Annotated in this window: 51 protein-coding genes and 1 other annotated feature (1 of these 52 running past the window's edge); of the genes, 19 read left to right on the top strand and 32 right to left on the bottom strand. The window is 53.9% G+C overall.

Translation table 11 applies throughout. The annotated features are described in order from the left end of the window. The first annotated feature begins 172 nt into the window (after positions 1-172). The 5 genes from gndA to BWI76_RS19005 all read left to right on the top strand — a co-directional run bounded on the left by gndA (position 173) and on the right by BWI76_RS19005 (position 6,635). On the top strand, positions 173-1,579 hold the full coding sequence (gndA, locus tag BWI76_RS19025; RefSeq protein ID WP_004138721.1) for an NADP-dependent phosphogluconate dehydrogenase: 1,407 nt from the start codon (positions 173-175) through the stop codon (positions 1,577-1,579). A 245-nt stretch (positions 1,580-1,824) separates the two neighbouring features. Next, positions 1,825-2,991 carry a UDP-glucose 6-dehydrogenase gene (gene ugd / locus BWI76_RS19020; RefSeq protein ID WP_004138722.1) on the top strand — a complete coding sequence of 389 codons (1,167 nt, stop codon included), beginning with the start codon at positions 1,825-1,827 and terminating at the stop codon, positions 2,989-2,991. A 224-nt stretch (positions 2,992-3,215) separates the two neighbouring features. Beyond that, entirely contained in the window at positions 3,216-4,688 is a 1,473-nt protein-coding gene (locus tag BWI76_RS19015; protein WP_004138723.1) for an MOP flippase family protein, read from the top strand. A 16-nt stretch (positions 4,689-4,704) separates the two neighbouring features. After that, a complete protein-coding gene (locus BWI76_RS19010; protein ID WP_004138724.1) occupies positions 4,705-5,652 on the top strand; it encodes a polysaccharide pyruvyl transferase family protein in 948 nt (315 codons plus the stop codon). Beyond that, positions 5,649-6,635: a glycosyltransferase family 2 protein gene (locus BWI76_RS19005; RefSeq protein ID WP_004138726.1), complete on the top strand. Its 987-nt coding sequence runs from the start codon at positions 5,649-5,651 to the stop codon at positions 6,633-6,635. Before BWI76_RS19010 ends, BWI76_RS19005 begins: the two co-directional genes overlap by 4 nt. Before the next feature lie 225 nt (positions 6,636-6,860). On the opposite strand, the gene BWI76_RS19000 is transcribed toward BWI76_RS19005, so the two are convergent. The 3 genes from BWI76_RS19000 to BWI76_RS18995 form a co-directional block, all read right to left on the bottom strand. After that, on the bottom strand, positions 6,861-7,982 hold the full coding sequence (locus BWI76_RS19000; protein WP_064371586.1) for an acyltransferase family protein: 1,122 nt from the start codon (positions 7,980-7,982) through the stop codon (positions 6,861-6,863). A 996-nt stretch (positions 7,983-8,978) separates the two neighbouring features. Next, positions 8,979-9,101 carry a small membrane protein gene (locus tag BWI76_RS28205; protein ID WP_004138729.1) on the bottom strand — a complete coding sequence of 41 codons (123 nt, stop codon included), beginning with the start codon at positions 9,099-9,101 and terminating at the stop codon, positions 8,979-8,981. Between the two features lie 481 nt (positions 9,102-9,582). Further along, positions 9,583-10,587: an NAD-dependent epimerase gene (locus BWI76_RS18995; protein WP_004122469.1), complete on the bottom strand. Its 1,005-nt coding sequence runs from the start codon at positions 10,585-10,587 to the stop codon at positions 9,583-9,585. Positions 10,588-11,885: 1,298 nt separating this feature from the next. Here BWI76_RS18995 and BWI76_RS18990 point away from each other — a divergent pair. The 7 genes from BWI76_RS18990 to BWI76_RS18960 all read left to right on the top strand — a co-directional run bounded on the left by BWI76_RS18990 (position 11,886) and on the right by BWI76_RS18960 (position 19,961). Further along, positions 11,886-12,653 (top strand): ABC transporter permease, encoded by a 768-nt coding sequence (locus BWI76_RS18990; RefSeq protein WP_004138730.1) that lies wholly within the window; start codon positions 11,886-11,888, stop codon positions 12,651-12,653. Next, entirely contained in the window at positions 12,653-13,393 is a 741-nt protein-coding gene (locus BWI76_RS18985; protein ID WP_004138732.1) for an ABC transporter ATP-binding protein, read from the top strand. The genes BWI76_RS18990 and BWI76_RS18985 overlap by 1 nt, the downstream gene beginning before the upstream one ends. Before the next feature lie 13 nt (positions 13,394-13,406). Next, entirely contained in the window at positions 13,407-15,299 is a 1,893-nt protein-coding gene (locus tag BWI76_RS18980) for a DUF4422 domain-containing protein (RefSeq protein ID WP_004138733.1), read from the top strand. An 18-nt stretch (positions 15,300-15,317) separates the two neighbouring features. Next, positions 15,318-16,472, top strand: coding sequence for a UDP-galactopyranose mutase (glf, locus tag BWI76_RS18975; RefSeq protein WP_004138737.1), 1,155 nt, complete (start codon positions 15,318-15,320; stop codon positions 16,470-16,472). Continuing rightward, positions 16,469-17,362, top strand: a complete 894-nt coding sequence (locus BWI76_RS18970; RefSeq protein ID WP_004138738.1) for a glycosyltransferase — start codon at positions 16,469-16,471, stop codon at positions 17,360-17,362. Before glf ends, BWI76_RS18970 begins: the two co-directional genes overlap by 4 nt. Continuing rightward, positions 17,363-18,508: a glycosyltransferase family 4 protein gene (locus BWI76_RS18965; RefSeq protein WP_024360025.1), complete on the top strand. Its 1,146-nt coding sequence runs from the start codon at positions 17,363-17,365 to the stop codon at positions 18,506-18,508. Between the two features lie 133 nt (positions 18,509-18,641). Beyond that, positions 18,642-19,961 (top strand): glycosyltransferase family 2 protein, encoded by a 1,320-nt coding sequence (locus BWI76_RS18960; RefSeq protein ID WP_064371585.1) that lies wholly within the window; start codon positions 18,642-18,644, stop codon positions 19,959-19,961. A gap of 83 nt (positions 19,962-20,044) precedes the next feature. Here the strand turns inward: BWI76_RS18960 and hisIE are convergent, their stop codons facing one another. From hisIE to hisL, 9 genes are all read right to left on the bottom strand, one after another. Next, positions 20,045-20,644 (bottom strand): bifunctional phosphoribosyl-AMP cyclohydrolase/phosphoribosyl-ATP diphosphatase HisIE, encoded by a 600-nt coding sequence (hisIE, locus tag BWI76_RS18955; protein ID WP_004122447.1) that lies wholly within the window; start codon positions 20,642-20,644, stop codon positions 20,045-20,047. Next, positions 20,638-21,414, bottom strand: coding sequence for an imidazole glycerol phosphate synthase subunit HisF (gene hisF / locus BWI76_RS18950; RefSeq protein WP_004138745.1), 777 nt, complete (start codon positions 21,412-21,414; stop codon positions 20,638-20,640). The genes hisIE and hisF overlap by 7 nt, the downstream gene beginning before the upstream one ends. Continuing rightward, positions 21,396-22,133 carry a 1-(5-phosphoribosyl)-5-[(5-phosphoribosylamino)methylideneamino]imidazole-4-carboxamide isomerase gene (gene hisA / locus BWI76_RS18945; RefSeq protein WP_004138754.1) on the bottom strand — a complete coding sequence of 246 codons (738 nt, stop codon included), beginning with the start codon at positions 22,131-22,133 and terminating at the stop codon, positions 21,396-21,398. Before hisA ends, hisF begins: the two co-directional genes overlap by 19 nt. Further along, positions 22,133-22,723 carry an imidazole glycerol phosphate synthase subunit HisH gene (hisH, locus tag BWI76_RS18940; protein WP_004122439.1) on the bottom strand — a complete coding sequence of 197 codons (591 nt, stop codon included), beginning with the start codon at positions 22,721-22,723 and terminating at the stop codon, positions 22,133-22,135. Before hisH ends, hisA begins: the two co-directional genes overlap by 1 nt. Further along, the gene (gene hisB / locus BWI76_RS18935) at positions 22,723-23,790 is read right to left on the bottom strand and encodes a bifunctional histidinol-phosphatase/imidazoleglycerol-phosphate dehydratase HisB (protein WP_004138762.1); all 1,068 of its coding nucleotides are present in this window, start codon (positions 23,788-23,790) and stop codon (positions 22,723-22,725) included. Before hisB ends, hisH begins: the two co-directional genes overlap by 1 nt. Beyond that, a complete protein-coding gene (hisC, locus tag BWI76_RS18930; protein WP_004138764.1) occupies positions 23,787-24,848 on the bottom strand; it encodes a histidinol-phosphate transaminase in 1,062 nt (353 codons plus the stop codon). The genes hisB and hisC overlap by 4 nt, the downstream gene beginning before the upstream one ends. Further along, a complete protein-coding gene (gene hisD, locus BWI76_RS18925; protein WP_024360019.1) occupies positions 24,845-26,149 on the bottom strand; it encodes a histidinol dehydrogenase in 1,305 nt (434 codons plus the stop codon). The genes hisC and hisD overlap by 4 nt, the downstream gene beginning before the upstream one ends. A gap of 39 nt (positions 26,150-26,188) precedes the next feature. After that, on the bottom strand, positions 26,189-27,088 hold the full coding sequence (gene hisG, locus BWI76_RS18920; RefSeq protein WP_004138766.1) for an ATP phosphoribosyltransferase: 900 nt from the start codon (positions 27,086-27,088) through the stop codon (positions 26,189-26,191). A 47-nt stretch (positions 27,089-27,135) separates the two neighbouring features. Further along, positions 27,136-27,258, bottom strand: a sequence feature (His leader region). Further along, positions 27,234-27,284: a his operon leader peptide gene (hisL, locus tag BWI76_RS28200; RefSeq protein ID WP_009654477.1), complete on the bottom strand. Its 51-nt coding sequence runs from the start codon at positions 27,282-27,284 to the stop codon at positions 27,234-27,236. It overlaps the preceding feature by 25 nt. 175 nt (positions 27,285-27,459) lie before the next feature. Between hisL and BWI76_RS18915 the strand changes: the two genes are divergently transcribed. The 4 genes from BWI76_RS18915 to BWI76_RS18905 all read left to right on the top strand — a co-directional run bounded on the left by BWI76_RS18915 (position 27,460) and on the right by BWI76_RS18905 (position 30,859). Beyond that, positions 27,460-28,284, top strand: a complete 825-nt coding sequence (locus tag BWI76_RS18915) for an SDR family oxidoreductase (protein ID WP_064371584.1) — start codon at positions 27,460-27,462, stop codon at positions 28,282-28,284. 38 nt (positions 28,285-28,322) lie between these two features. Beyond that, positions 28,323-29,213: a LysR family transcriptional regulator gene (locus BWI76_RS18910; RefSeq protein ID WP_004138771.1), complete on the top strand. Its 891-nt coding sequence runs from the start codon at positions 28,323-28,325 to the stop codon at positions 29,211-29,213. 235 nt (positions 29,214-29,448) lie between these two features. Beyond that, a complete protein-coding gene (gene yoeI, locus BWI76_RS28795; RefSeq protein ID WP_096335043.1) occupies positions 29,449-29,511 on the top strand; it encodes a membrane protein YoeI in 63 nt (20 codons plus the stop codon). Continuing rightward, on the top strand, positions 29,501-30,859 hold the full coding sequence (locus BWI76_RS18905; protein WP_004122426.1) for an APC family permease: 1,359 nt from the start codon (positions 29,501-29,503) through the stop codon (positions 30,857-30,859). Before yoeI ends, BWI76_RS18905 begins: the two co-directional genes overlap by 11 nt. A 74-nt stretch (positions 30,860-30,933) precedes the next feature. Here BWI76_RS18905 and BWI76_RS18900 read toward each other — a convergent pair whose 3' ends face one another. The 4 genes from BWI76_RS18900 to nifL form a co-directional block, all read right to left on the bottom strand. Beyond that, entirely contained in the window at positions 30,934-31,437 is a 504-nt protein-coding gene (locus BWI76_RS18900; RefSeq protein ID WP_004138772.1) for a nitrogen fixation protein NifQ, read from the bottom strand. Continuing rightward, positions 31,437-32,843 (bottom strand): nitrogenase cofactor biosynthesis protein NifB, encoded by a 1,407-nt coding sequence (gene nifB / locus BWI76_RS18895; protein WP_064371583.1) that lies wholly within the window; start codon positions 32,841-32,843, stop codon positions 31,437-31,439. The genes BWI76_RS18900 and nifB overlap by 1 nt, the downstream gene beginning before the upstream one ends. Positions 32,844-33,007: 164 nt before the next feature. Further along, entirely contained in the window at positions 33,008-34,582 is a 1,575-nt protein-coding gene (nifA, locus tag BWI76_RS18890; RefSeq protein ID WP_004138773.1) for a nif-specific transcriptional activator NifA, read from the bottom strand. Further along, on the bottom strand, positions 34,579-36,066 hold the full coding sequence (gene nifL / locus BWI76_RS18885) for a nitrogen fixation negative regulator NifL (protein WP_004138774.1): 1,488 nt from the start codon (positions 36,064-36,066) through the stop codon (positions 34,579-34,581). Before nifL ends, nifA begins: the two co-directional genes overlap by 4 nt. 321 nt (positions 36,067-36,387) lie before the next feature. Between nifL and BWI76_RS18880 the strand changes: the two genes are divergently transcribed. Next, a complete protein-coding gene (locus tag BWI76_RS18880; protein ID WP_004138775.1) occupies positions 36,388-36,918 on the top strand; it encodes a flavodoxin in 531 nt (176 codons plus the stop codon). A gap of 23 nt (positions 36,919-36,941) precedes the next feature. On the opposite strand, the gene nifM is transcribed toward BWI76_RS18880, so the two are convergent. The 14 genes from nifM to nifH all read right to left on the bottom strand — a co-directional run bounded on the left by nifM (position 36,942) and on the right by nifH (position 50,296). After that, positions 36,942-37,742: a nitrogen fixation protein NifM gene (nifM, locus tag BWI76_RS18875; protein ID WP_004138776.1), complete on the bottom strand. Its 801-nt coding sequence runs from the start codon at positions 37,740-37,742 to the stop codon at positions 36,942-36,944. Then, positions 37,739-38,185, bottom strand: coding sequence for a nitrogen fixation protein NifZ (locus BWI76_RS18870; protein WP_004138777.1), 447 nt, complete (start codon positions 38,183-38,185; stop codon positions 37,739-37,741). Before BWI76_RS18870 ends, nifM begins: the two co-directional genes overlap by 4 nt. Next, on the bottom strand, positions 38,182-38,442 hold the full coding sequence (locus tag BWI76_RS18865; protein ID WP_004122407.1) for a nitrogenase-stabilizing/protective protein NifW: 261 nt from the start codon (positions 38,440-38,442) through the stop codon (positions 38,182-38,184). Before BWI76_RS18865 ends, BWI76_RS18870 begins: the two co-directional genes overlap by 4 nt. Continuing rightward, positions 38,442-39,584, bottom strand: coding sequence for a homocitrate synthase (gene nifV, locus BWI76_RS18860; protein ID WP_004138778.1), 1,143 nt, complete (start codon positions 39,582-39,584; stop codon positions 38,442-38,444). Before nifV ends, BWI76_RS18865 begins: the two co-directional genes overlap by 1 nt. Positions 39,585-39,598: 14 nt before the next feature. Then, positions 39,599-40,801, bottom strand: coding sequence for a cysteine desulfurase NifS (nifS, locus tag BWI76_RS18855; protein ID WP_004138780.1), 1,203 nt, complete (start codon positions 40,799-40,801; stop codon positions 39,599-39,601). A gap of 30 nt (positions 40,802-40,831) precedes the next feature. Next, on the bottom strand, positions 40,832-41,656 hold the full coding sequence (gene nifU, locus BWI76_RS18850; protein WP_004138782.1) for a Fe-S cluster assembly protein NifU: 825 nt from the start codon (positions 41,654-41,656) through the stop codon (positions 40,832-40,834). A 195-nt stretch (positions 41,657-41,851) separates the two neighbouring features. Beyond that, positions 41,852-42,322, bottom strand: coding sequence for a NifB/NifX family molybdenum-iron cluster-binding protein (locus BWI76_RS18845; RefSeq protein ID WP_004122400.1), 471 nt, complete (start codon positions 42,320-42,322; stop codon positions 41,852-41,854). Next, entirely contained in the window at positions 42,309-43,694 is a 1,386-nt protein-coding gene (gene nifN / locus BWI76_RS18840; protein WP_064371582.1) for a nitrogenase iron-molybdenum cofactor biosynthesis protein NifN, read from the bottom strand. The genes BWI76_RS18845 and nifN overlap by 14 nt, the downstream gene beginning before the upstream one ends. 10 nt (positions 43,695-43,704) lie before the next feature. Then, entirely contained in the window at positions 43,705-45,078 is a 1,374-nt protein-coding gene (gene nifE, locus BWI76_RS18835) for a nitrogenase iron-molybdenum cofactor biosynthesis protein NifE (protein ID WP_064371581.1), read from the bottom strand. Positions 45,079-45,400: 322 nt separating this feature from the next. Continuing rightward, positions 45,401-46,063, bottom strand: a complete 663-nt coding sequence (locus tag BWI76_RS18830) for a NifB/NifX family molybdenum-iron cluster-binding protein (RefSeq protein ID WP_024360007.1) — start codon at positions 46,061-46,063, stop codon at positions 45,401-45,403. Positions 46,064-46,073: 10 nt separating this feature from the next. Continuing rightward, complete coding sequence (gene nifT / locus BWI76_RS18825) at positions 46,074-46,292, bottom strand: putative nitrogen fixation protein NifT (RefSeq protein ID WP_004122392.1); 219 nt, start codon at positions 46,290-46,292, stop codon at positions 46,074-46,076. 39 nt (positions 46,293-46,331) lie between these two features. Continuing rightward, positions 46,332-47,894, bottom strand: a complete 1,563-nt coding sequence (gene nifK / locus BWI76_RS18820; protein ID WP_004138787.1) for a nitrogenase molybdenum-iron protein subunit beta — start codon at positions 47,892-47,894, stop codon at positions 46,332-46,334. A 55-nt stretch (positions 47,895-47,949) separates the two neighbouring features. Next, a complete protein-coding gene (nifD, locus tag BWI76_RS18815; protein WP_004138788.1) occupies positions 47,950-49,398 on the bottom strand; it encodes a nitrogenase molybdenum-iron protein alpha chain in 1,449 nt (482 codons plus the stop codon). Between the two features lie 16 nt (positions 49,399-49,414). Further along, positions 49,415-50,296 carry a nitrogenase iron protein gene (nifH, locus tag BWI76_RS18810; protein WP_004122384.1) on the bottom strand — a complete coding sequence of 294 codons (882 nt, stop codon included), beginning with the start codon at positions 50,294-50,296 and terminating at the stop codon, positions 49,415-49,417. A gap of 404 nt (positions 50,297-50,700) precedes the next feature. Here nifH and nifJ point away from each other — a divergent pair, with 404 nt between their 5' ends. Next, a complete protein-coding gene (nifJ, locus tag BWI76_RS18805; protein ID WP_064371580.1) occupies positions 50,701-54,216 on the top strand; it encodes a pyruvate:ferredoxin (flavodoxin) oxidoreductase in 3,516 nt (1,171 codons plus the stop codon). 7 nt (positions 54,217-54,223) lie between these two features. Here the strand turns inward: nifJ and BWI76_RS18800 are convergent, their stop codons facing one another. Continuing rightward, positions 54,224-54,535, bottom strand: coding sequence for an ArsR/SmtB family transcription factor (locus BWI76_RS18800; protein ID WP_004138790.1), 312 nt, complete (start codon positions 54,533-54,535; stop codon positions 54,224-54,226). 238 nt (positions 54,536-54,773) lie between these two features. Between BWI76_RS18800 and fusA the strand changes: the two genes are divergently transcribed. Then, the gene (gene fusA, locus BWI76_RS18790; protein ID WP_004138791.1) at positions 54,774-56,876 is read left to right on the top strand and encodes an elongation factor G; all 2,103 of its coding nucleotides are present in this window, start codon (positions 54,774-54,776) and stop codon (positions 56,874-56,876) included. Positions 56,877-56,980: 104 nt separating this feature from the next. On the opposite strand, the gene sbcB is transcribed toward fusA, so the two are convergent. Further along, on the bottom strand, positions 56,981-57,671 hold the final stretch of the coding sequence (gene sbcB / locus BWI76_RS18785) for an exodeoxyribonuclease I (RefSeq protein ID WP_004138792.1). Its footprint extends 734 nt past the window's final position; the window shows 691 of its 1,425 coding nt (coding positions 735-1,425); the start codon falls outside the window, past its right edge; its stop codon occupies positions 56,981-56,983.

The raw sequence follows: 57,671 nt of genomic DNA, 5'->3' as shown, positions 1-57,671 counted from the left end.
TAATGACAATTTATTTTTTTGCGAAACAAAAACTTTCACCTGTTTTTATTATGTTAAATGATTGCAGTGGCATCTATCACCGACTGACATCATGGGGTAAAGTATAGATGCTTATCTAAGCTTGTTTGCCGTAGAGGCTATGGGCTGTTTATCATTAAGACCGGAGTAAAAGATGTCTAAACAACAGATCGGGGTTGTCGGTATGGCAGTGATGGGGCGTAACCTTGCGCTCAACATCGAAAGCCGGGGTTATACCGTCTCCGTTTTCAACCGCTCCCGTGAAAAGACCGAAGAAGTGATTGCCGAGAATCCCGGCAAGAAACTGGTCCCACATTATACAGTGCAAGAGTTTGTTGAGTCGCTCGAAACTCCGCGCCGTATCCTGTTAATGGTGAAAGCGGGTGCAGGCACTGATAGTGCCATTGACTCTCTGAAGCCTTACCTGGATAAGGGTGACATCATCATTGATGGTGGTAACACCTTCTTCCAGGATACTATTCGTCGTAATCGTGAGCTTTCAGCTGAAGGTTTTAACTTCATTGGCACCGGCGTATCCGGCGGTGAAGAGGGCGCGCTTAAAGGTCCTTCGATCATGCCTGGCGGCCAGAAAGAAGCTTATGAGCTGGTTGCTCCAATTCTCAAGCAGATTGCAGCAGTCGCAGAAGACGGTGAGCCGTGCGTAACCTATATCGGTGCCGATGGTGCAGGTCATTATGTCAAAATGGTTCACAACGGTATTGAATACGGCGATATGCAGCTGATTGCTGAAGCCTATGCTTTACTGAAAGGTGGTTTGGCGCTTTCTAATGAAGAGCTGGCCCAAACCTTTACCGAATGGAATGAAGGTGAGCTCAGCAGCTATCTCATTGACATCACCAAAGACATCTTCACCAAAAAAGATGAAGAGGGTAAATACCTGGTTGATGTGATCCTCGATGAGGCAGCAAACAAAGGTACCGGTAAATGGACCAGCCAGAGCTCTCTTGACCTCGGCGAACCGCTGTCACTTATTACCGAATCTGTATTCGCCCGTTACATCTCTTCTCTTAAAGACCAGCGTGTGGCTGCTTCGAAAGTCCTTACCGGACCGCAGGCTAAGAGTGCAGGCGATAAAGCGGAGTTCGTTGAGAAAGTTCGCCGGGCTCTGTATCTGGGCAAAATCGTCTCTTACGCTCAAGGCTTCTCCCAGCTGCGCGCGGCTTCTGATGAATACCACTGGGATCTGAACTACGGTGAGATCGCGAAAATCTTCCGTGCCGGCTGCATCATTCGTGCTCAGTTCCTGCAAAAGATTACGAATGCCTATGAGCAGAATGCCGGCATTGCCAACCTGCTGCTGGCCCCATACTTCAAGCAGATTGCCGATGACTATCAGCAAGCCCTGCGCGATGTTGTTGCATATGCTGTGCAGAATGGTATTCCGGTCCCGACGTTCTCTGCGGCCATCGCCTACTATGATAGTTATCGTTCCGCAGTCTTGCCTGCGAACCTGATTCAGGCGCAGCGCGACTACTTTGGTGCACATACCTATAAGCGTACCGATAAAGAAGGTGTGTTCCACACTGAGTGGATGGATTAAATTCCATTACCTAACTTAAAGCAAAATCCCGGTTAGTTTTTAGCCGGGTTTTTTGTGCTTTTTTTCGAGACACTCGTACTTTCATAATGTATGTGCGCTTCCTCTTTAGAGTTTTGGCTATTACCCCGACACTGGTAAGGTCTCTCCTTGACATACATCCAGCCACGGAGTAAAACCGCCACAAGCGTTGATTACCAGGGTGGCTAATATGCCACTGTCCAGTTAACTGATTAAAGTGTGATCGAATGAAAATTACTATTTCCGGTACCGGTTATGTTGGTTTATCGAATGGCATCCTGATTGCGCAAAACCACGAGGTGGTGGCGCTGGATATCGTTCAATCCAAAGTTGATATGATTAACCAAAAGATTTCTCCGATTGTTGATAAGGAGATCCAGGAATATCTGGCGGAAAAGCCGTTGAATTTTCGCGCGACAACTGACAAGCATGATGCCTATCGTAATGCAGATTATGTCATTATCGCCACGCCGACTGACTACGATCCGAAAACGAACTACTTCAATACTTCGACCGTTGAAGCCGTTATTCGTGATGTCACCGAGATTAACCCCCACGCGGTAATGATTATTAAATCCACCATTCCCGTTGGCTTTACTCGTGATATTAAAGAGCGCCTGGGCATTGATAATGTCATTTTCTCTCCTGAGTTTCTTCGTGAAGGCCGCGCGCTCTATGACAACCTGCACCCGTCACGTATTGTCATTGGTGAGCGTTCAGAACGCGCGGAGCGTTTCGCTAATCTGCTGAAAGAAGGCGCGATTAAGCAGGATATCCCGACGCTGTTTACTGACTCCACCGAAGCTGAGGCGATTAAGTTATTCGCCAATACCTACCTGGCGTTGCGCGTAGCTTACTTTAATGAACTGGACAGCTATGCTGAAAGCCAGGGTCTGAACAGTAAACAGATCATCGAAGGCGTTTGCCTCGATCCGCGAATCGGTAATCACTATAATAACCCCTCCTTTGGCTACGGCGGGTACTGCCTGCCGAAAGATACCAAGCAGCTGCTGGCAAACTATGAATCTGTACCGAATAACATCATCGGTGCCATCGTTGACGCTAACCGCACGCGTAAAGATTTTATTGCCGACTCAATCCTGGCGCGTAATCCTAAAGTCGTCGGCATTTATCGCCTGATCATGAAGAGTGGCTCCGATAACTTCCGCGCTTCTTCTATTCAGGGCATTATGAAGCGTATCAAAGCTAAAGGTATCCCTGTTATTATTTATGAGCCTGCAATGACAGATAGTGATTTTTTTAATTCTAAAATAATAAGAGATTTGGAGTTATTTAAAAGTAAAGCCGATGTGATTGTATCTAATCGGATGTCTGAAGAGTTACGTGACGTAGCCGAGAAAGTTTATACCAGAGATCTTTTTGGCAGCGATTAATATTTTATCGATACCGATTTCATAATCGGTATCAAGTTATTAGTTCTAATTGTTTATTGATGAAATAGGTTAAACAATTATAGATAATCAATTTTTATTAATGTTAATGTCTTTCGGTCTTTTTTCTGTCATTAACATTTATGATGTTCAATCACGTCATATGATAAATACATCGCCTACAATAATGATTACTGTTGGTTCACTTATTAGCAAGAAGATTAACTATGAGTTTAAGAGATAAAACCGTTAAGGGTGCCAAGTGGTCAGCTATAGCCACTGTTGCAAGTATAGGTATTTCTTTCTTGCAAATCACATACTTGGCCCATATTGTCGAGCCCCATCAGTTTGGGATTTTAACTATATCAATGTTAGTTATAGTAATTGCAGATACAATATCAGACTTTGGAATATCCAATTCAATAATACAAAGGAAAGATATAGCAGAAGTGGAACTTTCCACCTTATACTGGCTTAATGTTGTAATTGGTTTTTGTGTTTTTATTATGGTTTTTTCATTAAGTTCTTATATAGCGGACTTATTTCATCAACCGGATATAAAACCGTTGGTACAAGTTCTTTCATTTGCCTTTATTATTATTCCATACGGGCAACAATACAGGGCTCTTTTGCAAAAGGAATTGGAATTTTCGAAAATTGGTCTAATTGAAACCATCTCTATATTAATTGGTTCTGGTGTGACAATGGTTTCTGCGTGGTTTCATCCGTATGCTATAACTGCTATATGGGGTTATTTATGCATGTCAGTAACGAAAACAGCAATGTTCTTTTATGTTGGCAGAAAAGTATATAAACCATCGCTAATTTTTAAATTAAAATCTATTAAATCGAATATCAAATTCGGCGCTTATCTTACTGCTGATGCGTTAGTAAATCAGTTAAATTCAAATATTGCTACAGTTATTCTCTCGCGGTCATTAGGTGCAATCGTTGCAGGTGGTTATAATCTATCTTACAATGTTGCCGTTATGCCACCTTCGCGATTGAATCCAATTTTAACAAGAGTCCTTTTCCCTGCATTTGCTAAAATTCAAGATGATAAAGAAAAATTAAAAGAAAATTTTTATAAGTTATTATCATTTGTTGGGTTAATTAATTTTCCGGTATTATTGGGACTACTAGTGGTTTCACATAATTTTGTAATATTAATTTTTGGTGATAAATGGTTGTTTATTACACCCATATTACAGATTTTATGTATTGTCGGTTTGTTGAGGTCTATCGGTAATCCTATTGGTTCATTGTTAATGGCAAAGGCGAGAGTTGATATAAGCTTTAAGTTTAATGTCTTCAAACTAGTATTGTTTATACCATCTATTTGGATAGGAGCGACTTTTTTTGGAGGGGTAGGAGCTGCTCTTGGATTTCTGGCTGTTCAACTTCTGAATACTTATCTGAGCTATTTTATTCTCATCAAACCTGTATTAGGTAAAAGTTATCGTGAATACCTCAAGAGTATTTTACTTCCATTTATATTGACATTACCGACAGTCTTAGCAGCATGGTTAGTTGGCTTATATGCATTTTCGTCCGAAGTTATCATTATGCTTATGGCTCAAGTAATTGTTGGTGTTATTGTATTTTTCGTTACAATAATTTTCAGTCGTAATAGCTTCATCTGTGAAGTTAAGCGACAGATTATTAAAAATCCTAAAATCCGTCGATTCGTAAGGGCTTAAGAATAATATGCACTATATGACTATTTTAAAAAATAAATTATCAGTTATTGATGATGTTGTACCACATGGAAGTCGTATTATATACTTGGATATACCTTTACATTTGAATGTTGGGGATTTGTTGATTTACAAGGGAACAGAGCAGTTTTTCAAGGAAAGAAAATATAAGGTTTTAGCGAGAAGAACTGATAATACAAGTTTGGCTTATGTAAAAAAGATTAAAGATATACCTGATGATGTTATTATTCTACTGCATGGTGGGGGTAATTTTGGTGATCTTTATCCTCAACATCAAGCTCTTAGGGAAGCAGTTGTTGAGAAATTTCCAAATAATAAAGTAATTTTCTTACCGCAAACAGTACATTTTAAAAATGAAAGCGAAATGAGAAAGTCTGCTTCGATTATTCGGACACACAAGAATTTAACAATATTTTGCCGAGATACGCGTAGCCAAAACATCCTCAATGATAACTTTTGCAATGATGTTCGGCTCTGCCCTGATATGGCTCATTCATTGTGGGGGATTTATTCTACGCAAAAAAAAGAGGATATAAAACGGGACACATTATGGATGATCCGTAAAGATATAGAAGAAACAAATTTAGTTGGGTTAGAAGGAATTCCCGGACCATCACATTATGAGGACTGGGAAGATATTTGTTCAGATAAAGACCGGTCTTATACTAACCTTCTTAGACAATTTGAGCGAATAAATAATCTTATTGGAAAACAAATTGTTCCCACCGAGTTACTCTGGGCTAGGTACACAGATAAGTTAGTTGAGAGAGTTAATAATTATTTTAAAATTCATTCGGATGTGGTGACATCAAGAATGCATGGTCATATCTTATGCTGTTTACTTGGGGTTAATACAAAGCTTCTTGATAACTCATATGGTAAAAATTCTACTTACTATGAGGCCTGGACAAAATCCGTTCCAAATTGTGAGTTAATTAATATATGAGAGATACGAATTTACCAACACTTTCTGTAGTCATTCCTGTCTACAATGTCAGTAAGTATGTTTTAGAAGCAATAGATTCAGTAATTAATCAAACAATAACTCCTTTTGAGGTCATTATTGTCGATGATGGTTCTACCGACAACTCTGGTGAATTAGTTGAACAATACTATAGTGAAATTCAGTATGTGAAAATTATTCACACTCATAATCAAGGTCTGGGAGAAGCTAGGAATGTTGGTACCAGAGCTGCATTGGGAGAGTATATTTATTATTTCGATTCAGATGATGTGTTGCAATTGTATTTAATTGAGGATTTTTATAATGCGTTAAAATCGAATGGCGAATTGGATATTTTTGCATTCTCAGCTGAATCATTTCTTGACGGTGCAGATAAGGAAATGGTAGCACCTCAAAACAAATTGCCAAAATACTTACGAGTTCATGAGACATTATTTTCTTCGGGTGGAGAGGCTTTTATAGAAATGTCAAGAACAGGGACTTTTTATCCTAATGCTTGGCTTTATATTTTTAGACGCAAATTTTTTACAGATTTTAATATTACATTTAAGTCCATTATCCATGAAGATGAAGAGTTTACTCCAAGGCTTTTTTTACATGCCGGAAAAACATTTATCACACGAAAATGTTTTTTTAAACGAAGAGTCCGGGCTGGCTCAATCATGCAATCATCTAGATCTGAAAAAAATATAATTGGATATATTGAAAGCATAAATGCGCTTGAGGTATTGCTAGCATCTCATGATGGGGAAATAAAAAAATACCTTCGAGCACGATTGATAGAGAATATATTGAATATATTAGTGATACAGAAAAGCAATAATATCGTTTTAACAACCCAAACGTCTCAAAGAGTTAGAGCTTTACTGAAAAAGTATAAAACTTTTTATATTTTTTTAGCGCAGCATAATTTTTTTGTGTATCGAGTGGTTAAGTTTGTTATGAGGAAATTTGGATGCAAATAAATTAACATCATCAAAAATGTCTTATTATAACTCACTATTTTCCCAAAAGTAATCTGTTTGAGATGATATTGTGTCTCTGTGGCCAGTTGGCCATAATCTATTATGGCGGGGGATGTAATTATATAAAAGTTAGTTTAATAAATATATTTATCACAAGAAAGTCGAGAACGATTTTAAAACTGTATACTTAAATTTTTCAGGCCACCTCTAAGGGGTGGCCTTCAACTAATTTTTGATGAATTTTTTACCTAAATTTATTCCTGGCTTTTCAATAAATTTAAAGCAAAGGTATGAAATTGAGTAGACAATTGGTGCACATATTGCCGCAACAAGCAAAAGCCTAGAAATAGCACTTAGATCTGACAGATGATAAGATTGAATTAATATTCCAATTACTGGCGTGACAATAAGCAAATGTATTAGATATACTGAATATGAAACATCACCCAACCAAACACAAAACTTGTTATTAAATAACCATTTGATATTCTTTAGAACGTTTTGAGCATATGGAATTTTATTCTCTTTAAGTAAGCCGATAATTAATGCACACATAGCCAATTGGATTATTAGTTGTCTCTTGTCAATATGAAGATGAGTTATAGTTGCGAATATAATGACAATAAAGGGAAGTGAGATTGATATTACCCTGTTGCTATGAATGGCTATATAAATAAACATGCCAGCTATAAAAATAGGTAGTTTTAATAAAATGAAAGAAGGCATCGGGAATGATTTATAAAAATCGGGAAAAATGAAATACAACAAGGTTGATATAATCGACATTAATAATAATGTTGTTTTTAAATTAGTAATTTTCCCGATGAACATCAAAAATGGGAACAATAAGTAGTATTGTACTTCTAAACCAATGCTCCAGTCAGGTAAAGTAGTTCTGAAACTATACTCAGGAGATAATCCGAAAAGAAGAGATGCATGTATGACTATGTTTTTAACTGACTGATCAGTAAAGCGATCCACTCCTGTAGCAGTATTTGGATAATACTCTGATATGATATCCCTCATACTGCCAATATATGGACCAAGTAAAATGGCTATGGCTAGCAATACATAATACAATGGTGCTATTCGAAAAAAACGTCTTACCCAGAAGTTATTCACAGTACTTAATTTATTCCATGGTTCAATGTTTCGCCTTTCAATATAGTTTTTTGTCATGAGAAATCCAGATAGCAATACAAATAAATCTACGCCGTAACTTGGATTTCCTAGTATAGGTATATTGCACTGTACCAATATACAGATATGTCCTATAAAAACCCAAGCTGATGCCAATCCTCTGAATCCTTCCATTTCAGGGAGCCAAGTTTTTTTTATTGAGTTCATATGCCTGTTTTCATTAATGAATGTTGTAAAGAGATTTTAGCTTCCGTGAGGATATTTTTCATCAAAAATATCTCTTTTTAATGTAAATTATTTACACGAAAGTATGCTTGCTTGGTTATGGTGTGTTCGCATCTCTTACTAGAATGTTTTTGAACTATCGATTCTGAGCTGCTTAGTACTTTTCTCGCCGTACAAGGTTATTAATATAAAATATACAATGCCGTGTATTTTGTGTGGTTATTGGCTGGCTAGTTTTAAATAGTTCTCTGCGGTCCAGGCTGAAGCTTGCGAGTACAAACAATTATTCCATTGGAATCATTTTTGTTTCTTTTATTATGTATGTGGCTTCTACATACAGCTTATTCATTTTTTAAAAACTTGACATGTTAAAGTAATTAAATTTAAAGTTGCTTTATGGCATTTTCTAATATGAAAATGCTCCCATCTGTTCAAAAATCATTCTTCAGCTTCTGTGTTGTACAAATTATAGTCAGTTTAATACCTAAGTTTCACGACTCAAGGTTCTATGAAAAAACGTGACCTCGCTTAGATTCTTCAATCGATCATCTTGTCCCAACCATCGAGGTCGGATATGTTTAATTCACCTTGTGAAGAGCTACCGTCACTGTGATGTAGACGCTGGAGATAAGCGCCGGAAGGTAAAACAGAGCCTGCTTGCAGGCTTTTGTTGTTTCTGGAACCCTGGTTTTCAGGAGAGCTGCCTTGCGGCGAGTTAAGGTTCTGATTGAAATTGACACGGGTGAGGGGGCGGGATCTTTCAAGGGAAGGGCGCAGGCATAGCAAGCACAAGCCATTTACGGCCACCAGGATATAATGTTGATGCTAAGGTCTTAGTACCCGATTAGCATAACTTTTTAGTTTGACGTGGCGACCAATGCCAGCTGAAAAGACAATACACATCCCCACCGCTGGCAGTGTTTTATTCTTATATTATTATTTCCTATGCCTGTATTATAATTATATTAAGTTTTCTTTTCACCACTTTCGTTTGTTAAAAGTCAGCTTGGTCTTTTTCTGATCTTTAATATAAGAAATCAGAAAATAAACTGAAACAATCAACAGGATGGCAGCAACTGCTAAGAAAATTATGTTTGCCATAATGCGTACCAGAATGAAAGGAATGTTATAAATCCATTTGCCTGCGAACTAATATCATTGCAAAAGCATGCCTTTGCCTGCTTAACATATCCTGAATTTAAGAAAATTCCTATATGGTGTTTGTGGTTTTTTTTGAGGAAAGTGGAAAACCCTTTTTCGCGACCAGTAGTTTGAACAATGGCGCTGTAGCTGGCTTTAGTGCCAGCTTGATTAGCTGGTGATTGTTTCTTTCGTACGAGAATGCTCTTCAGTGATTGTATTGAAAGTGGCTTATATCAGAGTTTGTTGATGATTTTGTTTGGTTTATGTTAATTCTGTGTTTCGTTATTGTGTGGTGCGCGGGCTTTGCGCTGAGATAGGTATTAACAGAGTGTTTTTACGAGCATCTGAATGGATAAGATTGCCGAATGACAATTCTCGATATAAAAAAGCCGCAGTCGTATCCCACTGCGGCTAAATACCCTGCGCCATGCTGGGTTGATTAGACCTTATAGTACGCCTTATACCAGTCAACGAAGTTCTTCACTCCCTGCCTGACCGTCGTCTGCGGTCTGAAACCCACCGCATCGTACAGCGGCTTGGTATCTGCGCTGGTTTCCAGTACATCGCCCGGCTGTATTGGCATCATATTTTTCTCCGCAACCATCCCCATAGCTTCCTCAAGCGCCGTGATGTAATCCATCAGTTCAACCGGTGAGCTATTACCGATGTTATACACCCGGTATGGCGCTGAGCTATCTGCCGGTGATCCTGTCTCAACGGTCCATTCGGGATTGGGCTGCGGGATAATATCCTGCATCCGAACAATCGCCTCAACGATATCGTCAATGTAAGTGAAGTCGCGCTTCATCTTGCCATAGTTGTAGACATCAATAGGCTTTCCTTCCAGCATGGCTTTTGTGAACTTGAACAGCGCCATATCCGGACGGCCCCATGGGCCATAGACGGTAAAGAATCTGAGTCCAGTGGTCGGAATACCATAAAGGTGAGAGTAGGTATGCGCCATCAGCTCGTTTGCCTTCTTGGTGGCGGCATACAGCGAAACCGGATGATCAACCGAATCATCGGTAGAGAACGGCATTTTACGGTTCAGGCCATAGACCGAACTGGATGAGGCATAAAGCAAATGCTCAACATTATTGTGTCTGCAGCCTTCAAGAATGTTCAGATAACCAATCAGGTTAGCGTCGGCATAAGCGAACGGGTTTTCCAGGGAGTAGCGAACGCCAGCCTGAGCGGCAAGATGGATCACCCGGTTAAATTTCTCATTAGCAAAAAGTCGGGCAATACCTTCACGATCCGCCAGATCGATTTTGTGAAAACTGAACAGGGGAGACTGCAGTAAATCCAGACGGGCCTGCTTAAGATTGACGTCATAGTAGTCGTTCATGTTGTCGAGACCGACAACCTCATGACCCGCCTCCAGAAGGCGCTTGCAGGTATGAAAGCCGATGAATCCTGCGGCTCCAGTTACTAAAAATTTCATATTCATCCTCTGGGGTGACTGTATCCCGCTATATATTTGTCGATTTTACACTGGCTTGCCGTGTGGATCACCTGCTTTACCGTTGCTGATTATGTTCACGCATTAGATGGCTAAGCGATGTCACCCGTATCAGAGCTTTTGCATTGGCATTCTGAGGTGGAGATGAGATTCATTATCGAAGCTTGATGATTAGCAAGATAACAATTGCGTGAGGTCTTGTCATAATCTCGCGTTCCCGACTCCTTAAGTCCTCGAAAGTTAACGTAGATAAAAATTGATTTTATGTATGAATTTACAATTCTTTCACATTGATAGTGGGATGTCTTTTTTTATCGTTTAAAATCAAAATGTTAGTTTTTTTGTTGTATTTGCTTTACATTATGTTTACGACATGAATCATTTGCAATATGAATTGATTGGCAACGTATTTTCATTTTTATTCCCATGGACCAGCGCTATAATGCGGCAACTCATTTGCATGACCATTGTGTTGTCAGTTTAATCAGCTATCCTGTGCGCAGCGTTAAATATGACACCAGACTGATTGTTGGTGTCATTTCAATCAATATTGCGTACGGTTTACGCCGGTTCACAGAAGATGGATAGGGAGATAACCGAGAAGAGTCTCGTCAGGAGTTCAAAAAATGGGCTTGCTAAACGTGCTAATTGAGAAATTCCTGATGGATGGGGGTTAAGCAAACAGCGAGAGTGTGGGCCTGCTTGAATCTTTTTAAATTTCAAGTGAGCAGCACCCAGCGTCACGGGCAGTAATCTTACCCGATAGCCGCTGCGAGAGCCGTTTGACGTAAGAACAGGGTGTGTCAGTTTACTGCTGTCGTAAAAGCAGTCGCTAGAGATGTTTACAGATAGGGTTGTTGAATCATTACGCAGTTTGGTTGCGATAGCCAAGGGCGGTAGCGTGATTGAAAGCTATCATGTAATACTATGGGGGAGGAGTATCTGACTGAAAAATAACAGTTTTTACTTTACGTCCAGAAATGGTGTCTTAACTGGCGATCTTCATGTCAGCCTCTCACTTGTCTCCGTTTAGCCTGGATGAGCTACCATGGTCGGCTGCTGCCAATGAGTTAAAGCGTACAGAAAAATTGGGAAATCTTGCTTTAACCTATGCACTTAAGTTTTCACGTTGTATGTCCAAAGCCACGGCGTCTATCGGCAGTGTATCAGTCAGGGCGTTAGAGCTATCGCAGTTGATTTAGTCAGTCAGCGACAACTCGCAATTCTAAAGTGCATAACCCAATGCTTAAAATTTCGTAGAATAATTTATGAGTATAAAAATGAAGTATAATCTAGGGTATTTATTTGACCTGCTTGTTGTTATCACCAATAAAGATCTAAAAGTACGCTATAAGAGTAGTGTATTTGGTTATTTATGGTCAATTGCCAACCCCCTACTTTTTGCGATGATCTACTATTTTATCTTTAAATTGATCATGCGAGTCCAGATTCCAAATTATACCCTTTTCTTAATAACGGGTCTCTTCCCCTGGCAGTGGTTTGCAAGTTCTGCGACGAATTCGCTTTTCTCATTTATTGCTAATGCGCAAATTATCAAAAAAACCGTATTTCCGCGTTCGGTTATTCCACTTAGTAATGTGATGATGGAAGGATTGCACTTCTTATGCACTATTCCTGTCATTGTCGCTTTTCTTTTTGTGTACGGTATGCGTCCTTCGCTTTCATGGCTTTGGGGCATACCGCTCATTGCTATCGGACAGGTGATTTTTACCTTTGGCATATCAATTATTTTTTCTACTTTGAATCTTTTCTTCAGAGACTTAGAAAGATTTGTGACTCTCGGTATTATGCTGATGTTTTACTGCACTCCCATTTTATACGCATCGGATATGATTCCAGCAAAATATAGCTGGGTTATTGACTATAACCCTCTGGCGAGTATGATTTTAAGCTGGCGTAATTTATTTATGGATGGCGTTTTAAACTACGAGCATATCTCAGTGTTATATTTGACTGGTATTGTGCTGACAGTTATCGGATTAAGTATTTTTAATAAATTAAAATATCGATTTGCAGAGATCTTGTGATGGAACCAGTAATTGATTTTAATAATGTGACAAAAGAATATCCACTTTACCATCATATTGGCTCAGGTATTAAAGATTTAATATTTCATCCTAAAAGAGCCTTTCAATTACTGAAGGGCCGTAAATATCTTGCTATTCAGGATGTCTCTTTTACGGTAGGTAAAGGAGAGGCTGTTGCGCTCATTGGGCGAAACGGCGCAGGCAAAAGCACTTCTTTGGGGCTGGTTGCCGGTGTTATCAAGCCAACGAAAGGGTCGGTCACAACTCGTGGGCGAGTGGCCTCAATGCTTGAGCTAGGTGGTGGTTTTCATCCAGAATTGACTGGCCGTGAGAACATTTATCTTAATGCCACCCTTCTTGGGCTACGGCGTAAAGAGGTTCAACAGCGAATGGATCGCATCATTGAATTTTCCGAATTAGGGGAGTTTATTGATGAGCCGATCCGCGTCTATTCTAGCGGTATGCTAGCGAAGCTTGGCTTCTCGGTTATTAGTCAAGTTGAGCCTGATATTCTGATTATTGATGAAGTGCTGGCCGTCGGCGATATTTCATTTCAGGCCAAATGTATTAAGACGATTAAAGAGTTCAAAAATCGTGGTGTGACAATACTGTTCGTTAGTCACAACATGAGTGATGTGGAAAAAATATGCGATCGGGTTGTCTGGATCGAAAATCACCGTCTCCGGGAAATCGGTTCTGCTGAAAGAATCATCGAACTTTATAAACAAGCAATGGCCTAAATCTGGTAATTAAATGAATAGTATTAAGATCTATACCTGTCATCATAAGCCGAGCGCATTCCTTAATGCATCGATTATAAAACCATTGCATGTAGGTAAAGCTAACTCCTATAATGATATCGGCTGTATTGGCGATGATACAGGAGATAATATTTCGTTTAAAAACCCCTTTTACTGTGAGTTAACCGCACATTATTGGGTTTGGAAAAATGAATCTCTTTCTGATTATGTCGGCTTTATGCATTATCGCCGACATCTGAATTTTTCTTCAGAACAGAGCTTTCCCGAAGATAATTGGGGCGTAGTTAATTCACCCGTTATTGATGCAGATTATGAAAAGCAGTTTGGTTTAACCGACACGGCAATCCAGGATTGTATTTCAGGGTTTGACCTGCTGTTACCGAAGAAGTGGTCAGTGACCTCTGCTGGAAGTAAAAATAACCTCGATCATTATGAGAAAGGGGAGTTTTTACATATTAAGGACTATCTGGCTGCCCTGGAGATTGTCGAAGAGCTTTATCCGGATTATAAAACGGCTATTCAGCAGTTTAATAATGCAACTGATGGCTATTACACGAATATGTTTGTGATGCACAAAGATATGTTCGTAGACTATTCTGAGTGGCTTTTCGCGATTTTGACTCATCTTGAAAGTCGCATCTCGATGAATAATTATAACGCTCAGGAAAAGCGTGTTATCGGCCATATCGCAGAGCGCCTGTTTAATATTTACATTATAAAACAGCAGCAAGATCGTGCCCTGAAAGTTAAGGAACTACAGCGCACTTTCGTGACGAATGAGACCTTCAACGGCAAGCTGATGCCGGTCTTTCCTCACGCTGCGCCAATCGTCATCAGTTTTGATGATAACTACGCCATCAGCGGCGGGGCTTTAATCAACTCTATCGTTCGCCATTCTGATAAAAACACCCATTACGATATTGTTGTGCTGGAAAACAAGGTTAGCAATCTTAACAAGCAGCGCTTAACCAGGCTGGTTTCGGCCCATACAAACTTTTCACTTCGATTTTTTGATGTGAATGCCTTCACTGAATTGGATGGCGTACATACCCGTGCGCACTTTAGTGCATCAACCTATGCTCGCTTGTTTATTCCGCAGCTTTTCCGTGAATATGAGAAGGTTATTTTTATCGATTCCGATACTGTGGTGAAGGCCGATCTGGCGACTTTGCTTAATGTCGAACTCGGCACAAACCTTGTTGCCGCCGTTAAAGATATCGTCATGGAAGGCTTCGTCAAGTTTGGCGCGATGTCGGAGTCAGCTGATGGCGTGATGCCCGCCGGCGAGTATCTGCAAAAAACGCTTAAAATGACCAATCCTGATGAGTATTTCCAGGCGGGGATTATCATTTTCAACGTTGCGCAAATGGTGCAGGAAGATACCTTCTCCGAGCTGATTAAAACCCTGAAAGAGAAAAAGTACTGGTTCCTTGACCAGGACATTATGAACAAAGTTTTCTACGGCCGGGTTGAATTTTTACCGCTGGAGTGGAATGTCTATCATGGTAATGGCAATACCGATGACTTTTTCCCCAATCTCCAGTTCGCAACATATATGCGCTTTTTAGAAGCCAGAATGAACCCGAATATGATTCACTATGCCGGGGAGAATAAACCGTGGAATACGGACAAGGTTGACTTTTATGACGATTTCCTGGAAAACGTCATCAACACGCCATGGGAAAAAGAGGCCTATTTCCGTCAGCTATCTTTGATTAATTCATCAAATCCTGCGCATAATGCAGGGCAAACGCCCGTTCTGCTTCAGACCAGGATAAAAAAAGCGTTGATGCCTTTCCTTAATAAATATGCTCCTGTCGGTTCACCGAGGCGAAATACGATAACAAAATACTATTATAAAGTTAGACGCTCAATTCTTGGTTAAGGCTGCTGGAGTAATATTATGAACAGTAAAAATATTTTAATTGTCGGCGCTGGTTTTTCTGGTGCGGTTATCGCCCGCCAGCTTGCTGAACAAGGCCATCGTATCAGAATTATCGACCAGCGGGACCACATTGGCGGTAACTCCTACGACGCGCGCGATCCGCAAACGGACGTTATGGTCCACGTCTATGGTCCGCATATCTTTCATACCGATAATGAAACAGTGTGGAACTATGTGACTCAGCACGCTGAGATGATGCCGTATGTGAACCGCGTCAAAGCAACCGTTAACGGACAAGTGTTCTCTCTGCCGATCAACCTGCATACCATTAACCAGTTTTTTGCCAAAACCTGTTCGCCAGATGAGGCCCGGGCGCTTATTGCAGAAAAAGGGGACAGTTCGATCCAGGAACCGAAAACGTTTGAAGAACAGGCCCTGCGTTTTATTGGTAAAGAGCTGTATGAGGCGTTTTTCAAAGGCTACACCATTAAGCAGTGGGGGATGGAGCCATCACAGCTTCCTGCGTCGATTCTTAAGCGCCTGCCGGTTCGTTTTAACTACGATGATAATTACTTTAACCACAGATTTCAGGGCATGCCGAAACTGGGTTATACGAAAATGATTGAGTCAATTGCCAATCATGAAAATATCACTATCGAACTTCAGCAGTCGTTCAACGCTGAAGAGAGAGAAAAGTACGATCATGTGTTCTATAGCGGGCCGCTGGATGCCTTCTATTCCTATCAATATGGCCGCCTGGGCTATCGTACTTTGGATTTTGAAAAATTCACCCGGCAGGGCGATTATCAGGGCTGCGCGGTGATGAATTACTGCTCACTGGATGTTCCTTACACCCGTATCACTGAGCATAAGTACTTTTCGCCCTGGGAAACCCATGAAGGGTCGGTATGCTATAAGGAATACAGCCGCGAGTGCGGAGAAAATGATATTCCTTATTATCCGATTCGGCAGATGGGGGAGATGGCTTTACTCGATAAGTATTTGTCCCTCGCGGAAAGTGAAAAGAACATTACCTTTGTTGGCCGCCTTGGAACCTATCGATATCTGGATATGGATGTCACTATCGCAGAAGCATTAAATACAGCCGAGAAGTACTTATCTTCCCTTGATAATCATGAAGCTATGCCAGTGTTCACGGTTTCTGTGCGATGAATTGCTCCGCATTAATAGTCACTTATAATCGTTTAGAGAAGTTAAAAGTAACTATTGCCAACACTGTGAAATTAAATTTTACAGCGATAATGGTTGTCAATAACGGGTCCACGGATGGGACCCAGGAGTGGTTAGCCACCCTTAGCGACCCCCGCGTGATTGTCCTCAATCTACCCTCTAATACCGGTGGGGCGGGGGGGTTTAAGGCCGGGAGTCAATATTTATGCGACAACGTCGATAGCGACTGGGTTTTCTTTTACGATGATGACGCCTGGCCCGAGAGCGATGCGTTGGAAAAATTCGCCCATCTGGATAAGGCTAACTGTCGGGTGTTCACCGCTTTGGTAAAAGATCTCCGGGGACAACCTTGTTCGATGAACATCCCTTTTGCTAAAGTACCGTCATCGTTTATCGACACATTACGCTACATCAAAAAACCGGCCGAGTTTCTACCGTTGATTTCCCGTTCGACCGCGGTACAAACGGTATCCTTTGTCGGGATGATTATTCAGCGAGATTTGCTGCGAAAGAATATACACAATATTCACGATGAGTTGTTTTTATATTTTGACGATCTCTACTTTGGCTATCAGTTGACGCTCGATGGCGAAGAGATTCGTTATTCGCCTGAGGTTGTCTTCTCGCACGATGTAAGTATCCAGGGGAAGTGCGTCTTTCCCGAATGGAAGGTTTATTACCTTTGTCGAAATCTTATTCTGGCGAAGAGAATTTTTCCGCGAGTTGCCATTTTTAGCCGTCTCTCAATCCTTTTGCGGTTGATTAAATATGTGTCAATATTGCCATGGCAACGCAATAAATTGTTATATTTTAAATGCTTGCGTCGTGGAGTTATCCATGGTGTAAAAGGAATCAGCGGTAAGAATCATTAAGTGGATATAGCAATGAAAAAACTGTGTTATTTCATAAACTCGGATTGGTATTTTGATTTGCACTGGATAGATCGTGCAATCGCCGCCCGAGATGCTGGTTATGAGATTCACATCATCAGTCATTTTGTCGATGGTAAAGTGCTGAATAAATTTAAAACATTTGGTTTTAAGTGTCATAACGTCCCACTTGATGCTCAATCATTTAATGCATTAACTTTCTTTCGGGCCTTTTTTGCCTCCCGAAGGATCATCAAAGAGATTAATCCCGACCTTTTACACTGTATTACAATCAAGCCATGTCTGATCGGTGGGCTTCTTTCGAGGGCAAATAATCGCCCGGTCATCGTGAGTTTTGTCGGCCTCGGGCGTGTATTTTCTTGTGATACGGGCTTGCTTAAGCTATTGCGCAATATCACTATCATGGCATATAAGTATATTGCCAGTAATAAGCGCAGTATATTTATGTTCGAACATGATAAAGATCGTAAAAAACTTGCGGGTTTTGTTGGGATTGACTATCAGCAGACTATTGTCATTGATGGCGCAGGTATCAACCCGGATATCTATAAATATTCTCTGGAGCAGGAGCGTGATGTTCCGGTGGTGCTGTTTGCCAGCAGAATGCTCTGGAGCAAAGGGCTCGGGGATTTAATTGAAGCCAAGAAAATCCTCGAATCCAGAAATATTCATTTTACGCTAAACGTTGCCGGGATACTTGTTGAAAACGATAAGGATGCCATTTCCCTTGCGGTCATTCAGCAATGGCATAAAGAAGGGCTGATTAACTGGTTAGGTCACAGTTCAAACGTCTGTGACTTGATCGAGGAGTCGAACATCGTGGCACTGCCTTCGATCTATTCAGAAGGCGTCCCGCGTATTCTGCTTGAGGCTTCCTCGGTTGGCCGGGCCTGCATTGCCTACGATGTTGGCGGCTGCGATAGCCTGATCATTAATAACGATAACGGCATTATCGTGAAAAGTAACTCGCCACAGGAGCTGGCCGATAAGCTTGAATTCTTGTTAGCCAATCCCAAAGCACGAGTAGAGATGGGTATCAAAGGACGGCAACGCGTTCAGGATAAGTTTTCTAGCGGTATGATAATCAGTAAGACCCTAAAGACTTATCATGATGTGGTTCAGGGATGATGTAACGCAAGAGATTACAGCTTCATGTAAATCAAACACCTCCGAAGCGGTTATATTTTATGCTATGTAACTGCTCTGCAAACGCATTATTTATGTTTAATGATTGCGTGCCTCTTATTTTGAAGGTGATTGAATGTCTGATGAATCAAGTAACGTTATTGTTTCCGTTATCATCCCCGTTCATAATGCCGTGGAGTATATTTCCGAAACGCTTAATACGGTATTAACCCAGTCTTTAAAAGACATTGAAATTATCATTGTTAACGATAATTCCACCGATAATACTCTGGGTATTGTCGCTAAAATAGCCGATGAGGATTCGCGAGTCCGGGTGATAACCAACCCGAGCAACGTCGGCGGTGGCGAATCGCGAAATATCGGCTTACGTATAGCGACCGGCGAATACATTATTTTCCTCGACGATGATGATTACGCCGATAAAGAGATGTTAAAGAGAATGTCCGACCGGGCTACGGCCCTGCAAACGGATGTTGTTATCTGTCGGTGCCAGTCAATCGATCTGCAAACCAATACTCATTCTCCCATGCCTTTGTCCGCGCGGGAGGATTTACTGCCTGAAAAAGAGGTCTTCTCTTCACGGGATATTGCTGACGATTTTTTCAGAGCCTTTATATGGTGGCCATGGGATAAGCTCTTCAGACGCGAAGCTATTCTGGCAATGGGCCTGGAGTTTCAACCGCTGCGAACCACAAACGACCTGTACTTTGTGAGTGGTTTCATGCTGTTAGCAAACCGCATCTCGCTGGTTGATGAAATCTTAATCACTCATACGATCAACCGTGCGAAGTCGCTTTCTGCCACCAGGGCACACTCGTGGCACTGCGCGCTGGAGGCATTAACTTCGCTACGTTCGTTTATGAAAGATCGTGATTTACTGCCGTCCAGAAGTCGTGATTTTAATAATTACGCCGTTGTTTTTCTGGAGTGGAACTTAAATACGATCTCGGGCCCTTCCTTTAACCTGCTCTTCAACGATGTGAAGTCGTTCATCCTATCTTTAGAAATCGATCGTGATGACTTTTATGATGACTTTATTAAAGCTGCGCATGGCCGGATCGTTAATCAGTCAGCGGAAGAGTATATTTTTTCTCTGAAAGACAGAGTGTTGCGCGAGCTTGAACATGCACATATGTTGAATTCAACGCTGCAGGAAGAAATCACTTCGCTTAAACAGTCAACTTTATCTCAGCGAAGTGAAATTGATGTCCTGAAGGCGCAAGTGAGCGATAAAACCACGCTTATCCACGAATTTGAACAGCTAAAAACGCGTTTAGAGAACGAGCATCACACGCAACAGCAGAAATTACTCAGCGTCCACAATGAGCTCCAGGAGCTGACTCAGCGCTATAGCGATTTGGTTTCATCTTTGTCATGGAAAATGACGAAACCATTAAGGGTCGTCAAAGCGATAGCGGCGCGAAAAAAGCCATGACGACGCTAAACAGGTGATATCAACCAGCGCGCTGGCGAGGGTTATATTGCAAGGGAGGCGTTATGCCGCCTCCCTTTGATGACTTACTTATGCCTGCTCCGCAGGTTTTCCACCACATCCGTCAAATTCAGCCCCTGATCCTGCAGCAGCACCAGCAGGTGATACATCAAATCCGACGCTTCATTCTTCAGCTCGAACTGGTCATGCACCGTTGCGGCCAGCGCGGTCTCCACGCCTTCTTCTCCCACCTTCTGCGCTATCCGCTTGGTTCCGCTGGCGTACAGCTTCGCGGTATACGAACTCTCCGGGTCGGCGTGCTTGCGTTCCGCCAGCAGCTGCTCCAGCTGATATAAGAACAGCCACTGATGGCCGGTTTCGCCAAAGCAGCTTGAGGTGCCTTTATGGCAGGTTGGGCCAATCGGATTGACCAGCGCCAGCAGGGTATCGTTATCGCAATCCGGGGTGATGCTCACCACGTTGAGGAAATTGCCCGACGTTTCCCCCTTGGTCCACAGACGCTGTTTGGTCCGCGAATAAAAGGTTACTTTGCCGGTTTCTTCGGTTTTCGCCAGCGCATCCTGATTCATATAGCCCAGCATCAGCACTTCACCAGAGACGGCGTGCTGCACGATGACCGGCATCAGACCGTCGGTTTTTTGCCAATCCAGCTGTTCACTTAACATACCCTAATCTCCACGCCCTGTGCTGCCAGGTACGTTTTCAGTTCGCCAATGTTGATAATTTGCTTGTGGAACACCGAGGCGGCCAGCGCGCCGTCGACGCTAGCGTCGCGGAAGGCTTCCAGGAAGTGCTCCATAGTGCCCGCGCCGCCGGAGGCAATCAGCGGCACGCGGCACACGGCGCGCACCTTGCTTAACTGCTCCAGATCGTAGCCGTTACGCACGCCGTCCTGGTTCATCATATTGAGGACGATCTCGCCGGCCCCGCGCTTTTGCACTTCCTGCACCCAGTCCAGGGTTTCCCACTGCGTCACCCGCGTCCGGCTCTCATCGCCGGTATACTGGTTGACGTGATACTTGCCGCTCGCGGCGTCAAACCAGGTATCAATGCCCACCACAATACACTGCACGCCGAACCGATCGGCCAGGCGGGTAATCAGCGTCGGATCCGCCAGGGCAGGGGAGTTGATGGAGATTTTATCCGCGCCGAAGGAGAGGATTTGCGCTGCATCGTCCAGCGACTTAATGCCGCCGGCAACGCAGAACGGAATGTCGATCACTTCCGCGACCCGCGACACCCAGCTTTTATCCACCACGCGGCCGTCGCTGGAGGCGGTGATATCGTAGAACACCAGCTCATCCGCGCCTTCGTCGGCATAGCGTTTAGCCAGCGGGACGATATCGCCGATGATTTCGTGATTACGGAACTGCACGCCTTTCACTACCTGGCCGTCGCGAACGTCAAGACAGGGGATTATCCGTTTTGCCAGCATTGAATGGCCTCCGTTACGTTAAATTTACCTTCCAGCAGCGCCCGACCGACAATCACCCCGCGCACTCCGGTTCCGAGCAGCGCGGCGATATCATTGAGATCGCCAATGCCGCCGGAAGACTGAAACGCCACCTGCGGATAGCGGGCGCAGACTTCTTCATACAGCGAGACGTTCGACCCAGCCAGCGTCCCGTCGCGGGAAATATCGGTGCACAGCACGTGCTGCAGGCCGACGGACTGATAGCTCTCCACCAGTTCTTCCAGGGTCACGCCGGAGTTCTCCTGCCAGCCGCTGACCGCCACCTGCTTGCGGCCTTCCGCGTCGATCCGCACATCAAGCGCCAGCACCAGATGCTGCGGGCCAAAACGTTTAAACCAGCCTTTCACCACTTCCGGCGACTTCACCGCCGTCGAACCCACCACCACGCGCGCCACGCCCGCTTCAAGCAGGGCGGCCACGTCTTGTTCCGTCCGCACGCCGCCGCCAACCTGCACCGGCACATTTACGCCGGCAACCAGCTTTTTCAGCAGCGGGATCTGGCGCTTCGCCGGATCTTTCGCCCCGGTCAGATCGACGAGATGCAGCACTTCGGCCCCTTGCGCGGCATAGGATTGCAGGCGCGGCAGCGGATCGTTGCCGTAGTCTCGCTGCTGGCCATAATCGCCCTGATGGAGACGGACGACCGTGCCGTCAATTAAATCTAAAGCAGGAATGATCATCACATCTCCAGGAAGTTTTTCAGCAGCTGCGCCCCGGCGCTGCCGGAGCGTTCAGGGTGGAACTGGACGCCAAAGAAGTTATCTTTCTGTACCGCCGCGGTGAAGGCCTCGCCGTAGCTGCACTGGGCGATGGTATTGACGTTGACCGGCATCGCGTAGCTGTGGACGAAGTAAAAATACGCCCCGTCTTCAATACCGCGAAACAGACGATCGCCCGCTTTGGCATACACCTGGTTCCAGCCCATATGCGGCAGCGGCAGGCCGTGGTCGGTCATTTTCGGCACGTCCTGCTCGATAATGCCCAGCAGGTCGACGCCGTTGTTCTCTTCGCTGCGTTTTCCCAGCAGCTGCATGCCGAGGCAAATGCCCAGCACCGGCTGGGTACAGGCTTTAATCAGTTCGATTAACTCGCGCTCGCGCAGCTGGTCCATCGCCGCCTGGGCCGTTCCCACCCCCGGTAGAAACAGCTTATCGGCGCGCAGCACCACATCCGGGTCGCGGCTGACCTGCGGCTCGTAGCCGTGGCGGCTCACCGCGGATTTCACCGAATTGAGGTTGGCGCAGCCGGTATCGAGGATCACCACGTTCATCAAAGTACCCCTTTCGAAGACGGCAGCGTGTCGCCCTGGACGCGAATCGCCTGGCGTAGCGTGCGGCCGAAGGCCTTAAACAGGCTCTCTACGCGGTGGTGGTCGTTTTTGCCCTTGGTTTTCAGGTGCAGAGTGACCGCCATGGTATAGGAGAGCGAGCGGAAGAAGTGTTCCACCATCTCGGTGCTCAGATCGCCAACGCGCTGATAGGTAAAGTCGGCTTTATATTCAAGGTGCGGGCGGCCGGAGATATCCAGCGCGCAGCGGGCCAGACATTCGTCCATCGGCAGCACAAAGCCGAAACGGCCGATGCCGCGCTTATCGCCGAGCGCCAGCTTCAGCGCTTCGCCCAGCGCCAGCCCGGTATCTTCCACGGTGTGGTGATCGTCGATATACAGATCGCCGCCAACGTTAACCTCCAGGCGGAAGCCGCCGTGGGTAGCGATTTGGTCAAGCATATGATCGAAGAAACCGACGCCGGTAGAGATTTTGCTGCCGCCTTCGCGGTCCAGCCACACTTTCACATCCACCTGGGTCTCTTTGGTGATGCGCTCAACGTGGGCGTAGCGGTCGCGGCGGGTCAGCTGTTCGCAAATGGTCGGCCAGTCCAGCTGTTCGCGGTCATAGCGCAGGCCGGTAATGCCCATGTTATCCGCCAGCTGAATATCGGTCGCGCGGTCGCCAATCACGTAGCTGTGGGCGGTGTCCATCACCCCTTGTTCCAGCCATGGCAGCACCAGCCTGGTTTTCGGTTTGCGGCAGTCGCAGTTATCCGCCGGGAGATGCGGGCAAATCAGCACTTCGTCAAAGTTGACGCCCTGGGAGGCGAAAATCTGCATCATCAGGTTGTGCGGGCCGTCGAACTCGTCCTGCGGCAGGCTGGCGGTTCCCAACCCATCCTGGTTGGTGATCATCACCAGCTTGTACCCTTCCTGCTGCAGCTTGAGCAGGGCCGGGATCACCTGCGGCTCAAACGCCAGCTTATCGAAGCGGTCTACCTGAAAATCAACCGGTGGCTCGGAAATCAGCGTACCGTCACGGTCAATAAAGAGAAACTTCTGGGTCATACATTCTCCGCAGTCAAAGCGTCAATGACGCGCTGGCTCTCTGCACGGGTACCGATAGTGATACGCAAACAGCCGCTTAATGAAGGTTGTTTATTCTGGTCACGTAAGATAATGCCCTGATCCCACAAAGATTTAAACACCGCGCTGGAGGCGACGATTCGCGCCAGAACGTAGTTGCTCTCGGAATCGAACACCTCTTCAACGCAGGCAATGCCGCGCAGCTGGCTTACCAGATAATCGCGTTCGGCGAGGATCTGCGCCACGCGCGCGCGCATGGCGGCAATGCCTTCCGCGCTGAGCGCCTGGGCGGCGATATCGGCCACCGGCGTGGAGAGCGGATAAGGCGCGATAACCTTCATCAGCACGTTAATCACCTCGGCGTTGGCGAGGGTGAAACCGCAGCGCAGGCCAGCCAGGGCGAAGGCCTTGGAGAGGGTACGCAGAATCGCCAGGTGCGGATACTCGTTCAGCCAGGTCGCCAGCGTCGCCTGCGGGCAGAATTCGATATAGGCTTCATCCGCGACCACGATGGCTTTGCCGCGCGTCATCTCCAGCAGGGTACGAAAATCTTTCGGGTTGATAATCTGCCCGGTCGGGTTATTCGGGCTACAAACGAAAACCACTTTCACGCCGTCGAGATTGGCCGCGATGCCCGGCAGATCCAGCTGCCAGTCGGCGAGCGTCGGCACCGTGCGGCAGGTCACGCCGATGGTTTCGGCGCTGACGCTGTACATGCCGTAGGTCGGCGGGCAATAGAGCACCGCGTCCTGGCCCGGCTCGCAGAAGGCGCGGATCAGCAGTTCAATGCCTTCGTCGGCGCCGCGGCTGACCAGCACCTGCTCCGGCTTGACGCCCGCATACTGCGCGTAGCGTTCAATGACCGCTTTCGGCTGCGGTTCCGGGTAGCGGTTCATCGTCTGCTCGGTCAGCTGGAACTCTACCGCGGTAGGGAATTCGTTGGCGTTCAGCCAGACGTCGCCTTTACCCCCGAGACGGCGAGCTGATTGATACGGCGTCAGCGCGCGGACGTTGGCGCGGGCTAAATCTTCAATGCTCATGCTTGCTCCTTAAGGGCTGCGACGCGCAGCGTAACGGCGTTTTTGTGGGCGTCCAGGCGCTCGGCGGCGGCCAGAATTTCAATCGTTGAGGCGAGGGCGGCAAACCCGTCGCGCGACAGCTCCTGCACGGTCATACGTTTCTGGAAATCCGCCAGGCCGAGGCTGGAGCAGGTCGCGGTGTAGCCGTAGGTCGGCAGCACGTGGTTGGTGCCGGAGGCGTAATCGCCGGCGGATTCCGGCGACCAGTCGCCGAGGAATACCGAACCGGCGCTGGTGATACCGTCGACCAGTTCGCGGGCGTTACGGGTCTGAATAATCAGGTGCTCCGGGCCGTACTGGTTGGAAATCGCCACGCACTGGGCGATATCGCGCGCCACAATGATGCGGCTGGCGGAAAGCGCGCCGCGGGCGGTTTCCGCCCGGGACAGCGCGGCCAGCTGACGCTCAACGGCTTGCGCGACGCGGGTGGCCATCTCGCTATCCGGCGTCAGCAGGATCACCTGCGAATCCGGGCCGTGCTCGGCCTGGGAAAGCAGGTCGGACGCGACGAAATCCGGGGTGGCGCCGCTGTCGGCGATCACCAGCACTTCCGACGGCCCGGCGGGCATATCGATAGCCGCGCCGTCAAGACGCTGGCTCACCTGGCGCTTGGCTTCGGTCACGAAGGCGTTGCCAGGGCCAAAGATTTTATCGACCTTCGCCACCGATTCGGTGCCGAACGCCAGGGCGGCAATCGCCTGCGCGCCGCCGACGTTAAAGATATTGCGCACGCCGCACAGCTGGGCGGCATAAAGGATTTCATCAGCAATCGGCGGCGGCGAGCACAGCACCACCTGCTGGCAGCCAGCGATGCGCGCCGGCGTTGCGAGCATCAGCACCGTTGAGAACAGCGGCGCCGAGCCGCCGGGAATATATAAGCCGACGGAGGCGATAGGGCGGGTCACCTGCTGGCAGCGCACGCCCGGCAGGGTTTCAACATCCACGGCCTGCAGCTGCTGCGCGTTGTGGAAGGTTTCGATATTTTTGACCGCCACGGCCATCGCCTGCTTGAGCTCGTCGCTCAGGCGCGCGCCGGCGGCGGCAATCTCTTCGTCGCTAACCTTCAGCGCCTTGACGTCGGTTTTGTCGAACTTCGCGCTGTATTCACGCAGGGCCGCATCGCCGTTGTCTTTGACGTTAGTGAGGATCTCCGACACCGTTTTGCTGATGCTCCCGGAGGCGGAAATGGCCGGGCGCGTTAAGAGTTGTTGCTGTTGTTCTGCGCTACAGCCGTTCCAGTCGATAATTGTGTTGAAGCTCATGGTTGTTTCCCCTGTTAATCCCGTGACCGACCCGCCGGATTACTCCATCATCTTCTCAATCGGCAGGACCAGAATGGAGCTGGCGCCCAGCGCTTTCAGTTTTTCCATGGTTTCCCAGAACAGGGTTTCGCTGCTCACCATGTGCATCGCCACGCGCTGCTTGTCGCCGGCCAGCGGCAGAATGGTCGGGCGCTCGGCGCCGGGCAGCAGGGCGATCACTTCTTCCAGGCGTTCGGTCGGCGCGTGCATCATGATGTATTTTGATTCGCGGGCCTGAATCACCCCCTGAATACGGGTCAGCAGGCGGTCGATCAGCTGCTGTTTGCTATCGGCCATCTCGCCGTCGCGCTGGATCAGGCAGGCTTTGGAGCGGAACATCACTTCCACTTCGCGCAGGCCGTTCGCTTCCAGAGTCGCCCCGGTTGAGACCAGGTCGCAAATCGCGTCGGCCAGACCGGCGCGCGGGGCCACTTCAACCGAGCCGTTCAGCAGGCAGGATTTGAACGAGATGCCTTTCTGGTCAAGGTAGCGCTTCAGCAGGTGCGGGTAGGAGGTGGCGATGCGTTTGCCGTTAAGCATCGCCGGGCCGTCCCAGGGTTCATCCGCCGGGGTCGCCAGCGACAGGCGGCAGCCGCCGAAGTCGAGACGGCGCAGGGTGAAGTAGCGCGGATCTTCGCCCTGAGCGCGGCGGCTCAGCAGCTCTTCTTCCAGCACGTTTTCGCCGATAATCCCCAAATCGACCACGCCGTCCATGATAAGGCCCGGAATATCGTCATCTCGCACGCGCAGAATATCGATGGGCATATTTTCCGCCAGCGCGATCAGGCGCTGGGTGTGCAGATTCACTTTGATGCCGCAGCGGCTGAGTAATTCGCGTGAATCTTCGCTTAAACGCCCTGATTTCTGAATAGCTATGCGTAAACGGCTGTTGTCTAACATTCTTATTTTCCTCTGTAACCCTGTCTGAATCTGTCCGAATTCGGTCCAAAAAAAAGCCCCCGGAAGCGAATCTTCCGGGGGCTCTCTTTGCGTTCATGCACCACTGGAAGATCCAAACGTCTTCCAGCACACATCGCCTGAAAGACTAGTCAGGATGATGGTGATGATGGTGGTTTTTAAATTGAACGCTGTTCATAAAATTCTCTGTGAATGACTATGCATTTGATGCCTTTTAACCTAAACCACTTTACTCGCATAAAGCAAGGGCTTTTTTCTATCATTAATTCATTTCATATTGACCGAAGAAATTGTCAGTTGCCGCCGGCTGGCGTAGCCTTAAGTCAGCACAGCGAAAAGTCAGGAGCAAGGGGATGAAGAAGGTCGCGATTGTAGGTTTAGGATGGCTGGGTATGCCGCTTGCGCTGTCGTTGATGTCGCGGGGATGGCAGGTGACCGGCAGTAAGACCACGGAGGACGGCGTGGAGGCGGCGCGGATGTGCGGCATCGACAGCTATCCGCTGCGTCTGGAGCCGCAGCTGGTCTGCGACACCGAGGATCTGGATACCTTAATGAACGTCGACGCGCTGGTGATTACTTTACCGGCGCGGCGGACCGGTCCCGGAGAGGACTTTTACCTTCAGGCGGTACAGGAAATCGTTGATACCGCGCTGGCGCATCACGTGCCGCGCATCATATTCACCAGCTCAACGTCGGTTTACGGCAACGCCAGCGGCACGCTAAAGGAGAACTCCCCCCGTAACCCGCAAACCGCCAGCGGACGGGTGCTGAAAGAGCTGGAGGACTGGCTGCATAACCTTCCCGGTACCTCGGTGGACATCCTGCGCCTCGCCGGGCTGGTGGGGCCGTCCCGTCATCCGGGGCGCTTCTTTGCCGGGAAATCCGCGCCGGACGGCCAGCACGGCGTCAATCTGGTGCATCTCCAGGATGTGATCGCCGCGATCGAACTGTTATTGCAGGCTCCGAAAGGCGGGCGCATCTATAATATATGTGCGCCTAAGCATCCCGCGCGCGGCGTCTTTTATCCGCAGATGGCCCGCGAGCTTGGGCTTCCCGTCCCCGTATTCTCTGATAACCCGGAGAACGGTAGCGGCAAGATTGTGGATGGCAGCCGTATTTGCAACGAACTGGGGTTTGAGTACCAGTACCCCGATCCGCTGGTGATGCCGATGGAGTAATGCGCCAGCGGTGAATCGCGTACCGAAAGGGGGTAGCGATGAAACCACTGCTGGATGTGCTCGTCATTCTTGATGCCCTCGACAAAGAGGGCAGCTTTGCCGCCGCCTCGGCGAAGCTCTATAAAACGCCGTCGGCGCTGAGCTATACCATTCATAAGCTGGAAAGCGATCTCAATATTCAACTTCTCGACCGCAGCGGCCACCGGGCGCGCTTCACCCGTACCGGGCAGATGCTGCTGGAAAAGGGGCGCGACGTGCTGCACACCGCCCGCGAACTGGAAAAGCAGGCCGTCAGGCTGCATCAGGGCTGGGAAAATGCGCTGATACTCAACGTCGACGCTACCTTTCCGTTCTCGCTGCTGGCCCCGTCGATCGCGGCGTTTTATCGCCAGCATCACGCCACCCGTCTTGAATTCCGCCGCGATACCCTCGGCGCAAACTGGCAGACGCTGGTGGAAGGGCGGGCGGATCTTCTGCTCGGCGCGCTGGGCGACCCCCCGGCGCTCAGCGGCTACGGCTCTGTTCTACTGGGGGAGGTGGCGCAGGCGTTTGTCGTTGCGCCCCAGCATCCGCTTGCGCAGATTGCCGGTCCTGTGGGCTGGCGGACGCTGCGCCGCCATCGCGCGATTACCACCGACGGCGCGTGGCCGCAGGCCGACGGCGAGGAGAGCCTGACGGTATTCGATCTTTCCGCCCAGCTGATGCTGCTGTGCGCCGGACTGGGCTGGAGTTATTTACCGCTATTTCAGGTGCAGCCTTTAATCGCCCGCGGCGAGCTACTGATAATAAAAACGACGGTCCCCGAACCGGTCAATCGCGCATGGATAGGCTGGAATGAAGACGTTTGCGGGCAGGCGGGCGAGTGGTGGCGAAAGGAGATATTAGCAAATAGTGCTATCCATCAGGTCTATAATACTAAAATCGTATGAATATTAATCTGTTAGAGAATTACCAAGATTATTAAGCCTTGTAACATCTTGTCATCGGGCCAGCAGTTGTTGCAAAATACGCGTCCTGAAAATCAGAAACTGGCCGACGCTTTTTTAAAGTGTCGGTTATTTTTTTGGTTGAAAGACACATCATTCAATACCAAGAGGCCGGGCTTCGTACCGGATAGATATTTACTAAAAACCGACAGTGGTTGTCGCTGAGGAATACAAAGAAATGGGGCAATTTTTTGCTTACGCGCTGGCGTTCACCGTAAAAGGGGATAACTATGTCGCATAACGCTACTCCAAAAACCTCTCGCGTGGAATTACGTAAAACGCTTACGTTGATTCCGGTTGTCATGATGGGCCTGGCCTATATGCAGCCGATGACGCTGTTCGATACGTTTGGTATCGTCTCTGGATTGACTGATGGTCACGTAGCGACGGCTTACGCCTTCGCGCTGATCGCCATTCTCTTCACGGCGCTGAGCTACGGTAAACTGGTTCGCCGTTTCCCGTCGGCGGGTTCCGCCTATACCTACGCGCAGAAATCCATTAGCCCGGCCGTCGGCTTTATGGTGGGCTGGTCATCGCTGCTGGACTACCTGTTCATGCCGATGATCAACATTCTGCTGGCCAAAATTTATTTTGAAGCGCTGGTGCCTTCTATTCCTTCGTGGATCTTCGTTGTCGCGCTGGTGGCCTTTATGACCATCTCCAACCTGCGCAGCATCAAGACCGTGGCGAACTTCAATACCCTGATCGTTATCCTGCAGATGGGTATCGTGGCGGTGATTGTTGGCCTGATTATCTACGGCGTTATGCACGGCGAAGGCGCGGGCACGCTGACCAGCACCCGTCCATTCTGGTCTGAAGGCGCGCACGTGGTGCCGATGATTACCGGCGCGACCATCCTGTGCTTCTCGTTCCTCGGCTTCGACGGCATCTCTTCGCTGTCTGAAGAGACCAAAGACGCGGAGCGCGTGATCCCGAAGGCTATCTTCCTGACCGCGCTGATTGGCGGCCTGATCTTTATCGGCGCTTCCTACTTCCTGCAGCTGTACTTCCCGGACATCTCGCGCTTTAAAGATCCGGACGCCTCGCAGCCTGAAATCATGCTGTACGTGGCGGGCAAAACCTTCCAGTGGGGCGTGCTGATTTTCTCCAGCGTTACCGTACTGGCATCCGGCATGGCCGCGCATGCGGGCGTTTCCCGTCTGATGTACGTGATGGGCCGCGACGGCGTGTTCCCGACGCGTTTCTTCGGCTACGTGCATCCGAAATGGCGTACTCCGGCATGGAACGTGCTGCTGGTTGGCGCGATCGCGCTGCTGGCGATTAAATTCGACCTCGTCACGGCGACGGCGCTGATTAACTTCGGCGCGCTGGTGGCGTTCACCTTCGTTAACCTGTCGGTGATCTCCCAGTTCTGGATCCGTGAAAAGCGCAACAAAACGCTGAAAGACCACTTCAACTATCTGATTCTGCCGGTCTGCGGCGCGCTGACCGTCGGCGCACTGTGGATTAACCTCGAAGAGAGCTCCATGGTTCTCGGCCTGATCTGGGGCGGTATTGGTCTGGTCTACCTGGCCTGCGTGACCAAAAGCTTCCGCAACCCGGTGCCGCAGTACGAAGACGTCGCATAATCACATTTGATGATGTGAAAAGCCGGAGGGAAACCTCCGGCTTTTTTGTTTGCAGCGCCCCCTTCGGGAAACGGCTACTCAAAACAGGCGCTGCGTTCCCAGCACTCGTCGCAGCTTGGCGAACGGCAGATAACTTCCCCCTGTTGCAGCAAACAGCGCTGACGATAAAAGAACTTTTTCCAGCGCATATTGTGTTCGTTCATCACCACCAGCTGTGGAAAGCAGTCGCTCATCAGCAGGCGCAATTCGGCGCGCGATGCCAGACCAAGATCCTGCCAGAGATGGTTAAACGCCAGCGAAACCTCGGCGATAATCTGCGCCATCGGCCCGGCATCCTGCTGCATCCAGCCCGCCAGCCAGGCGCCCAGCTGCTGGCGCTCCTCTTCGCGGGTGGCGTTGAGCTCCGCCATCAGGCGGCGACGGGTGAGCGTCTCGCCGTCGAGCGGCGTTTCCACCTCGCCCAGGCGCCGCCGCAGCGCCTGCCAATCGCGCGGGCTAAGCCCCATGCGCAGCGGAAAGCTGCCTTTCCCCGCGTGGTACAGCAGCCATAAGCGCCGCAACCAGTCGAGCGGCGGCATCAGGCGACCCCCTTATGCGGCAACGCGGCAGGCCAGCTCCCCCGACGCTGTTGCCACCACGCGGGCAGCACTTCGGAGACCGGCCGCCACGCGCCGTCAACGCAGGGTTCAATGCCTTCCTGTTCCAGCTGTTGCCACGGCGTATGGCCGATACGCACGCAGAATACGGCTTTAACGTCCGCCAGCAGTTCGAGGATCGCCGCAAACCGGGCTGCGTTATCCTGCGGCTCGCAGTCATCGCGCCCCTGACAATATTTGGGCGTAAAGCGCTCGTTGACCAGCACCATACCGGCGGCCGAGAGGCTGTAAATGTAGAACCGGTCGGCGTGACCAAAGTGACAATCAATGACGTCCCCGCGGCTTGACGCCACGGCGACCAGGCAGGCGTCATCGGCTTCAGATTCGCCGCGGGTCGCAATGCTGGCGTGCAGCTGCGCGCGCTGGTGGAGGATCGGCAGCCAGGCCGGGAGACTCTCTGGCGCCGGAAGCTGGGTAAACTGCTGGCTGCGGTCTTCGCCGAGCATCCCAATGGCGTCGGCGCGACACTGGTGGCAGTGGGTCATCTGCGGCATCACTTCGCCGCACCGGCTGCGGGTGGCGGCGAGCGTCTCGGCGTCCGGCTCCGGCTGGCCGTTGAGGCCAAACACCGTGCCGTGCTCCGGCCTGGCGATCAGCGGCATAATATTATGGATAAACGCGCCGCTGGCCCGCAGCGCGCGGCTCACGTCGGCCATGCCGCTATCGTTGATACCGGGGATCAGCACCGAATTTATTTTCACCAGCACGCCTTTGGCGGTCAGCCTGCGTACGCCCTCAAGCTGACGGGCAATCAGGATCTCTCCCGCTTCGCGCCCGCTGTAGCGTTCGCCGTCCAGCCATAGCCAGGCGTAGATTTGCGCGGCAATCTCCGCGTCGAGGGTGTTAATGGTGACCGTGACGTGGTCAACGCCGACATCCAGCAGGCGGTCCACCGCGTCAGGCAGCATCAGTCCGTTGGTCGACAGGCATAATTTCAGGTCCGGCAGCTGTTCGCGGATCAGCTCCAGGGTGCGAAAGGTGCGGGCGATATTGGCGAGCGGATCGCCGGGCCCGGCGATGCCCACCACCGAAAGCTGCGGGATCGCCTGCGCGACCTGACGCACTTTCACGACCGCCTGTTCAGGCGTCAGCAGCGTTGACGATACCCCGGGGCGGGACTCGTTGCTGCAATCGAATTTGCGATTACAGTAGTTGCACTGCAAATTGCAGGCGGGCGCGACGGGCAGATGCATCCGCGCGAAACGGTGATGCCCATGGCGAGAGTAGCAGGGGTGCGCGGCAGCTTTATCGGCCACAAGCGGCGTCAATGCGCTGTCATCCGCCGGGCGGCAGGCTTTGCCGCCAGAAAAAGAGGAGCAGGAAGTCATGGTCGTACCTTCGTGGTTGGGCGATACCTTCCTGCTGCAAATGCTGTACCAGAGGTTAATTTCGCAACCGCATGAAAAGTAGACTTTTTAACCGGCAACCCGCGTCCCTGAATTGTCGCAATTCCGCCGCGCTGGCGACAATGTCCTGAATCTCACATAAGGCTTCACAGTCGCGGCATGGTGATATCCATAATCTGAATGCGATACGCCACCTGGCGCGGGGTCATGCCGAGCAGCCGCGCCGCTTTGGCCTGCACCCAGCCCGCTTTTTCCAGGGCGGCGATCAGCCGCTGGCGCTCGTCGAGGCTGTTATCGAGCCAGCCGTCCTCCGCCGGGCCGCTGCTGGCGAGCGCTTTCGGCGGGTTATCGCGATGGTTGAACAGAATCACGTCCCGGTCTATCAGGCCGCTTTCCGACAGCACCGCCGAACGTTCGAGACAGTTTTCCAGTTCGCGCACGTTTCCCGGCCAGCTGTACTCCATCAGCAGGCGAATCGCCCCATCGCTGATGCGCAGCGTTCGCCCCTGGCTGTGGGCGATTTTTCGCACCAGAAAGTGCGCCAGCTCGGCGATATCCTCCTGGCGCTCGCGCAGCGGCGGCAGCGCGATAGGCATTACGTTCAGGCGGTAGTATAGATCCTCGCGGAAATGACCCAGCCGCACCTCCTCTTCCAGATGGCGGTTGGTCGCCGCGATAATGCGCACGTTGACCCGCAGGGTTTCGTCGCCGCCGACGCGCTCCATCTCCCCCTCTTGCAGAATACGCAGTAGCTTAGCCTGAAACGAGGCGCTGCTTTCGCCGATCTCATCGAGGAATAAGGTGCCGCCGTCCGCCAGCTCAAAGCGGCCTTTCCGCTGGCGCACCGCGCCGGTAAACGCGCCTTTCTCATGACCAAACAGCTCGCTCTCCAGCAGGTTGTCCGGCAGCGCCGCGCAGTTAAATTTGACGAACGCCGCGGCGGCGCGCGGAGAATTATGGTGGATGGCGTTGGCGATGAGCTCTTTCCCGGTGCCGCTCTCGCCGCGTACCAGCACCGTGGTATCCCAGCGGGAAACCTGACGAATAATATCCATAATCTGCCGCATCGCCGGGCTTTTACCGACCATATTTTCCAGGCCGAAACCGCGCGAAGGGGTACAGGCGCGCGGGCGCTCTATTCTGGGGCTCTGCTGCGGCGCCTGCGCGGCGGAGGTTGGCAGGATCATCAGGCGAATCGTCTGGGCGATCAGATTGGCGACGGTTTCGAGAAAGCGCGTGCAGGCGGGCAGCCGCTCTTCCTGACGCGCCATCGGCTGCGCCGCCAGTACGCCGATGGGCCGGGAGTGGGGGCCCATCAGCGGAACGGCGATAAACGGCAGGTCATAGTCGTACAGGCTCAGACGATCGAGAAAACGCTGGTCGTCGGCGACGCGCGGCAGCACCAGCGACTGGCCCTGCGCCAGCACGGTACCGACTAATCCTTCCCCCGGCCGGTAGCGAATTTGCGTACTGCCGGGCAGCGTCTGATCTTCCGTTTGCTGCAGCGCTTCGATGCTCAGGATCTCCTGCTGGCTGTCGTACAGGCAAATCATCCCGTGCTGCATAAAGGCATCGTTATGTAGCACGCTCAGAACCTCCTGCAGGGTTTTGCTCGCTTCGGTGGCGCGACTCAGGACCACGCTTATCCGCTGCATGGCGGTAAACTGCTGGGAGAGATCGAAACGTCTGACGGTGGTGTCCGAATCGGATTTATGGATCATTGCTCACCTCCGGTCAGGGTATTAAAGAGCGGGAAACGCAGAACCAGGCTGGTGCCTCCCTGCGGTCGCGAAGCCAGTTCAATCGCGCCGCGGTGGTAGGCGACCAGCGTTTGGATCAGCCGCAGCTCCATCCCTTTGCCGGGAGAGTTTAGGGCATCGGGGGAGTGGGCGTAGCGCACCTGCAGCAGCGGGACATTGTCGTTGAGATACAAAGAGAGCCAGCCCTCGTCCTCTTCGGCGTAAAGCTCGATCTCCAGCGGTACGGAGGGCAGCTCGGCGGCGAGGGCCAGCGTCCGGTCGAGCCATAAACTCAAGCAGGCCAGCAGCTGGGTACGCTGGCCGAAGCCGACCAGATGCGGCGATGCCATGTCCACCTGCAGCCGCGCGCGATCGTCAAAGCGGGTGCGGTAGAGGGCGTACAGGTCGTCAAAAAAGGGCTGAAGCGGCCAGACGGCATTGCTTTCCAGCTCAAGAGAAGGGCGGCAGCGCTGCAGGCGCGCCATGGCCTCTTCACCTTCGCGCCACGCCGCGTCCAGCGCCACGTTGCCGCTGCCTTCGCCGTTCAGCCGGCGGGCCGCCGCCAGCATATTGATTGGGCAATTAAGCTGAATCAGCGCCGCGTCCAGCGACTCGCGAATCGCGGCCAGCAGCTTACCGGCGGTCATTTGCTGTTTCAGACGGTCGAGCCGGCCCTGCTCCTGCTGCTGGCGCTGCTGGGTACAGTCGGCGATCACCATCAGCGTGCGCGCCGGGGCGCTGTCGACGAAGTAGCGGCTGGCTTCTTCACTCACGCCGGGCAGCGCCCAGCAGGTTACCGACAGCCAGCGGACCGCGCCGCGAACCACCACCGGCAGGATTTGCTCCGCGCCGGGCCCCATTTTGCGCGGGGAAACCTGGAGCTCGACCAGCAGCTCTTTCCCGCCGCAGTCCGCGCAGAACGTTTTGTAGGCGAGATTATCCATCACCACCCGATCCTGCTCATCGACCACGACCACGGCGGCGGGGATGTTATTGAGCACCGCTTCCATTAGCGTCATATGATTGCGCAGCCGCTGTTCCAGGGTATAGCTGACGCTGATATCCCGCTGCATCGCCAGATAATGCTCCAGCTCGCCCTGCGGATTCAGCACCGGCGTGATATCGATATCTACCAGATACAGGCCGCCGTCGCGGCGCTGATTAATTAGCTGACCGCGCCACGGCTGGCGCTGGAGCAGGGTTTGCCACATCTCCTGGTAGATCTCGCGCGGCGTCTGGCTGCTGGCCAGCAGGCGCGGGTTTTGATTGAGCAATTGCGCCAGCGAGTATCCAGTCTGGCGGCAAAACGCCGGGTTGGCGTAGATAATATTCGCCCGGGCATCGGTGAGGGAAATCGCTACCGATGCCTGTTCGACCATTGTAAAAAACAGCCCCGGATGTTGTTGAGTCAGCGCACCGGCAATCGCCTCGGGTACGGCGTTATCGAGCATCATATTCAGGGTCATCGCAAACTCCTGTGTCGCAGTTATGACAATTTGTCCGACACCGTGACAGGGACGCCGCGGTGTTTTCCGAACGGTGATAACCATGCAAACCGTGCGCCCTTATCGGCGTGATGTGCAGAAACATTGATCCGGTAGGGGAAAAGCAGGCGCTTTTTGCATTTTAAGCGCCCCGCCAGCCCCGCCGCGCGCGGCGGGAGAGGGCTGAAGCGATCGTTTTGGGGCAGGGATGGGCCGCGGTAGTGCAAAGCAACCTGGCACAGCCTTCGCAATACCCCTGCGAGAACGCGTATTTTCAACCCCCTTTTCCGACAGGAGCGCAACATGGCGAACATTGGTATTTTCTTTGGCACCGATACCGGTAAAACCCGCAAAATCGCGAAAATGATCCATAAGCAACTGGGCGAGCTGGCGGATGCCCCGGTCAACATTAACCGCACGACGCTGGACGACTTTATGGCCTATCCGGTGCTGCTGCTGGGCACGCCGACGCTCGGCGACGGCCAGCTGCCGGGGCTGGAGGCCGGATGCGAAAGCGAGTCATGGAGCGAATTTATCAGCGGCCTCGACGACGCCAGCCTGAAAGGGAAAACCGTGGCGCTGTTCGGCCTCGGCGATCAGAGAGGCTATCCGGACAACTTCGTCAGCGGGATGCGCCCGCTGTTCGACGCCCTGAGCGCGCGCGGCGCGCAGATGATTGGCAGCTGGCCAAATGAGGGTTATGAATTCAGCGCGTCCTCGGCGCTGGAAGGCGACCGCTTTGTTGGGCTGGTGCTGGATCAGGATAACCAGTTCGACCAGACCGAAGCGCGTCTGGCGAGCTGGCTTGAGGAGATTAAACGCACCGTGCTGTAGGCGTTAACGGGTAGCCGCCGAGGCTACCCGCACAGTCCCGGCTGACGGGAAATCATCTGTTCCAGCCACTGGCGCTGATGGCGCTGCTGGCTCTGCTGCCAAAGATAATCGCGCGCGCTCTCCAGCGCCTGCTGCGGCTCCATGGGCGCGGCGGGGCGAATCGCTTCGCACCATAAAAGATGCCAGCCCAGTTCGCTGGCGATGGGAAGGCTTAGCGCGTTTTCCGCCAGTGAAAACAGCGCGGTCTCGAGCTGCGGATAGAGCAGGCCACGGCTAATCCAGCCTAAACGACCCTCTTCCAGCGCGCTCGGGCAGTGGGAATGGCGCTGGGCCAGCGGCGCGAAAGCGTCCCGCGAGGCGTTGATTTGCCGATACAGGCCGAGGATCCGCTGGTGCACGGCTTCGCGGTCGTTATCGACCGTCAGCAGTAAATGGCGGGTCAGACGCTGTTCCGGGCGCATAAACTGCGTCTGGTGGCGCAGATACCATGCCTGTACCGTGGAGAGATCCGGCTGCGGCGCCTGGCGGGCGATATCGGCGAAGGCGAGTTCCAGCCGGGCGTGATGGCGCACGATGGCAGCGCGCTCGGGCGGCGCAAAATCCCCCTCGTCGAGCCAGATGGCAAGGGAGGCAGCGATATTCTCCAGCAACGCCGCCGGAATATCGCCTTCAGGGACCCGCGCGACGATCGTCTGCTCCATATGGCACTGGCGTTGCCAGGCCTGTTCAAAAGCCGGCGTATCGGCCGGATCCAGGGCCGCCGGATCGCGATTCCAGCGGCTGCGCGCCAGCCGCTGCCGGGCAAAACGTTGCCATGGGTTCATTCTTCTCTTTCCTCTATAAGGGCGATGGCCTGCACCGGGACCCTGAACCAGCGGCCGCTAAAGTCGACGGTGTAGCTGTCGCCGAGCTCTCCCCGATCGGTAGCCTCAACGCGTCCCCGCTGGCCGGCGCTCACGACCACATCGCCGTTGACCGCGAGCGCCATCTGGCAGGTCACGCTATCCCTGTATTGCAAATTTCCGGCCAGCCACGGCTGGGTGATGGGGATCAGCTCCTGCTCGCGGCAGCCGATGATCCGATCGGTTTCCGGAAAGTGGATCTGGTAGATAATCTGATCTTGCAAAAAAACGCCCCAGTCGCGCACAAAGCCGGTGCTGCCGCGCCTGACCAGCAGCGCGCCGGGCGCGAAGCCCGCCACGGTGCCGTCGTTACGAATCGCGCGTACGACGCGGACCTCTTCGCTAAAGGTGAATTTCGGTCTCATGTTCCGCTCTCCTGAAACTGTTGCTGATAGCTCTCCGCGAGCAGTCTTCGCGCCAGCAGCCAGGGCGCGCGGTCGTTATCCTCGAGCCGGTTTTGCAGCGGCACCTCCGCGCGGAGTTTGCGATGAAACGTTGCCAGCACCGGCAGGCTGCAGCGGCCAAGCAGCTCGGGCTGATAGGGGACGGCGAAAAACTGAAAAAAAGATTCGGCGGAGCGAAGTTCGTCCACGCCGGGAATTTGATAAAACCACTCCATCATTACCCCCTCGCCCGCAGAGCGGATTCACCGCACAGCTCGTCGTAGATAGCCACCAGCTCGTAATCTTTCGGGCTGCGCTTCCAGTTCTCGGCGAAGCGGCGGATGGCGGGCAGCAGCTGGTTAATCTGCGCGGCGTTGAGGTGATAGCCCATCTGGTCAAAAACGCCGTTGACCGCCTGACGCCCGGAGTGTTTGCCCAGCACCAGCCGGTAGCTGCGGCCCATCAGGGAAGGGGCGATGGACTGGTAGCTCTCGCTGTCGCGCAGCAGCGCCGCCACGTGGACACCTGACTCATGGGTAAACACCAGCTCGCCGACCAGCGGCTGCTGCGGGTCGATGGCGCGCTGCGCGGCTTCCGCGACCCTCTGACAGAGCGCGGGCAGCGCCGAAAAATGCACGCCGGTCTCCACGCCCAGGCAGCGTTCAAGGCCCAGCGCGACGGTTTCCAGCGCCGCGTTGCCCGCCCGCTCGCCGAGACCGAGGACCGTCGTATTCACGCTGGTGGCCCCGGCGCTTACCGCCGCCAGCGTATTGGCGGTCGCCATACCCAGATCGTTATGGGCATGCATTTCGATTTCGCCGGACCAGACGTCGCGCAGGGCCGAGATTTGCGCCGCGGTGGTAAAAGGGTCGAGCAGGCCGACCGTATCGGCATAGCGCAGGCGGGCGGCGGCGCATTGCTGCGCGACCTCGGCGATAGCGCGCAGGGTCTGGCCGCTGGCCCGCGAGGCGTCCTCGCAGCCGATGCATACCTTCAGGCCGAGGGTATGCGCAAGATGGATAAACATCGCCAGCCGCTCCAGCAGCACCGCCAGCGGCTCGCGCAGTTTGTACTGCCGCAGCTTATCCGAAGCCGGAATCGAGATATCCACCCAGTCGATGCCCAGATCGGCGCTCTGGCGGATCTCCAGCGCGTTCATCCGACACCAGGTCATCAGGGTCGCGTCGGGCAGCTGGCGACGCACCAGCTGGATCCGCGCGATCTCCTCGTCGCCCATCGCCGGGGTGCCGACCTCCATCGCCGTTATTCCTGCGGCGTAAAGCGCCTCGGCAATGGCGACCTTTTCGCTGGTGCGAAAGGCGACGCCGGGGCTCTGCTCGCCGTCGCGCAGGGTGGTATCGTTAATCAGCACGCGTTCCATCAGCCACCTCCGCCTTAGCCGTAAACCGGCGTGAATACGGCGTCCGCCGGGCGCGGCTTGCCGTTCTGCCAGTAGGGCGACAGCGCGCGCAGCCGGTCGATAATCGGCGGCAGCGTGGCGACGACGTAATCGATCTCTTTCTCCCGGGTGTAGCGCGAGAGAGAAAAGCGGATGGTGCCGTGGGCGGCGGTGTAGGGGATATTCATCGCCCGCATCACGTGGGAGGGTTCCAGCGAGCCTGAGGTGCAGGCGCTGCCGCTGGAGGCGGCGATCCCGGCCTGGTTTAACAGCAGCAGAATGGCTTCACCTTCAATAAACTCAAAGGCCAGATTCACCGTGCCGGGCACCCGCGGCTGGCCGCCGCCCATCACCATGACCGACGGCACGCTGGCCAGCAGGCGATGCTCCAGCCTGTTGCGCAATTGGCCGATATGCGTCATTCCCGGCAGATGAATATTCGCCAGCTCGCAGGCCGCGCCCATGCCGACGATTCCGCAGATATTTTCTGTCCCGGCTCGCCGACCGTACTCCTGGTGACCGCCGCGCAGCAGCGGGCGAAAGCGCGTTCCCCGCCGCAGATAAAGACAGCCTACGCCTTTTGGCCCGTGGAACTTATGCGCCGAGCAGGAGAGCATATCGATGCGGGTCTGGCCCACGGCGATCGGTATTTTCCCGACCACCTGCACCGCATCGCAGTGAAACAGCGCCCCTTGTTCATGGGCCAGCTCCGCCATTTCGCCGATCGGGAAAAGCACCCCGGTTTCGTTATTCGCCCACATCACGCTGACCAACGCGACGCGCGGGCTGAGCGCCGCGCGGAACTGCGCCATGTCCAGCGCCCCCTCGCTATCCACCGCGATGCGATGAATCCGGTAGCCCTGGCGCTCCAGGTGCTCGCAGGCCGCCAGCGTCGCCGGATGTTCGACCACGCTGGTGATGATTTCGCGACGCTCAGGCAGCAGGGCGATCGCCGAGGCGATGGCGGTGGCGGTGGCTTCGGTGGCGCAGGAGGTAAAGATGATCTCGCTGGGATACTCCGCGCCCAGCAGCGCCGCAGCCTGCTGATGCGCGCGTTCCAGAGCCGCCTGGGCCGGAATGCCAAAATCGTGTATCGACGAGGGGTTGCCGTAAAAATCGGTCAAAAAGGGCATCATCGCTTCCAGGACCATCGGGTCCAGACGGGTGGTGGCGTTGTTATCGAGATAAACCTGTTTCATCTTGTCCCCCTTGGGTCAGTTAACCGCGGCTCAGGCCGCCACCACTTCCATATAACAGCCGGTACGTTCCATCAGTTTTTGCTGCAGCCAGGCCAGGGTCATATCGGTCATCATGCAGCCGCTACAGCTGCCGGAGAGGCTGACGGTCACCTGGTGGTTGGTGACGCTGAGTAGCGCCATATCGCCGCCGTCGGCCTGAATATGCGGCCGCAGTTCTGCGATGGTATCGACGACGCTCTGCCAGTGCGGATCTTTGCCGCTGGCCACGGCTGGCGTCGTCTGCGGCTGCTGGGCGAGGATCTCCGCCAGGGCCAGCTCGATTTTTTCGTGGCAAGAGGTGCAGCCGCCGCCCGCTTTGGTGTAGTTGATCACCTCGGCAAGGGTGGTCAGCCCGTTGTTCTGTACCGCGCGGCGAATATGCCCTTCATCGACGCCGAAGCATTTGCAGATCAGCTTGCCCTCGTCGTGCTCCTCTTCAAGGCTTTCGCCGCGAAAGTTGGCGATGGCCGCGCGCAGGGCCTCCTGGCCCATCACCGAGCAGTGCATTTTCTCCGGCGGCAGTCCGTCGAGATAATCGGCAATCTGCTGATTGGTTATCTGCCCGGCTTCGGCGAGGGTATGGCCGATAATCAGCTCCGTCAGCGCGGAGGAGGAGGCGATGGCGCTGCCGCAGCCGAAGGTCTGGAAGCCCGCCTCCTCAATGATTTCGCTTTGCGGGTCGACGCGCAGCATCAGGCGCAGGGCGTCGCCGCAGCTTAACGAACCGACGTCGCCTACCGCGTTGGCGTTGTCCACCACGCGCGCATTGCGGGGGTTAAAAAAATGGTCTTTCACTTTCTCGGAGTAATTCCACATGCTGTCAGCTCCAGGGATGTTGACGGAAAACGCCGGGGCGCGGTTCACCGCGGAAGCGCGGTGGCGATAACGAACTAGCAATTGCGATACCAGAGAATAAAATTAATATTTTTCAAATGGTTGTGTATTAGTCCTGACAAGGTTCGTCCTACAGTGTCGCGATGTTTTGTGGGCTTTGTCACAGAAACGACACGGCTAGCGGCGCGGGTCCGGATCCCCATGCCACTCCTGCTCCTGCAGCAGACGGGTAAAGCGCTCCGGGTCGCGCTGGCGCGTATTTTTGCGCTGCCCTTTGTCGTACCAGTAGAGCTGAATCTCCTGCAGTAAGCCGACGATGGTGGTGTCGGCGGGAACGCGTTCGGCACGCACGCCCACCTGCAACAGCTGGCGAAAAACCGCGTCGCCAATCGCCACGCAGAACAGCGTGACGCAATCCTCCAGGGCGTGGATCCGCCTGGCGATCTTCTCCGTCTGGTGGCCGTTCTCGACCGAGAAATCAACCACCCGGATGAGAGTGACCCGATCCGCCTTGACGCCGTACACCACCAGCCGCGGGGTAGCGCCGAAGTGCTGATCGACGTGACGATAGTCGGAGCTGGCGAAGGCGACCTTCATAGACCACTCATCGGAGTGGACCATATCAAACTGACGGTTAATCGGCGGCATAAGCGCCTCCTGTGGAGAGTGACGATTCGGGGTTCTGGCGCAGCGGCGATCGGTAGTGGGCGAGGTGGTGGTGACGCTCGCGTATCAGGTTTGCCAGCTCAAACAGCGTATCGCGCATCCCGCTATACCCCTGTCGCACCCGGCGGAATTCGCCGAGCTTGTCAAAGAGCGGAAAACCCGCGCGCACCAGCGGCAGCGCAAACTGCTCCGCCAGGTCGCGGGCGTGCGAGTTCGCCACCAGCAGGTCGGCGGGATGCGCGCACAGCAGGGTTTGCAGATCCTCCAGATCCCCCGGCACCACCCGTTCCACCGGCAGCTGGCGCAGGCTGGGATGACCGGTAGGGGCCACCAGCGGGCCGGGCTGCATCCCCTGGCTGTTGGCGAAATCACACCACGCCGCCAGCAAATCGCCTTCCGCCGCTATCGCCATGCGCTGGCCCTGGAGCCACATATGGCAGTCGATCATCGCATCCTGTAGCTGGCCGCGCTGGCGTTCCAGCCACTCGGGAACGGCGCGTCCGGAAATTTTCGCCAGTTGATGAATAAAGGCGTCGCAGCGTTCGAGGGTCATCAGGTGCGGCAGGGCGATAACCTCGCCGCGGCAGCGCGGGGCCAGCAGCGATGAGGCGCGATGAAGGGAGACGCCAATGGCGAAGCTGCACAGGCTTTGCCCCATCTGCTCTATCTGGCGCAGCGGCGTCCCGCCCTGGGTCAGCGGCGAGAAATCGCCCTGCGCCAGGTGGCCGTCCATCGATTGCGCCAGGTCCGGCAGGATTATCGGCTGCAGACCAAAGGCTTCGACGCATCGGCGCAGCCACTCGATATCGCCCGGCGAACAGAGATGGCTGACCAGCAGATTGACCCGGCGATTGCGCTGAGCCGGGCGCGGCGCCGGCGGCACCCACTGCTCAATGACGCTCTCTAACACCGCGCTGAAGCCGTTCTCCATGGAGCCATAAAAATCCGGCGTGTTAACCGTCAATATCGCCACCCCCTTATGCCGGGGATACTCTTCGCGAAACTGGCGAACCACGCGGGAAATATCGCTGCCCTGGGCCTCCGACAGCCCGGTGCTGAGCAGTACGATAGCCTGCGGATTGTTGCGCTGGCAGAGGGTATCCAGGGCGGTAAAAATATTGCCGTCCGCGCCCATAATCGTCGACGTGGGGTCCATCGCCGTCGACTGCAGGGGAACCGGGTCGTGGAAATGTTGAATAAAAAAGACTTTGGCGAAGGCGCTGCACCCCTGCGCGCCGTGGACCAGAGGGATGCTGTGTTCGATCCCGAGGCTGGCGAGGATTGCGCCGAGCGGCTGGCCGGTTTTGATGGGGCTGACCGCCAGCGGCTTATCGGTGCGGAAAATGTCTGCCATGGTGAGCTCCTTAGCGCCACGGGGCGCGAGAATGGGTTTGCGGCCAGATGGGGCTGTTGATGGTCTGACACAGCTGGCGGGCGAGGGTGACGATCCCCTGATAGCCAGCGAAGGCGTGTTCGCGCTCCTGATTGATATCGAGAAACGGCAGCCTGGCTTTATAGGCGGTGTACATATTGCGTCCGCCGGCAATCATCAGGTCGGCCTGATAGCGATAGACCACATCCAGCAGCGTGCGGGCGTTGCCCTCTTCCAGCATTACCGCCTCTTCGCCCATCAGCTCGCGGATCCGCTGTTTATCCTCTTCGGTGGATTTACGCGTGCCGGTTGCCACCACGGTCATGCCCAAATCCTGCAGCGCCGATACCACCGACCAGGATTTCACCCCGCCGGTATAGAGCAGCGCTTTGCGGCCGCGCAGCTGTTCGCGCCACGGCTGTAGCGCCAGTTCCGCCGCCTGTTCCTCCCGCGCAATCAGCGCTTCGGTGCGCTGGCGAAGGTCGTCGTCGCCCAGCAGCGCCGCCAGCTGGCGCAGGGCGTCAGAGGTGGCGCGGATCCCGTAAAAGCTGCCTTCGAACCACGGCGTGCCGTAGCGCTGCTCCAGGGCTCTGGCGACGTTAATTAACGCCCGCGAGCAGACCAGCATATTGGCCTGCGCCCGGTGCATGGTCTGGATCTCGGCGAAGCGGCCATCACCGGAGAGGCTGCCGAGCACGCGGATCCCCAGTTCGTCGAGCAGCGGCTGAATATGCCAGAACTCGCCGGCAATATTGAATTCGCCAATCAGGCCAATATCGTGACGCTGCTCCGGGGCAAAGAGCGTGCTCTCCGGCCAGGGGGCGGGCTCGCGCTGGCCGATGACCCGTTTGACCATGACGTCGCCCGCCAGCCGGTTACCGAGATTTTTACTGCCGTAGAAACCGGCGGCGTCAATAGCGATAACCGGTACGCCGGTGGCGGTCTGCGCGGCCTGGCATACCGCTTCCAGGTCATCGCCCTCCATGGCCGGTACGCAGGTGTTGTAGATAAAGACCGCCGCCGGATGATAGCGGGTGACGATATGGCGCACGGCGTGAAACAAGCGGCGTTCGCCGCGGCCCATAATCACGTCCTGTTCGTTGAGATCGGTGGTGAACCCGAGCCGATTAAGGGTGGGGCCGGAGCTGGCGCTGCCGCGGTTATCCCATGAGCTTCCGGCGCAGCCGATGGGGCCGTGGACCAGATGCGCCACGTCGGCGATGGGCAGCAGGGTTATCTGCGCGCCGTCGAACGCGCAGCCGCCGGCGGTGGCGCCGGGTTTGGGCGCGCTGCAGCCGGATTTTTGTTTATGGTTGTGTTCACAGGCCGGTTCATCCAGCAGCGCCAGAATTTCATTTCCCTTCATAGTGACCTCGTTGACGGTGGGGGATGAGGGGGAAGATGCAATTCGCGCTCCAGAAGCGGAGCCTTGATTTTTAAAGAAAAGAGGTTGTTGGCTTTGCGACAAAGCCAACAATCGGACAAGGGATGGCGGCATGTGATGCTTTATGACCTATCGCGCTGGGATGGCTATTTGTTGATGAAAGGCTGGCAGCGAGGGGGTTAGGCGCATCAAGAAGCCCGGAACAACCGTGAACGGAATATTCCCCTGAGCGTAACGTGGGGAAGAGCGTCCATACGCGAAAAAAAGCCCGCGGGGTCAGCGGGCAACAAGCACAAAACAGGGATTAAAAAACGCGTTCTTCCAGAGGGTTATCCCTGTTAAGCCGCTTCGCCAGCCACGGCGGCAAACGGCCGGCCAGCAGCGTATTGATCGCCTCGCACTGTGCCTGAATCGTCGTCCCGGGCTGCGCTTTCATCGGGTGGATGCGATGGCGGATCAGCCGCGCGGCGGCGGGCCCGCCTATCTCCTGGCAAAACAGCAGCTGACAGTCCTCAATAAGCCGGGCGCGCACTTCGTTGGCCTCCTGCTGGTGGGGGGCGGAGGGATAGCGGCGCAGATCGTACAACCAGCCGCCTTGTTCATCGAACGCGTAGATAAAAAACAGTCGTCCCTGGCCGAAATGGCCGTTAATCACCAGCCCATCCTGGGAGCAAAATGCCGCCAGCAGCTGCGGCGTGCGCTGGGCAGGGCGAACGATGCGTAAATGGGCGGGCAGCGCGCCCTGCAGGCTCGCCATCACCCGCGACCAGCGAGCGGGGGACATCACCGCCGTCGCGGAGGGAAAGCTGGCGGCCAGCTGCGGCTGGGTCAGGGTCGCCAGACGCTCTGGCGTCAGCGTCTCGCCGCTCTCCTGCGCCAGCCAGTCGACGATTTGCGCCGGCTGTAGGTCCGGCAGAGACTGAAACAGCGCCAGCATACGCCAGAATAGGGTATCGTTGTCGGACATCACTAGCTCCTTATATCAAGGTATTGCGCGTCGCGCGCAGGCTTATCGGAAAGACGGGACGCCCCGGCTGCGGATGCACGTAGTAGCGGCGTCCCCCCTCCAGCGAAATCGCGCCGCCCCAGCGTTCAGCGTCGTTATGCTCAATCTGGATCACTCGCGCTTCCAGATCCTGTTTCGCGATATAGGCGTACAGGTCCGCGCCGCGCTCACGGAAAATCACGATGGGCATACTCCCTCCTGGCCCCGCATGACGCGGGGCACCTGATGGTTAACGGACGAGATCGAAGCTGTAATCGGTTTTGCCCAGCTGGCTGGTATCGCTATCCAGTTTCTCCAGCACGGCGTTCACCAGCGTCGTCACAATGTTCATCGCCCCTTCATAACCCCAGGTTGTCTGGCGGTGCAGATGGTGGCGGTCGAACAGCGGAAAGCCGAGGCGGATAAGCGGCACTTCAAAGGCTTTACCCTTCGCCAGGGTATCGCGCTGGATAAACTTGCCGTAGGAGTTGCCGATCATAAAGTCCGGCTGACGGGTGAACATCAGCGAACGGAAGTGCCACAAATCGCAGTTGATAAACACTTCGCTATCGCGCCCGTACGGCGAGGCATCGAGCATTTTGTTCATCGCTTTTTGCCAGCGTTTGTTGGCGTTATGGCTCAGGATCACCGTTGGCTCGCAGCCCAGCTCCAGCAGGAAGCGGGTGAGGCCCATCACGAAGTCCGGATCGCCGTACAGGCCAAACTTCTTGCCGTGCAGCCAGGTGTGGGAGTCGAGCATCATGTCAACCAGCCGGCCGCGCTCAAGGGTGAGGGCGTCGGCAATCGGCTTGCCGCTAAGCTGGCTGACGGTCATCAGCAGTTCATCGGTGGCGGCCAGCCCCAGCGGAATGGCGACCTCGGTGGCGGGCTGGTTCCACATCTCCTGCACCACTTTTTTGCTCTTCAGCAGCTGCCACGGCTGCAGGAGCAGCGTATCGATGGCGTCAGGGGCCTCTTTCATCTCCTGCTGCGTGGTGCCGCCGGAATACATCCGATAGTGGCCGTCGGCGGGCGTGTCGAGAACTTCCGACGGATCGGAGAGCAGGCTGCACGGCACCGCCATCTGTTCCATCATCCGCTTTAATACGCGGAAGTTGCCGAGATAGGTTTCAAAGCCGGTCACCAGATTGAGCTTCGGCAATTTGCCCGGCTGCCCCTGGTAGTCCGCAGTGAAGGTTTTGGCGAAGCCTTCAAACATGTTATCCCAGCCGGTGACGTGGCTGCCGATAAAGCTTGGCGTATGGGCGTGGGGCACGGCGATGCTGCTGTCGACGAAGCCATCTTTTTTAGCGTTGGCGATAAACGCCTGCAGGTCATCGCCGATAACTTCCGCCATGCAGGTGGTGGACACCGCAATGATCTCCGGTTTGTACAGCGCGCTGGCGTTCTGCAGGCCCAGGTTCATATTGTTGTTGCCGCCGAAGACCGCCGCGTCTTCGGTCATCGAGTCGGAGACGCAGGCGATCGGCTCTTTGAAATGGCGGTTAAAATAGGTGCGAAAGTAGGCCACGCACCCCTGAGAGCCGTGCACATACGGCAGGGTGTTGGCAAATCCCAGCGAGCAAAGCACCGCGCCAAGCGGCTGGCAGGCTTTCGCCGGGTCAACGGTCAGCGCCTCGCGCTGGAAATTCAGCGCTTCATACTCGGCGGTGGTGGTCCAGGCAAAGACCTCCTGCACGCGCTGCGCATCGTGCGCCTCTTCCAGCTGCCGCTTATTGCGGAACAGCTCCTGGTATTCATCCTGTTCGAATAGCGGATAACAGCTATTAATTTTATCAATCGTTTGGCTCATGGTGTTCTCCTCCCGCGCCACAAATCGGTGAACAGACGGGACAGTGAGTGGGCAATCACGCAGACTTCAGCCACGGAGCGGTCAGTTCGTTCCACGCCGGGTTGTTCAGGGTCATATCCATATCGCGGGCGAAAATGGCGAAACCATCGTAGCCGTGGTACGGGCCGGAATAGTCCCACGAGTGCATCTGGCGGAACGGCACGCCCATTTTCTGGAAGATATATTTTTCCTTGATGCCGGAGCCGATAAGGTCGGGCTTCAGCGCCTTGACGAACGCTTCCAGCTCGTAGCTGCTGGCGTCATCGAACAGCAGCGTGCCCTCTTTCAGATCCGGCAGGGTGCGGTCGTAATCATCGTTATGGGCAAACTCGTAGCCGGCGGCGATGATCTCCATCCCGAGATCCTCATAGGCGCCAATAACGTGGCGCGGCCGCAGGCCGCCCATATAGAGCAGCACCTTACGCCCCTCCAGGCGCGGGCGATATTTGGCGATAATCGCCGCCATCTGCCCCTCATACCGGGCGATCACCGCTTCGGCGTTCGCGCGAATGGTATCGTCGAACTGGTCGGCGATTTTGCGCAGCGATTCGGCGATTTTGGTCGGCCCGAAGAAGTTGTACTCCATCCACGGAATCTGATGTTTCTCCTCCATATGGCGGGCGATATAGTTCATCGAACGGTAGCAGTGAACCAGGTTCAGCTTGACGAATGGGGTATTCTCCATCTCCACCAGCGTGCCGTCGCCGGACCACTGCGCGACTACCCGTAGCCCCATCTCTTCCAGCAGAATGCGCGAGGCCCAGGCGTCGCCGCCGATGTTGTAGTCGCCGATGATCGCCACATCGTAAGGGGTGGTTTCAAACGGCTGTCCTTCGCGATTGTTCAGGATCCAGTCGCGCACCACGTCGTTGGCGATATGGTGCCCCAGAGACTGCGACACGCCGCGAAAGCCTTCGCAGCGTACCGGGATCACCGGTTTATCCAGCGCCTTGCTGCTGGCGTTGGCCACCGCGCTGATATCATCACCGATCAGCCCCACCGGGCATTCCGACTGAATGGTGATCCCTTTGGTGAGCGGGAACAGCAACTCCATCTCTTCAATCAGCTTGCTGAGCTTTTTATCGCCGCCGAAGACGATGTCGCGCTCCTGAAAATCAGAGGTGAAGTTCAGCGTGCCGAAGCTATCGACGCCGCTGACTCCGGTGTAGTAGTTGCGTCGTCCGGCGCGGGAATACTGGCCGCAGCCGACCGGTCCGTGCGAAATATGGGCCATATCCTTAATCGGCCCAAATACCACCCCTTTGGAACCGGCGTAGGCGCAGCCGCGTACGGTCATTACGCCGGGTTGTGATTTGCGGTTAGAGATAATGCACTTGCCGACGCTCTCCATTTCCGGATCGCTGACCATCATGTGCTTTCTGCGCTCTTTTCGCGCGGTTTCCGGGAACACCTCCAGGACTTCCTGGATCAGCGCCAGATTACGTTCGCCCGTTGCGTTGGTCATCATAATTGTCCTGTGCTCAGGCCGCGTTTTCTTCGGCGGCGGTTTTGCCAATGATGCTGGTGTCTTCCTCTTCCATGATGCCGAACTCCATCAGCAGCGATTCCAGCTCATCCATGGTGCAGGGCGTCGGCACCACTTTCATGGTGTTGTTGACGATCTTCTGCGCCAGGGTGCGGTATTCGTTGGCCTGTTTACAGGCGGGGTCGTACTCGATAACCGTCATGCGGCGGATCTCCGCGCGCTGCACGATGTTGTCGCGGGGCACAAAGTGGATCATCTGGGTACCGAGCTTTTCCGCCAGGGCAATAATCAGTTCGTCTTCACGGTCGGTCTGACGTGAGTTACAGATCAGGCCGCCGAGGCGCACCTTGCCGGATTTGGCGTATTTAACGATCCCTTTGGAGATATTGTTGGCCGCGTACATCGCCATCATTTCGCCGGAGCAGACGATGTAGATCTCCTGGGCTTTGTTTTCGCGGATCGGCATGGCGAAGCCGCCGCAGACCACGTCGCCGAGCACGTCATAGAACACGAAATCGAGATCGTCCTCGTAGGCGCCTTCTTCTTCAAGAAAGTTGATCGCCGTGATCACGCCGCGTCCCGCGCAGCCGACGCCTGGCTCCGGGCCGCCGGATTCCGCGCAGCGCACATCGCCGTAGCCAATTTGCAGCACGTCTTCGAGTTCGAGGTCCTCGACCGAGCCGACTTCCGCGGCCATCTCCATAATGGTGTTCTGTGCTTTGGCGTGCAGAATCAGACGGGTGGAGTCCGCCTTCGGATCGCAGCCGACGATCATCACTTTCTTACCCATCTCCGCCAGCGCGGCGACGAGGTTCTGCGTGGTGGTGGATTTACCGATACCGCCTTTACCGTAAATAGCGCATTGACGCATGGTCATGGTGACTTCTCCTGTTGTTGAGTGTTTGCCAGCAGAGAAGTGCAGGGAACATACCAGCCGTGCCTGTTTATGTATTCTTATGATTTTTATGAAGTTAGTTATTTGTCGCCGCGCAGGACGTAAAACAAAACGGCACAATAAGGCGACCAAATGTGGGAAACAGAACAATTGCGCCTGCCGGGGCCATGGTGGCGCTTTGTCGCCTGTTCAACAGCTTGTCGCCCCCTGTGTCTTATTCCACGCAATCTCTTGGCGCGCTGCGCGGCGACTCTCTTCATAACGCGTTGAATTCGCGCTAACTCTTCTGTCATCCGCGAGCTGGCACAGGCTGTGCTTGAGGCAACAACTGGGTTTGCCGCTTATTTGAGGCGGCGAAGATGCCTCTCACCTTCGAGGATTGAACAATGTCCGGAAAAATGAAAACAATGGATGGCAACGCCGCGGCGGCCTGGATCTCTTATGCCTTTACCGAGGTCGCGGCGATTTACCCCATAACCCCCTCCACGCCGATGGCGGAAAACGTCGACGAGTGGGCGGCGCAGGGGAAAAAGAACCTTTTTGGCCAGCCGGTGCGCTTAATGGAGATGCAGTCGGAGGCCGGCGCGGCAGGCGCGGTCCACGGCGCGCTGCAGGCCGGGGCGCTCACCACCACCTATACGGCCTCCCAGGGGCTGCTGCTGATGATCCCCAACATGTACAAAATCGCCGGTGAACTGCTGCCGGGCGTCTTTCACGTCAGCGCCCGGGCGCTGGCGACCAATTCGCTGAATATTTTTGGCGATCACCAGGATGTGATGGCGGTCCGCCAGACCGGCTGCGCGATGCTGGCGGAGAACAACGTGCAGCAGGTGATGGATTTGTCGGCGGTGGCGCATCTGGCGGCGATTAAGGGACGCATCCCGTTTGTTAACTTCTTCGACGGTTTTCGCACCTCGCACGAAATTCAAAAAATCGAGGTGTTGGAATATGAGCAGCTGGCGACGCTGCTGGACCGGCCCGCGCTCGACAGCTTCCGCCGTAACGCGCTGCATCCGGATCATCCGGTCATCCGCGGAACGGCGCAGAACCCGGATATCTACTTCCAGGAGCGGGAGGCGGGCAACCGTTTTTATCAGGCGCTGCCCGACATTGTCGAAAGCTATATGACGCAAATCAGCGCGCTCACCGGCCGGGAGTATCATCTGTTTAACTATACCGGCGCGGCGGATGCCGAACGGGTGATTATCGCAATGGGATCGGTCTGCGATACCGTTCAGGAAGTGGTGGATACGCTGAACGCGGCGGGAGAGAAGGTCGGGCTGCTCAGCGTGCATCTGTTTCGCCCTTTTTCGCTGGCCCACTTCTTCGCCCAGCTGCCGAAAACCGTGCAGCGGATTGCCGTCCTTGACCGTACCAAAGAGCCCGGCGCTCAGGCTGAACCGCTGTGCCTGGATGTGAAAAACGCCTTCTACCACCACGACGATGCGCCGCTAATCGTCGGCGGCCGCTATGCGCTTGGCGGGAAGGATGTTCTGCCCAACGATATCGCGGCCGTCTTTGATAACCTCAATAAACCGCTGCCGATGGACGGGTTTACCCTCGGGATTGTCGATGATGTAACCTTTACTTCGTTACCGCCGCGCCAGCAGACGCTGGCGGTCTCGCATGACGGCATCACCGCCTGTAAATTTTGGGGCATGGGCTCGGACGGCACCGTCGGGGCCAATAAAAGCGCGATCAAAATTATCGGCGATAAAACGCCGCTCTACGCGCAGGCCTACTTTTCTTATGACTCGAAAAAATCCGGCGGCATTACCGTTTCACATTTACGCTTCGGCGACCGGCCGATCAATTCGCCCTACCTGATCCATCGGGCCGATTTTATCTCCTGTTCGCAGCAGTCCTACGTTGAGCGCTACGATCTGCTGGACGGATTAAAGCCGGGCGGGACCTTTTTACTCAACTGCAGCTGGTCCGATGCGGAGCTGGAGCAGCATCTGCCGGTCGGCTTTAAACGCTATCTGGCGCGGGAAAATATCCATTTTTATACCCTGAACGCCGTGGATATCGCCCGCGAGCTCGGGCTGGGCGGGCGCTTTAATATGCTGATGCAGGCGGCGTTCTTTAAGCTGGCGGCGATTATCGACCCGCAGACCGCGGCGGATTACCTCAAGCAGGCGGTTGAAAAAAGCTACGGCAGCAAAGGGGCGGCGGTGATTGAGATGAACCAGCGGGCGATCGAGCTGGGCATGGCCTCGCTGCATCAGGTGACGATTCCGGCGCACTGGGCGACGCTGGATGAACCCGCGGCGCAAGCATCAGCCATGATGCCGGATTTCATCCGCGATATTCTGCAGCCGATGAACCGCCAGTGCGGCGACCAGCTGCCGGTGAGCGCGTTCGTCGGTATGGAGGACGGGACCTTTCCTTCGGGCACCGCCGCGTGGGAGAAACGCGGGATCGCGCTGGAAGTGCCGGTCTGGCAGCCGGAGGGCTGCACGCAGTGTAACCAGTGCGCCTTTATCTGCCCGCATGCGGCGATCCGCCCGGCGCTGCTCAACGGCGAAGAGCATGACGCCGCGCCGGTTGGGCTGCTGAGCAAACCCGCGCAGGGAGCGAAGGAGTATCACTACCATCTGGCTATCTCGCCGCTGGATTGTTCCGGCTGCGGCAACTGCGTGGATATCTGTCCCGCGCGCGGCAAGGCGTTAAAAATGCAGTCTCTCGATAGCCAGCGTCAGATGGCGCCGGTCTGGGACTATGCGCTGGCGCTGACGCCGAAGAGCAATCCGTTTCGTAAGACGACGGTCAAAGGCAGCCAGTTTGAAACCCCGCTGCTGGAGTTTTCCGGCGCCTGCGCGGGATGCGGTGAAACGCCTTATGCCCGCCTGATAACCCAGCTGTTTGGCGACCGGATGCTGATCGCTAACGCCACCGGCTGCTCTTCTATCTGGGGAGCCAGCGCGCCGTCGATTCCCTATACCACCAACCACCGCGGCCATGGCCCGGCATGGGCGAACTCGCTGTTTGAGGATAATGCGGAGTTTGGCCTCGGCATGATGCTCGGCGGCCAGGCGGTGCGTCAACAAATCGCCGATGATATGACCGCCGCGCTGGCGCTACCGGTCAGCGACGAACTTAGCGACGCAATGCGCCAGTGGCTGGCGAAGCAGGATGAAGGCGAGGGCACCCGCGAGCGCGCGGACCGGCTCAGCGAACGGCTGGCGGCGGAAAAAGAGGGCGTGCCGCTGTTGGAGCAGCTGTGGCAGAACCGCGACTATTTTGTTCGTCGTTCGCAGTGGATTTTCGGCGGCGACGGCTGGGCCTACGATATCGGCTTCGGCGGTCTCGATCACGTGCTGGCGAGCGGGGAAGACGTCAATATTCTGGTGTTTGACACCGAGGTTTACTCCAATACCGGCGGCCAGTCGTCTAAATCGACCCCGGTGGCGGCCATCGCGAAGTTTGCCGCGCAGGGCAAACGCACGCGGAAAAAAGATCTCGGCATGATGGCGATGAGCTACGGCAATGTGTACGTGGCCCAGGTCGCGATGGGCGCTGATAAAGATCAGACCCTACGGGCGATCGCCGAGGCCGAAGCCTGGCCGGGACCGTCGCTGGTGATTGCCTACGCCGCCTGCATTAACCACGGGCTGAAAGCCGGTATGCGCTGCAGCCAGCGCGAGGCGAAACGGGCGGTTGAGGCGGGATACTGGCACCTGTGGCGCTATCATCCGCAGCGGGAAGCGGAAGGTAAGACGCCGTTTATGCTCGATTCCGAAGAGCCGGAGGAGAGCTTCCGCGACTTTTTGCTTGGCGAAGTGCGCTACGCCTCGCTGCACAAAACGACGCCGCATCTGGCGGATGCGCTCTTTAGCCGAACCGAGGAGGACGCGCGGGCCCGCTTTGCCCAGTATCGGCGGCTGGCCGGCGAGGAGTAGCGGGCCTTTAGTTCTCCTGCTGCATGACCTTAAGCAGCGTATCCAGCAGGCCGGGAAAGCGCGCGTCTAAATCTTCCCGGCGCAGCGAAATCAAGTTCTCCCGCCCCTGTGGGCGCTGCCAGATCACACCGCTGTCGCGCAGGACGCGCCAGTGGTGGGTCATGGTCGACTTCGCCACATCTTCGTGACGCAGGGCGTTACAGCTCTGCTCGCTGCCGTCGGCAAGGATGCGGATAATCTCAAGCCGTAGCGGGTTACCGAGGGCGAAAAGGACATTTTCGAGGCGAATTTGTTCACGTTCGGGGTGATTGGCGATCATACTATTCCTGTGTCGGCGGTTGCGCTGCCTTACGAGCAGCGGCCCGTATCGGCGGCTGGCCGGTAATATACCCAAACTGCTTTTCTAAAGCCACGCGCGTCGTCGCAGCTTCACCAATAGTAACGATAGCAAAAATAGTTCGAATATACTCGTACAGTTGTACTATGATAGATGCCGTTATATGAACGGCGGCCAATTCCGGCCGCCTGCTGACAGTCAAAATGACTAAGGACGCATCATGCCCCGACCCATCCCCCTCGAACGTTATCGCAACATCGGTATCTCCGCGCATATCGATGCCGGCAAAACCACCACCACCGAGCGCATCCTGTTTTATACCGGGATGAGTCACAAGCTGGGGGAAGTACACGATGGCGCGGCAACCACCGACTGGATGGCGCAGGAGCAGGAGCGCGGGATCACCATTACCTCCGCGGCGGTGAGCTGCTTCTGGCCCGGTATGGACCGCAGCTTCGAGCCGCACAGGATTAACATCATCGATACCCCAGGGCACGTGGATTTTACCATCGAAGTGGAACGCTCCATGCGCGTCCTGGACGGCGCGGTGATGGTTTACGACTCCGTCGGCGGCGTGCAGCCGCAGTCGGAAACGGTCTGGCGGCAGGCGAATAAATACCACGTCCCGCGGCTGGCCTTCGTCAACAAGATGGACCGCCCCGGCGCGGATTTTTTCCGCGTGGTGCAGATGATGACCGATCGCCTGAAGGCCAATCCGGTACCGATTGTGATCCCGGTTGGCGCCGAAGAGCACTTTACCGGGGTGGTGGATCTCATCAAAATGCGCGCCATTTTGTGGGACGACGCCACCCAGGGGATGACCTTCAGCTATGCGCCGGTGCCTGACGATCTCGTGGAAACCGCCCGGCTGTGGCGGGAGAAAATGGTCTCGGCGGCGGCGGAAGCCAACGACGAACTGATGGATAAGTATCTCGAAACCGGCGAGTTGAGCGAGGCGGAAATCGTTGCCGGACTGCGCCAGCGTACGGTGAAGGGCGAAATCCAGGCGGTGCTGTGCGGCAGCGCGTTTAAAAACAAAGGCGTGCAGCGGATGCTCGATGCGGTGGTTGAGCTGATGCCGTCGCCGCTGGATATCCCGGCGATTCAGGGCGTGGATGAGAAAGGGCAACCTGCTGAACGTCACCCGAACGACGACGAACCGTTCTCGGCGCTGGCCTTCAAGCTGATGACCGACCCCTATGTCGGACAGTTAACCTTTATCCGCGTCTATTCCGGGACGTTGAAAAAAGGCGATGCGGTGTGGAATCCGGTGAAAGGCAAGAAAGAACGCATCGGCCGCATCGTGCTGATGCAGGCCAACGATCGCCATGAGGTGGACGAACTGCACGCCGGTGATATTGCCGCCTGCGTCGGCCTGAAGGATGTCACTACCGGCGACACGCTGTGCGACCCGGATGCGGTGATTACCCTCGAACGGATGGAGTTTCCGGAGCCGGTGATTTCGCTGGCGATTGAACCGAAAACCAAAGCCGATCAGGAGAAAATGGGTATTGCCCTGCAGCGGCTGGCGGCGGAAGATCCGTCGTTTCGTCTGCATACTGACGAGGAGTCCGGCCAGACGATCATTTCCGGGATGGGCGAGCTGCATCTGGAGATTATCGTTGACCGCATGAAGCGCGAGTTTGGCGTTGAGGCGAATATCGGGCGTCCGCAGGTGACCTATCGCGAGACGATCCGCAAAACGGTCAAAGAGGTGGAAGGCAAGTTTGTCCGCCAGTCCGGCGGTAAAGGGCAGTACGGCCACGTGGTGCTGACCCTTGAACCGCTGGAGCCGGGGAGCGGTTTCGTGTTTGAAGACGCAACCAAAGGCGGCGTGGTGCCGCGCGAGTACATTCCTTCAGTGGAAAAAGGGCTGCGCGAAGCGATGGGCACTGGCGTGCTGGCGGGCTATCCGGTGGTGGATATCAAGGCGACACTGACGTTTGGTTCGTATCATGACGTCGACTCGTCGGAGATGGCTTTCCGCATGGCGGCGATATTTGGCTTCAAGGAAGGGGCGCGCAGGGCCGACCCGGTTATTCTTGAACCGGTGATGCACGTGGAAGTGGAGACCCCGGAAGAGTACGCCGGGAATATCATGGGCGATCTCTCTTCCCGTCGCGGAATGGTGCAGGGGATGGAGGAGCGGTTCGGCAGCCAGATTATCCGCGCCGACGTGCCGCTGGCCGAGATGTTTGGCTATTCCACCACGCTGCGTTCAATGTCCCAGGGCCGGGCGACCTACAGTATGGAGTTCCACCATTACGCGGAAGCCCCGCGCAACGTAGCAGAGGCGATTATCGCCAGCCGCGCTAAAGGCTAAGCAACGTTTCCCGGAGGCGATGCTGCGCATCTGTCCGGGCTACAAAACCTGCGGGCTTGTAGCCCGGACAGGCGCAACGCGCCGCCTCCGGGAATTTCTGCCAATCAAACAATATCCTGCGCGTACTGCCACAGCGCCTTCAGCTGCGCCAGCTTCTCTTTATCATCCGCATACTGCTGATACAGCATCTGCAGCTCATCGGCGTAGGCCTGCAAAAACTCAGGCGTAAATACCTGGCGACGGTGCTCTAACCAGCGCTGCTGCTCGGCTTCATCGAGCGTGCCGGGGTAGTTGCGCGCGCGATAGTTGAACAGCAGGCGCTCAATACGCTTATCGGCGAAGGTAATATCCAGCGCCGGCAGGTTGCGCGGCTCGGTTTCGAGCACGATTTTCATCGCCGCGCGGTCGGCATCGCTGAAAAAGCCGTTATACAACTGCGCATCGACGTTATCGGAAGGCACAAACGGCTCCGCTTCGGCAAAAATCGCCACCACTTTCTCACGCACCTGCGGATTGGCCCGCAGCAGCTGAGCGTTATCCAGACAGCGCTGGATATTGATGCCCAGCCGGTCGGCATCCTGCGGACGCAGGGTGTTTTGCTGCGCCAGCACCGGGCATTTATTGAGGTGGACCAGCTTAATCGGCACCGCGGGCAGGTCGCCCAGCTCGCTTTTCGGCGTATACAGCCGCTCGCGCAGGGTGTCGGCATCCAGCTCCAGCAGGGGAGCGATATCTCCGGCCAGGTCGACCATAATCACCGCGTTACGGTTGTCCGGGTGCCACGCCAGCGGGGCC

The sequence above is a fragment of the Klebsiella sp. M5al genome (genome assembly GCF_002090195.1).
GTDB lineage: Bacteria > Pseudomonadota > Gammaproteobacteria > Enterobacterales > Enterobacteriaceae > Klebsiella > Klebsiella grimontii.
This window is presented reverse-complemented; position numbering and strand designations above follow the sequence as displayed.

What these genes read in the sequence shown, in the direction of transcription:
- nifT (WP_004122392.1), bottom strand. Translation starts at nt 46,292, where the DNA reads ATGCCCATCGTGATTTTCCGTGAGCGCGGCGCGGACCTGTACGCCTAT.
- nifN (WP_064371582.1), bottom strand. Translation starts at nt 43,694, where the DNA reads ATGGCAGACATTTTCCGCACCGATAAGCCGCTGGCGGTCAGCCCCATC.
- glf (WP_004138737.1), top strand. Translation starts at nt 15,318, where the DNA reads ATGAACAGTAAAAATATTTTAATTGTCGGCGCTGGTTTTTCTGGTGCG.
- BWI76_RS18830 (WP_024360007.1), bottom strand. Translation starts at nt 46,063, where the DNA reads ATGTCCGACAACGATACCCTATTCTGGCGTATGCTGGCGCTGTTTCAG.
- BWI76_RS18870 (WP_004138777.1), bottom strand. Translation starts at nt 38,185, where the DNA reads ATGAGACCGAAATTCACCTTTAGCGAAGAGGTCCGCGTCGTACGCGCG.
- BWI76_RS18910 (WP_004138771.1), top strand. Translation starts at nt 28,323, where the DNA reads ATGAAACCACTGCTGGATGTGCTCGTCATTCTTGATGCCCTCGACAAA.
- nifJ (WP_064371580.1), top strand. Translation starts at nt 50,701, where the DNA reads ATGTCCGGAAAAATGAAAACAATGGATGGCAACGCCGCGGCGGCCTGG.
- BWI76_RS18900 (WP_004138772.1), bottom strand. Translation starts at nt 31,437, where the DNA reads ATGCCGCCGCTCGACTGGTTGCGGCGCTTATGGCTGCTGTACCACGCG.
- nifL (WP_004138774.1), bottom strand. Translation starts at nt 36,066, where the DNA reads ATGACCCTGAATATGATGCTCGATAACGCCGTACCCGAGGCGATTGCC.
- hisH (WP_004122439.1), bottom strand. Translation starts at nt 22,723, where the DNA reads ATGAACGTGGTGATCCTCGATACCGGCTGCGCCAACCTCAATTCGGTG.
- nifA (WP_004138773.1), bottom strand. Translation starts at nt 34,582, where the DNA reads ATGATCCATAAATCCGATTCGGACACCACCGTCAGACGTTTCGATCTC.
- nifB (WP_064371583.1), bottom strand. Translation starts at nt 32,843, where the DNA reads ATGACTTCCTGCTCCTCTTTTTCTGGCGGCAAAGCCTGCCGCCCGGCG.
- gndA (WP_004138721.1), top strand. Translation starts at nt 173, where the DNA reads ATGTCTAAACAACAGATCGGGGTTGTCGGTATGGCAGTGATGGGGCGT.
- BWI76_RS19005 (WP_004138726.1), top strand. Translation starts at nt 5,649, where the DNA reads ATGAGAGATACGAATTTACCAACACTTTCTGTAGTCATTCCTGTCTAC.
- BWI76_RS18980 (WP_004138733.1), top strand. Translation starts at nt 13,407, where the DNA reads ATGAATAGTATTAAGATCTATACCTGTCATCATAAGCCGAGCGCATTC.
- hisB (WP_004138762.1), bottom strand. Translation starts at nt 23,790, where the DNA reads ATGACCCAGAAGTTTCTCTTTATTGACCGTGACGGTACGCTGATTTCC.
- hisG (WP_004138766.1), bottom strand. Translation starts at nt 27,088, where the DNA reads ATGTTAGACAACAGCCGTTTACGCATAGCTATTCAGAAATCAGGGCGT.
- nifD (WP_004138788.1), bottom strand. Translation starts at nt 49,398, where the DNA reads ATGACCAACGCAACGGGCGAACGTAATCTGGCGCTGATCCAGGAAGTC.
- fusA (WP_004138791.1), top strand. Translation starts at nt 54,774, where the DNA reads ATGCCCCGACCCATCCCCCTCGAACGTTATCGCAACATCGGTATCTCC.
- BWI76_RS18995 (WP_004122469.1), bottom strand. Translation starts at nt 10,587, where the DNA reads ATGAAATTTTTAGTAACTGGAGCCGCAGGATTCATCGGCTTTCATACC.
- BWI76_RS18960 (WP_064371585.1), top strand. Translation starts at nt 18,642, where the DNA reads ATGTCTGATGAATCAAGTAACGTTATTGTTTCCGTTATCATCCCCGTT.
- hisA (WP_004138754.1), bottom strand. Translation starts at nt 22,133, where the DNA reads ATGATCATTCCTGCTTTAGATTTAATTGACGGCACGGTCGTCCGTCTC.
- BWI76_RS18905 (WP_004122426.1), top strand. Translation starts at nt 29,501, where the DNA reads ATGTCGCATAACGCTACTCCAAAAACCTCTCGCGTGGAATTACGTAAA.
- BWI76_RS18915 (WP_064371584.1), top strand. Translation starts at nt 27,460, where the DNA reads ATGAAGAAGGTCGCGATTGTAGGTTTAGGATGGCTGGGTATGCCGCTT.
- BWI76_RS18880 (WP_004138775.1), top strand. Translation starts at nt 36,388, where the DNA reads ATGGCGAACATTGGTATTTTCTTTGGCACCGATACCGGTAAAACCCGC.
- BWI76_RS19010 (WP_004138724.1), top strand. Translation starts at nt 4,705, where the DNA reads ATGACTATTTTAAAAAATAAATTATCAGTTATTGATGATGTTGTACCA.
- nifM (WP_004138776.1), bottom strand. Translation starts at nt 37,742, where the DNA reads ATGAACCCATGGCAACGTTTTGCCCGGCAGCGGCTGGCGCGCAGCCGC.
- BWI76_RS18990 (WP_004138730.1), top strand. Translation starts at nt 11,886, where the DNA reads ATGAAGTATAATCTAGGGTATTTATTTGACCTGCTTGTTGTTATCACC.
- BWI76_RS18970 (WP_004138738.1), top strand. Translation starts at nt 16,469, where the DNA reads ATGAATTGCTCCGCATTAATAGTCACTTATAATCGTTTAGAGAAGTTA.
- hisF (WP_004138745.1), bottom strand. Translation starts at nt 21,414, where the DNA reads ATGCTGGCAAAACGGATAATCCCCTGTCTTGACGTTCGCGACGGCCAG.
- hisD (WP_024360019.1), bottom strand. Translation starts at nt 26,149, where the DNA reads ATGAGCTTCAACACAATTATCGACTGGAACGGCTGTAGCGCAGAACAA.
- hisC (WP_004138764.1), bottom strand. Translation starts at nt 24,848, where the DNA reads ATGAGCATTGAAGATTTAGCCCGCGCCAACGTCCGCGCGCTGACGCCG.
- BWI76_RS18800 (WP_004138790.1), bottom strand. Translation starts at nt 54,535, where the DNA reads ATGATCGCCAATCACCCCGAACGTGAACAAATTCGCCTCGAAAATGTC.
- BWI76_RS28205 (WP_004138729.1), bottom strand. Translation starts at nt 9,101, where the DNA reads ATGGCAAACATAATTTTCTTAGCAGTTGCTGCCATCCTGTTGATTGTT.
- nifE (WP_064371581.1), bottom strand. Translation starts at nt 45,078, where the DNA reads ATGAAGGGAAATGAAATTCTGGCGCTGCTGGATGAACCGGCCTGTGAA.
- BWI76_RS19000 (WP_064371586.1), bottom strand. Translation starts at nt 7,982, where the DNA reads ATGAACTCAATAAAAAAAACTTGGCTCCCTGAAATGGAAGGATTCAGA.
- BWI76_RS18845 (WP_004122400.1), bottom strand. Translation starts at nt 42,322, where the DNA reads ATGCCGCCGATTAACCGTCAGTTTGATATGGTCCACTCCGATGAGTGG.
- ugd (WP_004138722.1), top strand. Translation starts at nt 1,825, where the DNA reads ATGAAAATTACTATTTCCGGTACCGGTTATGTTGGTTTATCGAATGGC.
- nifU (WP_004138782.1), bottom strand. Translation starts at nt 41,656, where the DNA reads ATGTGGAATTACTCCGAGAAAGTGAAAGACCATTTTTTTAACCCCCGC.
- BWI76_RS19015 (WP_004138723.1), top strand. Translation starts at nt 3,216, where the DNA reads ATGAGTTTAAGAGATAAAACCGTTAAGGGTGCCAAGTGGTCAGCTATA.
- BWI76_RS18985 (WP_004138732.1), top strand. Translation starts at nt 12,653, where the DNA reads ATGGAACCAGTAATTGATTTTAATAATGTGACAAAAGAATATCCACTT.
- BWI76_RS18865 (WP_004122407.1), bottom strand. Translation starts at nt 38,442, where the DNA reads ATGATGGAGTGGTTTTATCAAATTCCCGGCGTGGACGAACTTCGCTCC.
- nifH (WP_004122384.1), bottom strand. Translation starts at nt 50,296, where the DNA reads ATGACCATGCGTCAATGCGCTATTTACGGTAAAGGCGGTATCGGTAAA.
- nifV (WP_004138778.1), bottom strand. Translation starts at nt 39,584, where the DNA reads ATGGAACGCGTGCTGATTAACGATACCACCCTGCGCGACGGCGAGCAG.
- hisIE (WP_004122447.1), bottom strand. Translation starts at nt 20,644, where the DNA reads ATGTTAAGTGAACAGCTGGATTGGCAAAAAACCGACGGTCTGATGCCG.
- nifS (WP_004138780.1), bottom strand. Translation starts at nt 40,801, where the DNA reads ATGAAACAGGTTTATCTCGATAACAACGCCACCACCCGTCTGGACCCG.
- nifK (WP_004138787.1), bottom strand. Translation starts at nt 47,894, where the DNA reads ATGAGCCAAACGATTGATAAAATTAATAGCTGTTATCCGCTATTCGAA.